48 protein-coding genes and 2 pseudogenes (2 of these 50 cut by a window edge) are annotated in these 57,671 nt (G+C 70.5%); 40 read left to right on the top strand and 10 right to left on the bottom strand.

Going from position 1 to position 57,671, the window contains the following annotated elements; genetic code table 11:
• Positions 1–731: the 5' portion of a hypothetical protein gene (locus tag ACMCNK_RS33660; RefSeq protein WP_412740355.1), read on the bottom strand. It extends 427 nt beyond the left edge of the window; 731 of the gene's 1,158 nt are visible here — the first part of the coding sequence; it begins with the start codon at positions 729–731; its stop codon lies off the left edge, out of view.
• Positions 732–1,153: 422 nt separating this feature from the next.
• On the opposite strand from ACMCNK_RS33660, the gene ACMCNK_RS33655 reads away from it, so the two are divergent.
• From ACMCNK_RS33655 to ACMCNK_RS33610, 10 genes are all read left to right on the top strand, one after another.
• A complete protein-coding gene (locus tag ACMCNK_RS33655) occupies positions 1,154–1,792 on the top strand; it encodes a hypothetical protein (protein ID WP_412740354.1) in 639 nt (212 codons plus the stop codon).
• 147 nt (positions 1,793–1,939) lie between these two features.
• On the top strand, positions 1,940–2,524 hold the full coding sequence (locus ACMCNK_RS33650; RefSeq protein ID WP_412740353.1) for a hypothetical protein: 585 nt from the start codon (positions 1,940–1,942) through the stop codon (positions 2,522–2,524).
• Between the two features lie 390 nt (positions 2,525–2,914).
• Complete coding sequence (locus ACMCNK_RS33645) at positions 2,915–3,379, top strand: hypothetical protein (RefSeq protein ID WP_412740352.1); 465 nt, start codon at positions 2,915–2,917, stop codon at positions 3,377–3,379.
• Between the two features lie 367 nt (positions 3,380–3,746).
• Positions 3,747–4,109, top strand: coding sequence for a hypothetical protein (locus tag ACMCNK_RS33640; RefSeq protein ID WP_412740351.1), 363 nt, complete (start codon positions 3,747–3,749; stop codon positions 4,107–4,109).
• Positions 4,110–4,600: 491 nt separating this feature from the next.
• Positions 4,601–5,146, top strand: coding sequence for a peptidase inhibitor family I36 protein (locus tag ACMCNK_RS33635; RefSeq protein WP_412740350.1), 546 nt, complete (start codon positions 4,601–4,603; stop codon positions 5,144–5,146).
• 83 nt (positions 5,147–5,229) lie between these two features.
• A complete protein-coding gene (locus ACMCNK_RS33630) occupies positions 5,230–5,571 on the top strand; it encodes a PadR family transcriptional regulator (protein ID WP_412740349.1) in 342 nt (113 codons plus the stop codon).
• A complete protein-coding gene (locus ACMCNK_RS33625) occupies positions 5,568–6,467 on the top strand; it encodes a hypothetical protein (protein ID WP_412740348.1) in 900 nt (299 codons plus the stop codon). The genes ACMCNK_RS33630 and ACMCNK_RS33625 overlap by 4 nt, the downstream gene beginning before the upstream one ends.
• 472 nt (positions 6,468–6,939) lie before the next feature.
• A complete protein-coding gene (locus tag ACMCNK_RS33620; RefSeq protein ID WP_412740347.1) occupies positions 6,940–7,950 on the top strand; it encodes a methyl-accepting chemotaxis protein in 1,011 nt (336 codons plus the stop codon).
• 56 nt (positions 7,951–8,006) lie between these two features.
• Positions 8,007–8,141 carry a hypothetical protein gene (locus ACMCNK_RS33615; protein WP_412740346.1) on the top strand — a complete coding sequence of 45 codons (135 nt, stop codon included), beginning with the start codon at positions 8,007–8,009 and terminating at the stop codon, positions 8,139–8,141.
• 91 nt (positions 8,142–8,232) lie between these two features.
• On the top strand, positions 8,233–13,590 hold the full coding sequence (locus ACMCNK_RS33610) for a diguanylate cyclase (RefSeq protein WP_412740345.1): 5,358 nt from the start codon (positions 8,233–8,235) through the stop codon (positions 13,588–13,590).
• Positions 13,591–13,790: 200 nt separating this feature from the next.
• Here ACMCNK_RS33610 and ACMCNK_RS33605 read toward each other — a convergent pair whose 3' ends face one another.
• The 3 genes from ACMCNK_RS33605 to ACMCNK_RS33595 all read right to left on the bottom strand — a co-directional run bounded on the left by ACMCNK_RS33605 (position 13,791) and on the right by ACMCNK_RS33595 (position 15,087).
• Positions 13,791–14,165, bottom strand: coding sequence for a DUF4326 domain-containing protein (locus tag ACMCNK_RS33605; RefSeq protein ID WP_412740344.1), 375 nt, complete (start codon positions 14,163–14,165; stop codon positions 13,791–13,793).
• A gap of 12 nt (positions 14,166–14,177) precedes the next feature.
• Positions 14,178–14,705 carry a PaaI family thioesterase gene (locus ACMCNK_RS33600; RefSeq protein ID WP_412740343.1) on the bottom strand — a complete coding sequence of 176 codons (528 nt, stop codon included), beginning with the start codon at positions 14,703–14,705 and terminating at the stop codon, positions 14,178–14,180.
• A gap of 85 nt (positions 14,706–14,790) precedes the next feature.
• Positions 14,791–15,087 (bottom strand): putative quinol monooxygenase, encoded by a 297-nt coding sequence (locus ACMCNK_RS33595; protein ID WP_412740342.1) that lies wholly within the window; start codon positions 15,085–15,087, stop codon positions 14,791–14,793.
• A gap of 116 nt (positions 15,088–15,203) precedes the next feature.
• Between ACMCNK_RS33595 and ACMCNK_RS33590 the strand changes: the two genes are divergently transcribed.
• Complete coding sequence (locus tag ACMCNK_RS33590) at positions 15,204–16,163, top strand: GlxA family transcriptional regulator (protein ID WP_412740341.1); 960 nt, start codon at positions 15,204–15,206, stop codon at positions 16,161–16,163.
• 461 nt (positions 16,164–16,624) lie between these two features.
• Here ACMCNK_RS33590 and ACMCNK_RS33585 read toward each other — a convergent pair whose 3' ends face one another.
• Positions 16,625–17,797 (bottom strand): glycoside hydrolase family 5 protein, encoded by a 1,173-nt coding sequence (locus ACMCNK_RS33585; RefSeq protein ID WP_412740340.1) that lies wholly within the window; start codon positions 17,795–17,797, stop codon positions 16,625–16,627.
• 703 nt (positions 17,798–18,500) lie between these two features.
• On the opposite strand from ACMCNK_RS33585, the gene ACMCNK_RS33580 reads away from it, so the two are divergent.
• Positions 18,501–19,250, top strand: coding sequence for a hypothetical protein (locus ACMCNK_RS33580; protein ID WP_412740339.1), 750 nt, complete (start codon positions 18,501–18,503; stop codon positions 19,248–19,250).
• A gap of 78 nt (positions 19,251–19,328) precedes the next feature.
• Here the strand turns inward: ACMCNK_RS33580 and ACMCNK_RS33575 are convergent, their stop codons facing one another.
• Positions 19,329–19,814: a nuclear transport factor 2 family protein gene (locus ACMCNK_RS33575; RefSeq protein WP_412740338.1), complete on the bottom strand. Its 486-nt coding sequence runs from the start codon at positions 19,812–19,814 to the stop codon at positions 19,329–19,331.
• 355 nt (positions 19,815–20,169) lie between these two features.
• Between ACMCNK_RS33575 and ACMCNK_RS33570 the strand changes: the two genes are divergently transcribed.
• The 3 genes from ACMCNK_RS33570 to mgtA all read left to right on the top strand — a co-directional run bounded on the left by ACMCNK_RS33570 (position 20,170) and on the right by mgtA (position 25,687).
• Positions 20,170–21,840 carry a diguanylate cyclase gene (locus ACMCNK_RS33570; RefSeq protein WP_412740337.1) on the top strand — a complete coding sequence of 557 codons (1,671 nt, stop codon included), beginning with the start codon at positions 20,170–20,172 and terminating at the stop codon, positions 21,838–21,840.
• A gap of 614 nt (positions 21,841–22,454) precedes the next feature.
• On the top strand, positions 22,455–22,865 hold the full coding sequence (locus ACMCNK_RS33565) for a hypothetical protein (RefSeq protein ID WP_412740336.1): 411 nt from the start codon (positions 22,455–22,457) through the stop codon (positions 22,863–22,865).
• 281 nt (positions 22,866–23,146) lie between these two features.
• A complete protein-coding gene (mgtA, locus tag ACMCNK_RS33560) occupies positions 23,147–25,687 on the top strand; it encodes a magnesium-translocating P-type ATPase (RefSeq protein WP_412740335.1) in 2,541 nt (846 codons plus the stop codon).
• A gap of 385 nt (positions 25,688–26,072) precedes the next feature.
• On the opposite strand, the gene ACMCNK_RS33555 is transcribed toward mgtA, so the two are convergent.
• The gene (locus ACMCNK_RS33555) at positions 26,073–26,588 is read right to left on the bottom strand and encodes a DUF2231 domain-containing protein (protein WP_412740334.1); all 516 of its coding nucleotides are present in this window, start codon (positions 26,586–26,588) and stop codon (positions 26,073–26,075) included.
• A gap of 97 nt (positions 26,589–26,685) precedes the next feature.
• On the opposite strand from ACMCNK_RS33555, the gene ACMCNK_RS33550 reads away from it, so the two are divergent.
• Positions 26,686–27,369 (top strand): response regulator transcription factor, encoded by a 684-nt coding sequence (locus ACMCNK_RS33550; RefSeq protein WP_412740333.1) that lies wholly within the window; start codon positions 26,686–26,688, stop codon positions 27,367–27,369.
• Positions 27,366–28,580 (top strand): sensor histidine kinase, encoded by a 1,215-nt coding sequence (locus tag ACMCNK_RS33545; RefSeq protein WP_412740332.1) that lies wholly within the window; start codon positions 27,366–27,368, stop codon positions 28,578–28,580. The genes ACMCNK_RS33550 and ACMCNK_RS33545 overlap by 4 nt, the downstream gene beginning before the upstream one ends.
• Positions 28,581–28,644: 64 nt before the next feature.
• Here ACMCNK_RS33545 and ACMCNK_RS33540 read toward each other — a convergent pair whose 3' ends face one another.
• Complete coding sequence (locus ACMCNK_RS33540; protein WP_412740331.1) at positions 28,645–30,963, bottom strand: heavy metal translocating P-type ATPase; 2,319 nt, start codon at positions 30,961–30,963, stop codon at positions 28,645–28,647.
• A gap of 259 nt (positions 30,964–31,222) precedes the next feature.
• Entirely contained in the window at positions 31,223–32,227 is a 1,005-nt protein-coding gene (locus tag ACMCNK_RS33535; RefSeq protein ID WP_412740330.1) for an Acg family FMN-binding oxidoreductase, read from the bottom strand.
• A gap of 21 nt (positions 32,228–32,248) precedes the next feature.
• Here ACMCNK_RS33535 and ACMCNK_RS33530 point away from each other — a divergent pair, with 21 nt between their 5' ends.
• Complete coding sequence (locus tag ACMCNK_RS33530; RefSeq protein ID WP_412740329.1) at positions 32,249–32,698, top strand: hypothetical protein; 450 nt, start codon at positions 32,249–32,251, stop codon at positions 32,696–32,698.
• Between the two features lie 45 nt (positions 32,699–32,743).
• On the opposite strand, the gene ACMCNK_RS33525 is transcribed toward ACMCNK_RS33530, so the two are convergent.
• Positions 32,744–33,427, bottom strand: a complete 684-nt coding sequence (locus ACMCNK_RS33525) for a CBS domain-containing protein (protein WP_412740328.1) — start codon at positions 33,425–33,427, stop codon at positions 32,744–32,746.
• A 439-nt stretch (positions 33,428–33,866) separates the two neighbouring features.
• On the opposite strand from ACMCNK_RS33525, the gene ACMCNK_RS33520 reads away from it, so the two are divergent.
• The 22 genes and pseudogenes from ACMCNK_RS33520 to ACMCNK_RS33415 all read left to right on the top strand — a co-directional run.
• Positions 33,867–35,036 carry a 4Fe-4S dicluster domain-containing protein gene (locus ACMCNK_RS33520; protein WP_412740327.1) on the top strand — a complete coding sequence of 390 codons (1,170 nt, stop codon included), beginning with the start codon at positions 33,867–33,869 and terminating at the stop codon, positions 35,034–35,036.
• A gap of 52 nt (positions 35,037–35,088) precedes the next feature.
• Positions 35,089–35,574, top strand: coding sequence for a Crp/Fnr family transcriptional regulator (locus ACMCNK_RS33515; protein WP_412740326.1), 486 nt, complete (start codon positions 35,089–35,091; stop codon positions 35,572–35,574).
• Complete coding sequence (locus ACMCNK_RS33510) at positions 35,571–36,416, top strand: FAD/NAD(P)-binding protein (RefSeq protein WP_412740325.1); 846 nt, start codon at positions 35,571–35,573, stop codon at positions 36,414–36,416. The genes ACMCNK_RS33515 and ACMCNK_RS33510 overlap by 4 nt, the downstream gene beginning before the upstream one ends.
• Complete coding sequence (locus ACMCNK_RS33505; RefSeq protein WP_412740324.1) at positions 36,416–37,240, top strand: oxidoreductase; 825 nt, start codon at positions 36,416–36,418, stop codon at positions 37,238–37,240. The genes ACMCNK_RS33510 and ACMCNK_RS33505 overlap by 1 nt, the downstream gene beginning before the upstream one ends.
• On the top strand, positions 37,237–38,535 hold the full coding sequence (locus ACMCNK_RS33500) for a Ni/Fe hydrogenase subunit alpha (RefSeq protein ID WP_412740323.1): 1,299 nt from the start codon (positions 37,237–37,239) through the stop codon (positions 38,533–38,535). The genes ACMCNK_RS33505 and ACMCNK_RS33500 overlap by 4 nt, the downstream gene beginning before the upstream one ends.
• A gap of 23 nt (positions 38,536–38,558) precedes the next feature.
• Positions 38,559–39,014, top strand: a complete 456-nt coding sequence (locus ACMCNK_RS33495; RefSeq protein ID WP_412740322.1) for a hydrogenase maturation protease — start codon at positions 38,559–38,561, stop codon at positions 39,012–39,014.
• 3 nt (positions 39,015–39,017) lie between these two features.
• Complete coding sequence (gene hypF / locus ACMCNK_RS33490) at positions 39,018–41,384, top strand: carbamoyltransferase HypF (protein ID WP_412740321.1); 2,367 nt, start codon at positions 39,018–39,020, stop codon at positions 41,382–41,384.
• A gap of 5 nt (positions 41,385–41,389) precedes the next feature.
• The gene (locus ACMCNK_RS33485; protein WP_412740320.1) at positions 41,390–41,665 is read left to right on the top strand and encodes a HypC/HybG/HupF family hydrogenase formation chaperone; all 276 of its coding nucleotides are present in this window, start codon (positions 41,390–41,392) and stop codon (positions 41,663–41,665) included.
• On the top strand, positions 41,662–42,783 hold the full coding sequence (gene hypD, locus ACMCNK_RS33480; protein ID WP_412740319.1) for a hydrogenase formation protein HypD: 1,122 nt from the start codon (positions 41,662–41,664) through the stop codon (positions 42,781–42,783). Before ACMCNK_RS33485 ends, hypD begins: the two co-directional genes overlap by 4 nt.
• Complete coding sequence (hypE, locus tag ACMCNK_RS33475; protein ID WP_412740318.1) at positions 42,780–43,841, top strand: hydrogenase expression/formation protein HypE; 1,062 nt, start codon at positions 42,780–42,782, stop codon at positions 43,839–43,841. The genes hypD and hypE overlap by 4 nt, the downstream gene beginning before the upstream one ends.
• 198 nt (positions 43,842–44,039) lie before the next feature.
• Positions 44,040–46,700, top strand: a pseudogene (gene ppdK / locus ACMCNK_RS33470) (pyruvate, phosphate dikinase).
• 10 nt (positions 46,701–46,710) lie between these two features.
• The gene (locus ACMCNK_RS33465) at positions 46,711–47,067 is read left to right on the top strand and encodes a hypothetical protein (RefSeq protein ID WP_412740317.1); all 357 of its coding nucleotides are present in this window, start codon (positions 46,711–46,713) and stop codon (positions 47,065–47,067) included.
• Between the two features lie 166 nt (positions 47,068–47,233).
• The gene (locus tag ACMCNK_RS33460; protein WP_412740316.1) at positions 47,234–49,930 is read left to right on the top strand and encodes a GNAT family N-acetyltransferase; all 2,697 of its coding nucleotides are present in this window, start codon (positions 47,234–47,236) and stop codon (positions 49,928–49,930) included.
• Positions 49,927–50,661, top strand: coding sequence for a DUF305 domain-containing protein (locus ACMCNK_RS33455; protein ID WP_412740315.1), 735 nt, complete (start codon positions 49,927–49,929; stop codon positions 50,659–50,661). Before ACMCNK_RS33460 ends, ACMCNK_RS33455 begins: the two co-directional genes overlap by 4 nt.
• Positions 50,662–50,748: 87 nt before the next feature.
• Positions 50,749–51,369: a flavodoxin family protein gene (locus ACMCNK_RS33450; RefSeq protein ID WP_412740314.1), complete on the top strand. Its 621-nt coding sequence runs from the start codon at positions 50,749–50,751 to the stop codon at positions 51,367–51,369.
• 16 nt (positions 51,370–51,385) lie between these two features.
• Positions 51,386–51,805, top strand: a complete 420-nt coding sequence (locus ACMCNK_RS33445; protein WP_412740313.1) for a hypothetical protein — start codon at positions 51,386–51,388, stop codon at positions 51,803–51,805.
• 287 nt (positions 51,806–52,092) lie between these two features.
• On the top strand, positions 52,093–52,608 hold the full coding sequence (locus ACMCNK_RS33440) for a hypothetical protein (protein WP_412740312.1): 516 nt from the start codon (positions 52,093–52,095) through the stop codon (positions 52,606–52,608).
• 213 nt (positions 52,609–52,821) lie between these two features.
• Positions 52,822–53,031: a DUF1918 domain-containing protein gene (locus ACMCNK_RS33435; RefSeq protein WP_412740311.1), complete on the top strand. Its 210-nt coding sequence runs from the start codon at positions 52,822–52,824 to the stop codon at positions 53,029–53,031.
• A complete protein-coding gene (locus tag ACMCNK_RS33430; protein WP_412740310.1) occupies positions 53,028–55,625 on the top strand; it encodes a cation-translocating P-type ATPase in 2,598 nt (865 codons plus the stop codon). The genes ACMCNK_RS33435 and ACMCNK_RS33430 overlap by 4 nt, the downstream gene beginning before the upstream one ends.
• Positions 55,622–56,496 (top strand): annotated as a pseudogene (locus ACMCNK_RS33425) (universal stress protein). Before ACMCNK_RS33430 ends, ACMCNK_RS33425 begins: the two are co-directional and overlap by 4 nt.
• Positions 56,490–56,627: a hypothetical protein gene (locus ACMCNK_RS33420; RefSeq protein WP_412740309.1), complete on the top strand. Its 138-nt coding sequence runs from the start codon at positions 56,490–56,492 to the stop codon at positions 56,625–56,627. Before ACMCNK_RS33425 ends, ACMCNK_RS33420 begins: the two are co-directional and overlap by 7 nt.
• 626 nt (positions 56,628–57,253) lie before the next feature.
• On the top strand, positions 57,254–57,671 hold the 5' portion of the coding sequence (locus ACMCNK_RS33415; RefSeq protein ID WP_412740308.1) for a protealysin inhibitor emfourin. Its footprint extends 65 nt past the window's final position; the window shows 418 of its 483 coding nt (coding positions 1–418); it begins with the start codon at positions 57,254–57,256; its stop codon lies off the right edge, out of view.

The following is a 57,671-nucleotide window of genomic DNA, read 5'->3' as shown; positions in this document are numbered from 1 at the left end:
ACGAAGTACGTGGGGCCGCCGGACGATGCGGTCACCACGGAGGTGTTCCGGGGGGACACCCACCGCTGCTGCCCGGTTCGGGCGTCCACTCCCAGGATCTTCTCGTCGTACTTGCTGTGCTTGTCGGGTTTGGTGCCGGCCACGACGCCGTCGGCCACCGCCACGGCCTCGAATCCCTGTGTCCTCCACGCCTCCGTGTGGGTTGTCAGGTTGACGGCCAAGGCGCGGCTTTCGTCGTTGCGCGAGGACAACCGGATGATCCCGATTCCGTCCGTCGCGCCGACCACCGACACGTCGGTGTCCGATGGCAGGGCAGCCTCGGTTCGCGGAGCGATCGTGATCGTCGTGGTCCAGTTGGTCGTGCCCGCCACCGGGTCGACCGACAGCAACTCGATGACGAACCGTCCCGGTGTGGTTCCCTCACCCGGCGTTTCGCCGAGGAACGGGATGAGCACGCTGGTGGTGCCATCCACGGCCACCAAAGCCGGGCGGACCTCGACGCGGGAGCCGGACGGCAGGTGGTGGGTCGCCCTGACCACGGTACGGAGTTTGCCGGTACCGGCGTCGACGAGCCGTACCTCCTCGTTCGCCAGTCCGTCGCTCCGATGCATCGGCACCACGACGGTGTTCTGGTGCAGCAGCACCTCGGCGGGCTCGGCCGTCACGTCGAGCAGCCCACCCGCCGCGGCGTCGAACCGCGTGGGTGGATCGAACTTGTCAGAGTCGGGCAAGGCGGGCCAAGCGGCCGATGCTGACGGGAGCGGCGAGAGGGGAGCAATCGGGGAAGACGGCGGCTTGTCCCCGCACCCCGTCAACGAACTCAGCAGCGCCATGGTTGCCACGCCGGTGGCAATCCCGGCGATCGGTCGTCGAACACCTCGAGTCATTGCGCCCCCGTTTCCTCTACCGCCCGCATCGGTGCTGCAGGCTACCCAAACCTCCACCCGGCGGGTGCCTCGTGGTCCCGAGCCGCCGGTCGCCGGAAGCACACCGTCGGGGTCCGGGGCAGCGCGAGGCGCCCTGGCCCCGGCACAATGCGACCCGAAAACTCGGACGGGTGACGACGTCTTCGTCCGGCTTGCCCGGAGTTGGCGTTGAACGGGGTCGCTGTGGGGGTCAGCGCGGAGGCGTGGGCCACCTCTATCGTGCTGGCATGTTGCTTCGCCCGGCCGAGGACGCGACCCGCGTCGACTTTCGCGTGTCGCTGTCGTCCGCGGGGATCGGGGTCGGCCTGTCGGCGATCCTCGCGGTGATCGCCGGATCCGCCGCGTTGTTTCCCGACCAGGTGATGATCGACGGTGCCGGCACCACAGAGACCGTCATGGCGTGGCTGTGTACCGGGCTGTTCTCGCTACCCGTGGTCCTGATGGGCGCCGCCCTGGTGAAGACGCGGCGGTCGCAAGGGCTCCTGATCGACGCCAGCGGCGTCTGGTGGTACGGCCCGGACGCACCGGACCCACGGCTGATCTGCGCGTGGACCGAACTCGGCGCCGTCGCGATCACCTGGAAGCAGTCGCCCGCTCCCGGCATCGCCCAGCCGGTCAGACCCGTGCTCGGGCACGCGCTGGAGGTCTATGCGACCGGTCCGCTGCTGGATGACCGCCTGGACCGGTTGACTCGCGTGCCGGAAACCGAGCGGCCGGTGCTCGTAGATCCTCCGCCGTGCCGGTATCGGCTCGTTCTCCCGGAGGCCGGGATGGCGGAGGTCGTCGAGGGCGCCGTACACCGCTTCGCGCCGACGCTGTGGGCGGGCAGTCATCGGCGGCAGTGGAACCCCGTACCCGGAGCCTGATCCGCTCGGGAGTGGCCGCCGCCGCCGCGAAGACGTCGTACACGCTGGCATCTGCCTGACCGGCGGGCTGTTGTCTGGTCTTCTGGGGCGATTGGGGACGGGTTCGGGCATGCCAACCCGTACGTGCGTCGGTGAGACCATGGCCAGGTGCCCGACCGCCCCGAACGATGGACCCCGCCTCGCATGACCCGGCGCCGCACGCTGACGCGGGTAGGCGCGGACCTGCTGTGGGGCGTGGTGATGCTCACCGTGTTCGCCGCCATCGTCTTCGGCGGCATGCTCGGCGGAACAGCGCTCGGCTACGGCCTGCTTCCGCGATACAACGGTGGACACGAGATCCCGTGGCTGCTGGGCGTGGGTGCGTGCGTCGGGGTCGTCACAGGGATGGTCGTCTGCCATCGGGCCCGCAGCTGGGTACAACGGGCGCGCGTGCGAATGATGCGTCGCCGCGCTGTCGACGCGATCGCCGATGTCGTGTGGTGCGACTATCTCTACCAGGCCGGCAGCAAGGGCCCCGGCAGCTCCCGCTACACGGTCTTCCTGAGCTGGCGCGACTCGGACGGTCAGCACACCGGCGAGCGACAGTACCGGTTCATCGGCCAGGGCCGGGACGACTTCGCCCACCTGGTACGCCGTAACGGGAAAGTGCCGATCCGCTACCCGGCCGGGCGACCACACCGGTTCGTCATCGACATCCCGTTCGCGCCGACGATGGCCGACCAGTTCCTGTAACCGCGTGTCCCCATGGGTCTACCCGGACACCGCACCCGGCCGGCACAACGGTCAGATCGCCGGAGATGGCCCGGGCATGGAAACGCACGGACAGCCCGAACGCAAGGGTCAGTGGGGACATTGCCAGGGCACGCGCCTGCCCGGCCGCCCCGCCAGCGGGCAGGTGTCCCGGCCTCCGCCGGACACCTGCCCGGCTCCCCCTCGCACCCAGCGGGCGGGCCACCCGACCAGGCTGATGACGTCACTCCCCCCGGCCGACGGCGCCGGATTTTCTTACTATCGGCCAGGTTTGTCAAGGAATTCGGCCATACCTATATTTACGTACAAAAGTATCTGAGGCGCCTATTTTCGGTATCGGAGCGACCGTCCTACCGACAAGGGAGAAACTCGATGGCGAGCAAGACGGGGTCAATCTTCTCTGCTGTGGCGATGGCTTCGGCCATCGCCGTGGCTTCGCCCGCGTACGCCGCATCGGCGGGTAGCAAGCCGACGGAGGTGCGTGCGTTGTCGACCGCATCCCATCAGGCGGCAACGACCCGGCTGCTTCCCGACGGCGTGTGGCATTGCGACGGGCTCGACAACGGGCAGCTCTGCATCCGCTTCATCAACAACTACACGGGGGTTGACGAGAGGTACGACAAGCGGAGCGGCGACCCGATCAGCATCCGGTTCCTCTACTACGACAACTCCGCGGCCAGTGGCGTCCCGCACTCGGACAACGGCGCCGTCACCATTGCGGCCAACCAGAGCCGTTCGTTCGCATGGAACAACACGTATCCGCGGCAGTGCGTGCAAGGGGTGATGTCGGTCAACGGCGTCGACTTGATCGTCACCGAGAGGATCTGCAGGTCCTGAAACAGTAAGGACCCCGAGCCGGGGCACCGAACGGCGCCTTGGGCAATGTGGCTGGTAACACTTCCGGGGCACCTGTCCGGTGCAGTGGAAACAGGAGCCCCGGACGTCGTCGGGCACATGTCCGCCCAGATGTTCGCATGGGTCGGGCAGGTGCCGCGCCGCGGCGCAGGCCACCGGCAGCCGCAGGAACGGCTTGTCGCGCTCGTCCACGTCCGTGGTGAGCAGGTCCGCGCCGCCCGACACCGGCAGCTGTCTGGCGCCGTCCTATGGGGACGGCCAGGGCAGAAGAAGGTTACGAAGGCGACAACTATCGCGGGGCTCATCTCAGCATCCCACATGGGAATGTCCGACCTAAGGAGAGAAAATGATGCGAAGCAAATCCCGTGCAGTTTTGGCCGCCGTGAGTGCGGGGGTTGCGGGTGCGGTGCTACTCGGCGCGTCCCCGGCGTCGGCGCACGATGTGCGCGCGCCAATCGTCAGCGGAGGCGTCCAGCTGGGATTCGCCGAGGTGTACAACAACCACACCTGGCTGGCCGCGTGTGACACCCGTGCGGACGGCGTCGGTGTGTACGCCCGCGGGTGGCTGAACACCGGCGAATACATGGATGTCAACGACAGCGACGGGTCCAGCGGCGACTGCGGCAGGGCGTCTGCGCCCTCGGGCAAATACTTCACGTTGATCCAGGGGATCGCCCGCAACGGCGCCGTCTCCGGCCGGGTGCAGGCCTGAACGCCCAGTAACTGATCTGAGTCTCTGCGGGCGACCCAGGTAGGGCCAGATCAAGCCGTCACATCACCGGACGCCTCCACCACGGTGGAGCCACCGAAGACGGTCCGAGTGGGGCAACTGTCGGCCGTCTACAAGATCTTTCCATCGCCGGGTCATCCGGCGCCTCACCAGGTGGACGCGTTTCGGTGTTGCGCCACACCAACCCGATCTTGGAGTTCCAGGACAGACGCTGAGCTCGAAATGCCGGCGATGTTGGCAGAAATCGGGCCCAGGTCTGGTCGACAGGACGCTCCCGGCAAGCCCGGGCAGTTCAACGAATGGGGGAACACATGTTGTTGACCAGGCTCACGCGCCACGGTCTGAGGATCGCGGCGGTTACCGCTCTCTTCACGGCGATGGCGGTAGCCGGGAACGCTACGGCGGGATCGGCGGCGCCTGCCGTTTCCGGGGCCACTTCCAGTCATTCCGCCGCGACTGCGGCCACGAGGTACGTGGAGAAGACGACCCTGCACGGCCGAAACATCACGATCGTCGCAGCGACCAAAGCATCCGCGGATGCCGCGGCCGGCAAGTTCCGGGCCTCGAGTGCCCGTGCGGCGAGCAACGGAGGAGCGCTCGCCACGACGAACCGGTGTTACGGCGCCGGAGTGCTCTGCCTCTTCTCGGACGGCGACGGCGGTGGCGACATCGCCGCGTTCGACAAGGATGTGCTGTTCCGGCCGGGGTTCATCAATCTCAGGGATGTCCCGCGCGGCGCCGGCAACTGGAACGACGTGATGAGTTCCTGGAGTAACGACATCGGCGGCGACTACGGGGCGGCCACCATGTGCTGGTGGGTGGACTTCGACGGGGGCGGCGCCGGTCACCTGATGCGTCCGCTGGGTGCCACCATCCAGAATGTCCTGCCGTCTGAAACGATCAAGCGTCCTCGGTCGACACCAAGAACGCCACCTGCGGCTGATACATCGCTCGTGCATGGGGCGGCCCTCGGCAGGGGCCGTCCCATACACGCCTGCTCCGCCGAGAACATGTCCTGAGTCGGCGAGACCCCGGTGCGCTGGCTCCGCCGCTGAACGCACCCCGCCCATGGTCAGTCAACATGACTGTATATAGTTCGGTCATGAGTATGCGGGAACAGACGTACTTCATCCTCGCGTCACTGCTCGACGAGCCACGGCACGGGTACGCCATCATCCAGCAGGTCGAACAGTTGTCGCAGGGATCGGTCAAACTCGCGGCCGGCACCCTGTACGCGGCCATCGACCGGCTCCACGACCAGGGCTACGTACGCAACGTCCGTGAGGAGGTCGTCAACGGCCGCGCACGGCGGTACTACGGACTGACCAGCGACGGACAGGCGGCCCTGCGCGCGGAGGCGCAGCGGATGGTCGCCGCCGCCCGAGTGGTGACCGAGCACGCCCGCGCCGACCGCCGGGGCTTCGGCGCGGCGGTGACGGCATGAACAACGTGCTGGAACGCCGGTACGGCCACCTGCTGCGCAGCTACCCCGCCGCCGACCGGTCCCGGTTCGGCGACGAACTCGTCGGCACCCTACTCGAATCCGCGCGCCCGGGCCAGCGGTGGCCGGACCCCCGGCAGGCGTTCGCGCTGGTGCTGGCCGGACTCCGCGCCCGCACCCTCGCCGAGCGCCGGGGCGGTCGCGCGATGCGGGCCCAAGGGTTCCAGGTGGCGGTCCTGGGCCTGCTGATGTACTCGGTGGCCGCCGGCGGGTTCGAACAGTGGCTCCGGTTCCGCTACGACGGATCCACGAGGCCGCTGCTCTTCGCGTGGCTCACGCTGACGGTGCTGGCGGTCCCGTTCGCGCTGCGGGGACGGTTCCTGATCGCGGCCGGGGTCATGTGGGCCGCCGTGGTCGTGCACCACGTCATGGACTACATCCCCTGGGAGTCCTTTGTGCACGGCGAGCCCATGGACCTGCGCGAACCGTGGATGCAGAACCTGATCGCGGCGGTGGCGCTGACCGTACTGGCCACGGTGGCCCGGCCCGCCCAGGCCCGCCGATCGTGGTGGTGGCTGGCCGCCCTGTTCGCGGTGGCCGCCGTTCCCTTGGTGCCCGACCTGCTACCCGAGGGCATCGACGTGCCGGACGCCGTCATCATGGTCGTCCTGGCCGGCCTGGGCGCCCTGGCCGCCGGGTGGACGTTCGTCGATCCCCGCATCGGTGTGGCGGCGACGTGGTGGCTTGCCGGCACCGTGATCGTCGTCGGCGGCACCGTACCCGTGTACTGGGACCTCATCGGACTCCGCGCCTACGGGCAAGCCGCCGTGGTCATAGCCGCACTGGCGGTCGTCGCCTGCGGCGGTGCGGTCGCCCGCCGGCGGGTGGCTCGGCTCTGAGACCGGGTGCGCCGACTCCATCAACGGGGGTGGAGTCGGCGCCACCGGCTCAGCGCAGCTCGCCACCGGCCCGTCGGTCAGACGGACCGGCACAGTGGTGTTCACCCTCACGCCATTACTTGCCCACGTCTACTCCTGCCACTGGCCGAGCCGCCGATAAACGGACGTGACAGACCAGATCGAGCGCCCAAGCATGCCCCCCGCGTCGCCCGCCCCGGGACCCGCTGTGCGACCACGGCCGTCCGAGGACCTGACGTTGTCGGGCAGCCTCCTGCCGCCGCTGTGGGTGGTCTGGGGACTTGCTGCACTCGTGTCGATCCCCAGCATCGATCACACCGCCGCACGGTGGTTGGTTGCGATCTCCGGGGTCGCTGCTCTCGCGGTGGCCCTCGCGATGTTCGCGATCAAGCTAAGCCGGCTTCCCCTGATCGTCGTCCGATCCACGGCCGTGATAGCCACCGCAAATCTCTTCATGACTGGCCTGGGTGGCGCCGAGAACCGGGTCATGGTGATCACCGGCGCCGCGATGCTGATGATGTGGGTCGGCTTCGCACTCGACCGGCGCGACCTGGTGATCAACTCCGCGCTCTGCGGGGTCGGCATCGGTGGGCCCCTGCTGATCTCCGAGCCGCTGCCGGAAGCCCTCTCGGTCATGCTGTCGGGCTGGGCGTGTGTGACCGCCATCGGCATCACCATGCACGTCCTGCGCAGTTGGATGGACGCGGCGAGCGCCGCTGCCACCGCCTCCGAGCAGCGCGCAGCCGCGACGCAGGCGCAGGCGGCCGCAGACCGGGAGCTCGCCGACCAGGAGCGCATCGCCGCCGCCGACGCGGAGCTGACCGCGCGGCAGGAACTCCAGCAGCAGATCGCCAGCAAGGGGGCAGTGCTGGCGGAGGCCGCCGAGCAGGTGCGGCGGCAGACCTCAGCGGTCGCCACCGCCAGCGACGAGATGTCGCAGGCCATCCAGGAGCTGACCAGAACCGCGCACCTCACCGAGGACATCACCTCGACGGTCGCGGGCAAGGCCGACAACGCGTCCGACCTCATGCGCGCCTTGGAGAAGTCCAGCGAGCAGATCATGGCGGCCTCGGATGTCATCCACGGGGTGGCGGAGCAGACCAACCTGCTCGCCCTGAACGCCACGATCGAGGCAGCCCGGGCCGGTGAAGCGGGACGCGGGTTCGCGGTCGTCGCCGGCGAGGTCAAGGATCTCGCCCACCAGTCCGGCGGCAACGCCGAGACCATCGCCCGCACGCTCGGCGAGGTCCAGGCCCAGGTCACCGCGGCCGTGGAGCGCGTCTCGGAGATCACCGCCAGCGTCGGCGAACTGGCCGCACACAACACCTCCCTGGCAGCGGCCCTGGAGGAGCAGTCCACCTCGGTGCGGCAGATCGCGCTCAGCGTCCAGGAGGCGGCCGGCCAGGTGGCCACGATCACCGACGAGGTGCATGTCCTTGAACGGCTGTCCCGCACCTCCGCATGACAGGCACGGGGACCTGATCGAGACCAGGTTCCCCTGGGCCTCTGCAAGGTAGTGGTATGACCGGTTCGTTGGGTCTGGAGTGCAGCACCATGGGGTACGCCAGGTTGATCACCTCCCTCGGGCAACTGACCAACGCGCTCAACCAGGACCGCGCCGACCGACGGGCCGAGCCGCTTCCCGACAGCTCGTGACCTCCCCACTCCCGGCTGGGCGTTCCGTCGGTCACACCTGAGGCTGGCGCTTGCTCGCAGGTTTGCGGGGTCATTGCCGATTTCCTGGGCGATGAACAGCGCGTTGGGTCACGGTGGTGGGCGCCCGGCCGGCATCGGAGAGATGCCGGCCGGCGCACCCGCCGTGCCGGGCGTCACCGTGCTGGCGGAGTTGGGCCGCGGGGCTAAGAGCGTGGTCTACCGCGTACACCACAACGGCACCGAACTCGCAATGAAGACGCTCCACGGGCCGGTGGGCGCCGACCGCCGGATCCTCGCGGACTTCCGCCGCGAAGCAGCCCTGTTGGCGCTGGCGAGTCATCCCGGACTTCCGACGGTCCACGACGTCGGTGACGTCGCCGGCCAGCCTTACCTCATCATGGATCTGATCACGGGCGAGGAACTCGCGGCCACCCTGCGATCGGGTCCGTTGGCAGCGGAGCGCATCCTCCACCTGGGTGTCGAGGTGGCCGAGGCGCTGGCGGCGCTGCATCGGGTCGGCCTGGTGCATCGCGATGTGAAGCCGCAGAACATCCTGCTCAGCCCGGGCGGGCAGGCCCGGTTGATCGACCTAGGCATGGCGACCCGCGCCGGCGCCGACCACGAAAGCGTGGTGGCCGGCACCCTGACCTACAGCGCCCCGGAGCAGGCAGGCACCCTCAAGCGCCCGGTCGATGCCCGCGCCGATCTGTACTCCCTCGGCGTGGTTCTCTACCAGTGCGCGGCCGGTCAGGTGCCGTTCTCCACACCCGATGTCGGCGAACTCCTTCGGATGCACGCCACGATGGCCCCGCCTGACCTGCTCGCCACGCGCGGCGACCTGCCGCCCACGCTCGTGAAGATCATCGCCAGATTGCTGGCGAAGGACCCGGACGACCGGTACGCCACCTGCGCGAGCCTCATCGCTGACCTGCGGACGCTCGCCTCCGACCCCGCGGTGGACTTCCCGCTCGGGCGCGGCGACGCACAGCGCGCCGATCGCCCCCAAGCCGGCTTCCTGGGCCGCCAGGCGGAGCTGACCGAGTTGCACGGCCGGTGGACGCGGGTGCTGTCCGGATCCGGCGGGCTCGCCGTCGTTCGTGGCGGGTCGGGCACCGGCAAGACGCGCCTAGCTGGTGAGTTTGCGGCGAAGCTGGAACGTACCGGCCTCCCGGTGCTGACGGCCGCCTGCGGCGATGCCACCACGCCACTCGCGCCACTGGCCGGCGCCGTCGAGCGGTACCTGAGGACGGCCGTCGGCCGCGACGACGGATCCCAGGGCGAAGCCGTCGATTGGGTACGGTCGGCAGCCGGTCGCTCCGGGCCATACCTACGCCGGCTCACCCCCACCCTCGCCGAGATCTTCGCCGACGGCGACGACCTGGCGGACGATCAGCAGGACGGATTCATCCGGGCGGTCGCCGGCTTCCTCGTCGACCTCGCCCGTGCCGCCGGCGGCGCCCTGCTGGTGTGCGACGACGCACTGTCGGCCGACAGCGCCACCGTGCGCGTGCTGCAACTGGTGGTGTCGCAGTTGGCCGACGTGCCGCTGCTCGTGATTCTCACCCTCGACGACGCCGCGGAGCCGGACCAGCTTGCCGTCCTACCGGCCGACGCGGCCGATGTCGACCTGACGCTGGGCGCGCTGGACGAGGATGCCCTTGTCCGGCTTGTCACTAGCCTCACCGGCCGTTTGCGCCTGGAGCCGTCGCTGGTCGAACGCATCGTCGCCCGAAGCGGCGGCACCCCACTTGCTGTCATCGAGTACGTCGGCGCCCTCCTCGACGCCGGGCTGCTCCTGCCACGCTGGGGCACCTGGGCGCTGGACGAGGCCGGTCTGGAAAACCTTGATCTGCCGACCGACGTTTTCGGCTTGCTGCAGCGTCGCCTTGACGAACTGGGCATGCGGACCCGGGACCTGCTGACCGCGGCGGGTGTGGTGGGAATGCGATTCACCGCTGCCACAGCCTGCGAGATCTCCGGCCTGACGGCGGACGACGGCGCCGTCCTGCTCGACCAGGCCGTCACCCACGGCATCCTCGTCCGGTGCGAGGACGGGTACGCGTTCGTCCACGACCGGATCCGTCGAGCGCTGCTCGACGAACTGCCCGATGACCAACTGCGGGACCGGCACCAGCAGACCGCCGACGCGATCGACGCCGACGTGACGGAACCCTCTCAGCGGTACGCGCTGGCGCGCCACCTCATGCGGGGCCACCCCGACCTCGACCGCGCGCGCACCTCGGCCGCCTGTTGGGACGCCGGGCAGCTGGCCCTGGCCGAGCACGGCGCAGCTGAGGCGGTGGAATTTCTGCAGGCGGCGATCGCCTATGCCGACGGGCCGACCGATGCCGAGCACAGCGCGATGCACGAGGCCCTCGGCATGGCGTACCACCACGCGGGTCACCTCGCGCAGGCGCTCGAGACGCTGACCTTGGCGCTGGGCACCGCACCTACCGGACTCGACCGGGCCCGCATCCTGGAGCAGCAGGCCAAGCAGCACGTCGCGTACTGGAACACCACTACCGCGGTGGACGCGGTCACCCGGGCGATGACCGAGCTGGGCAGGCCCATGCCGGGAAACCGGGTGTGGCGGGCATTGACCGCCGTCGCCCTGTACCTGTCGGCCGTCGTCATCGAACGCACCGGCATCGGATTCGGCACCAAGGACCCGGCGCGGCAGGCTTGGTACCGACAGCGCGCCAACCTCTACGAAACGGGCTTCGACGCGGCGGTGCGCGGACTGACCCCGGGCCTGAGCCTGGTGTTCAACGCCCGGCGACGGTACGCGGCGACCCGGCTCGGCCCGTCGCACGAGTATCTGCGGGCCCTGGGCTCCGTGGCCGGGACGATCTGGCTCCTGGTCGGGCATCGGAGGTCACGTGGCATGGACCGGGCCACGGCGCTCGCTCGGCGGCAGGGCGATCCGGCGGCGGTCGCCTATATCGAGAGTCTGCGCCAGACGGTGTCCACCCAGGTCAGTGTGGACCCGGACACCGAGATGCTCCTGCGCTGGCTGGAACAGTACGGCGCCTTCACCGAATTCGTCTACGCGATCGACATCGCCCAGGCGTCGAGCTTCCGGCTGCTGCTGCGGGGACGGGCAGCCGAGGCGGCTGCGGCGACCCAGCGCGCCCATGCCCGGCTGGGCGCGACCGACCTCAGCGCCCATCCCGTCGGCCACGTCGGCGCCGCATTGGCCGCGGCGTCGGGCCGACCGGTCGATGCCGCCGCGAGCCTGCGCCTGCTGGATGCCGACAACGGCGCTTTCCGCGACCCCGCCGGTCGGATCTACCTGCTCAACGCCTGCGCGATCCTCGCCGTGGAACAACGCGAGTACGGCGATGTCTTCGACCGGATCACCGCCGAACTCGCCGAGCTGAAAGTTTTCCATCCGATCACCGTGATGCAAAGCCTGCGTGGCCTCTGGGCGTACGTCGCCTATGGCCGGCTCGAACAGGCCCGCGCCGCCACCGGCGCCGACCTGGCACCCGCCCTGGCCGAAGCGCGGCGCGCGCTTCGGGTGCTGCGTCAGGTCGCCTGGGGGTCAGGGCCCGGTTCGCAGCTCAAGGCCCACCACCTGGTGGGACGCGCCCACTTGCGGCTGCTGACGGGCGATCCGAGGGGCGCGGTCGAGCGGCTTGCCGGCGTCGATCGCCTGCTGACGACGCAGGACGTGCCGCTGGCCGCTTTCGAGGCCGCGCGGCTGCGCGCTCGCGCGCTGGCCCAACTCGGCCGCGCCATCGAGTCCACTGCCGCGGCGCAGACCGCGCTGTCCATCGCGCAGCAACTCGACCTTCCGCACCGGGCGGCGTGGATCCACGCCGAGTTCGAGCTGGACACCGCCAGCGTCAGCGGCTCCCACGCGCGCTCGTTGGTGCGGGGCTTCAGCACGTCGATCAGCACCAGCACGCCGGGCGAGGAGGGCCGCCGGCTGGCCGCGCTGGAGAAGCTCAGCATCACTGCCTCCGGGATCCTGGATCCCGACGAGCTGACCCGGGCGGCGTTGGACGAGACGATCAGCATTCTCTCCGCCGAGCGGGCGTACCTCTTCCTCGCGGACCGCGACGGGCGGCTGCGGCCGCACCGTGGCCGCGACGCCACCGGGGCGGACCTCGACGTCCTCTCCGACTATGGATCCACGGTCGTGGAGCGGGTGCGTCAGACCAGCGAGGCCGTGGTGGTGACCGGCACCGACGAAGGTGCGGCACTGGGCTCGAAGAGCGCCGTCGCGCACGGCCTGCGCAGCATCATCGCCGCACCGCTGCGATTCGACGGCCGGATGCTCGGCGTGGTCTACCTGGACAGCCGGGTGGCGAAGGGAATGTTCACCGCGTCCGACGTGGGCATCCTCACTGCGATGACGAACCACATTGCGGCTGCGCTGGAAACCGCCCGCGCCGCCCAGCTCGCCGTGGCGGTGCAGCTCGCCGAACAGCAGCGCGACGTCTCCGACAAGCTGCGCGACGCGATGTTCGAGCTGAGCACTTCCCTGGATCCCGACGGTGTGCTGCACCGCCTACGCCTGATGTTCACCCGCCTGCTCCCGAGTGATGCCTCCTGCCTGATCCGGATCCAGGACGACAAGCTCGTGGTGACCTCGAGCATCGACCCCGCCACCGAGCCGCGGTTGGTGGCAGCGTCGGCACCTGGTGTGGAGCGGCTGCTGGCTGCCACGTCGCCGACGGCCGGCAGCGGACACACCGCACCGGACGAACCCCTGGTGTTCGGCGAGCTCGCTGCGAACACGTCCTGGCTCGCGGTGCCGCTGCACACCCGCACCGGCCCCCTGGGAGCGGTGGTGTTGACCGCCCAGCGACCCGACGCCTACGGACCGGCCGAGGTTCAATTCGCCGCGGCACTCGCCGGGCAGGGCATCGTTGCCTACGACAACGCACTCCTGTTCTCTCAGGTCGAGCAGATGGCCACCACCGACGCGCTGACCGAGGTCGCCAACCGCCGCCACTTCTTCGCCGTTGCGGAACGCGACCTGGCGCGAGGCCGCGAGACGGGCGCCACTCTGATGTCCGTCATGCTCGACATCGACCACTTCAAGAAGATCAATGACGGGTACGGTCACCGCGTGGGCGACCAGGTCATCGCGGCCGTCGCCGCGCGGCTGCGGCAGACCCTGCGGGCCACGGACCGGCTCGGGCGCTACGGCGGTGAGGAGTTCGCGATCCTCGTGTCCGAGCCTGTTCCACCGCTGGCCGAACGGCTGCGGCGGGCCGTGGCCGACACCCCGGTCGCCACCGACGCCGGCCCGGTGAAGGTAACCATCAGCCTCGGCGTCTGCCTGTTCGACGCCGGGCAGCTCGACCTCCTCGAGGCGCTCAACCGGGCCGACGCCGCCCTGTACCGGGCGAAGGAAGGCGGACGGAACCGCGTGACATTCGACCAGGCCGCAGCACCGACGAGTGCCGTGGTCGGACTTGTGGAACCGATCCCTTGAGCCGCCGCGATCAGTCTCGGCGGCACCCGGTCGAGTGAGTCGGTGGTCACCGGACTCGCATGAGCCCGATCGAGCCGTCACCGGGGTGGTGCCGGCCTGCTGAGTGCCGCGTCCATCGGTAGCCGATCGAGACGGATGAGGATCCTGCTGCGTCGGGGCAGTGCCAACTCGCCAGCCGGTCCTGGCCGAAGGCCAGTTCGCTACGAACCGGGACCGCTGCCGGGCGGCGGTGGCCCCGTGCTGCGTGGCGCCCGGCCGGACGGAGCCGGCCTGGTGTCCGCCAACTCGGCGATCACCTGGGCGTGGCAGGGCTCAGGTACGCACCAGCAGCCGAGCCGGCGCCCGCGCAACCCCGGCAGGAGGGCGAGGAGGTCGGCTCGGCTGAGCAGGTACTCCCGGTACTTCTCGACGACCTGCTTCCGGGTACCGTCGGGCCCCGGACGGTACGGGCTGGCCAGCGGGGAGGCAGCCAGCCGCCAGCCGCCGCGGTACATCGCGCGCCCGACGTACACCACGTCGGCGTACGCCGGGTCGCCCCGATGGCCCTTGAGGTTGACCGCGGTGGTTGCCGTCATCGTTGCGCCGTTTCAGGTCCGCGCCGGCAACGCCAGGATCGCGCAGGTCGCAGTGCCGTGCGCGTACAACCTGCCGTCGGTGGCGCCGACGACGCGTGCCTGTGCGGTCGCGGTCGTCCGGCCGACGTGAACGGTCTCGCCTTCGCAGCGCAGGGTCGGGGTGTCGGGCAGCACCGGGCGTACCAGGTGCACCCCGAGCTGGACGGTGGTGTAGGCGCGGCCGGCCGGCAGGGCCGTCAGCACCGCGCTGCCGAGCGCGGAGTCGAGCAGGGTGGCCAGGAAGCCGCCGTGGACGGTACCCATCGGATTGAGCAGATGCTCGCCCGGGTCACCGTCGAAGACGGCCCGCCCGGCGGCCACCTCCACCAGGCGGAACCCGAGCGTGCCGCAGATCGGGGCGGCGGGAAGCTCACCGACCAGCGCAAGGCGCAGCAGCTCAAGCCCGCTGCGGCCGGCGGCGTCGGCGGATGACGTCGGCGGCGACCAGGTGTGCACACGGGTACGCGTGGCGGTGCCGTCGGTGCTGGTGCACGTTGTCATGAACGGTGTGTCTCCCTCGCTGTGCTGGCGGCGGTTGCCTGTGCGGTCGTCGGTCGGTGTGCCCCGGCTCCGGGACCACGCCGTTTCAGGGAAGCTTTGCCGCGAGGATGTCGACGGGGCGAATCTCCGGGTCGCACGCGAGCATCGTCGGGGCGGCTGCGGCGAGCGCCGCGGCGATGCGGCCTTGGAGGTGGCCGGTTCGCCCCTGCTCATCCTCGAAGGTGTCGAAGACGCCGAACGTGGTGGCGTCCTGCCGGAACGCGAACCAGGTGACGGTGTGGTCCTCGGCCCTGGCCAGTTCGAGCGCGTCTCGCAGCAGTGCCTCGACCTCGGCGGCGTGCTCCGGCTTGGCCTCGATGCGGGCCAGCAGTCCAACAGTCATGGTCGTTCCTCCCGATAGTCGTAATCGTTCGTCGCCGCTTCCGGCGCTACTCAAGGTAGCCACCCCGGATACCGCGGCACAGTGTCGGTAACGACATGTTCGGTATCGTTTCCGACATGGATCTCGCGGTGCTGGCCTACGACGGCGTCTTCGACTCAGGGATCTCGGCGCTGCTCGACGTGCTCGAGGCCGCCAACGCCATGCGCGGCGAGATCCCCCATCCACCGCCCGCCTGGCGGGTCACCACCGTCGGCTTCCGCCGCCGGGTCCGCACCGGCGCCGGGCACGTCGTCGCCACCGCACCGGTGGACGCGGCGACCGACGTCGACCTCCTGGTGGTACCGGCGCTCGCCGAGCGGCGACCGGACGCGCTCGTCGCCCACGTGTCGGGTCCGGATTCGGCGGCGGTGCGGCGGCTGGTGACCGCCACACGGTCGCGGGGCACCCCGGTCGCCTCCGCGTGCACCGGCACCTTCCTGCTCGCCGAGGCGGGCGTGCTCGACGGCCGGCGAGCCACCACGAGCTGGTGGCTCGCGCCGGTCTTCCGACGGCGCTACCCAGCCGTCACCCTCGACGATTCGCGGATGGTCGCCATGTCCGACGGGGTGGTCACCGCGGGTGCCGCGTTCGGGCACATCGATCTCGCGCTCGCCATCGTGCGGATGCGCAGTCACACGCTGGCCGATCTCGTCGCCCGGTACCTGGTGGTCGACGACCGTCCGTCCCAGTCGGCGTATGCGATCCCCGGCGCCCTGGCCAACCACGACCCCACCGTGGCCGCGTTCGAGCGCTGGGTTCGGCGCCACCTGGGCGAACCGCTCACCGTCGGTGACGCCGCACGCGCGCTCGGCATCAGCGAACGCACCCTCCAACGGGCCGTGCGCCGCACCCTGGGCATTTCGCCGGTGCGGTTCGTCCAGGCCGTGCGCGTGGAACAGGCCACCCATATGCTCCGGACCACTGACCTGTCGCTCGACGCGATCGCCCGCAAGGTCGGCTACGAACACGCGCACACCCTGCGGACGCTGCTACGAACCCGTACCGGAAGCACCACGCCGGCACTACGCGGCCGGTGACCGCGGCGGGACCGCCGCCGCGCCGCTGCCGTGGGGACCACACCGTGGCACCGCCGGGTTCCAGGTCAGATTCCGCTTGCAGACGACACAAGAGTGCCGCTCTCCGCGATGGCGGGATCTGGTTACCGGCGTGCGGCCGGGCCAGGGTCGACATTTCCGCCGTTGGCCCGCCTGGCCCTGCCGGACAAGGCAGCAGAGACCGGACCAACGGCTGGGCTTCGGGTCCAAACGCAAGTGGCGAGCGCCGATGTCGACGCCCGCGCACCCGCGTTCACGATCACTCTCGGCGAGTACCTCTCGCTCCGATGGTCATTGAGGCACCCAGGACTGCATTCGCGGCTCGACCGGGATCCGCACCCACCGTTGATGGCCTTCGCCTAAATCCGCTTCAACCGTGGAGGAGGGAGTTGGCCGCAGTGCGGCTGGCGACCAGAATCACAGGGCCGGATGCCAGACCATCCTCAGTGCTGCTGGAGGTGGTCACCAACGAGCTTGTACCACTTGTCCTTACGAATCCACTTGTTTGCATCGGTCGGGTCCACGTAGTAAATGCCGTGGGTGTCCGCCCTCGTGGCGCGAACCCGGTAGGTCCACCAGGACCAGCCGATGCCCTTGTTGTTGAGGTCGTCCAGCACCTGAGTCGCCTCGCCCCTGCGCCCTTTGTCCGAGTCCTCGGTGGCGCCGCTCTCGATGCCGACCTGGTTGATCCACACGGGGGCGTTGGACGTGCGCTGGAATTCGCTGAGGTCCTGCGTCCGGTCGAGCGGCGCCTTGTCGTGGATGAAGTAGTCGCCGGTGTAGATGATGTTGTCGTCTACGTTGGTGACCACGTTGTTGAGCCGCTTGATGTTGTACAGGTCATTCGGGCCCACGACGATCGGCGTGTCCCGGTCGATCCCCCGGATCACCCCGATGAACTCTTCGTAGAACGACTTGACGTCCGAGTCGTCCTGGAGCGACGGGCTGTCCTTGCCGGTGGTGTTCAGGTTGGGCTCGGGCAGGATCTCCAGTGCCCCGATGTACGGCGTGTTCTGGTACCGCTTGGTGAGGAACCGCCACAGCTCCTTGAACTGGTCCCGCTTGTCCTTGTTCTTCGGGTTCCAGAAGTTGTTCGTCGAGTCCGCGCCCGAACCCTGGCCGTTGTCAGAGTCCACGAACAGGATCACCCACAGGTGCTTGTCCACAGCCTGCTTGATCGTCTCGTCGAGCAGCTGGAGGTGGCAAGGCTTGATGTACCCAGTCGTGGTTGCGGTCTTGTCATAGCTGTCGACGCCTGAGGTCTTGTAGTCACCCCACCAGCGCAGCGGAATTCGCACGGAGTTGGCGCCTTGGGCGACGTTCTCGTTGGGATCCTTCGGGAACTGGGCCGTGTCCCACTCGCCCCAGTTGTACCCGCGCAGCACGATCGGCTTCTTGGTGGTGGGGTCGATGATCTTCGGTTCGGGTTGCGGCTTCACTTTCACTTTCAGCCGGTCGAGCTGCCCCTCGGTCGGCGGTGATGACTTGCAGTCCGTGGGTTGCGCCGCCTCCGCCGCCACCGGCGCGTACACGGTCACGGTCAGCAGACCCGCCACCACCGCCAACGCGCCGGCCATCCGCCGGGACACGCTCGTGGCCCGCGAACTTCTCATCATGTCCAATGTCCTCACTGTCGGATCAAGGTTCGTCGAATGATGGCACGACGAGATCCGGCGCCAGGCGAGGGTTCGCGTTAGGCACGGGCTGCCACGGGCTACACTCCACGCGCCCTGTTGGAGTCTCGCGCGGCGGCCAACTACCTATATCGCTGGCATAGGGGGCTTGCTGCATCGTCGTGCTGTCCGATCAGGACTACGAGCTTCGTCAATGCCCTCTGCAATGTTCTAGGCCAAGCTGGGGCAGGCGGCAGTTGACCTACCAGGCCGGAACCACCTCGGAGGCCGCCGCGCTACCTGGTGCGGCCTCGACGTCCTCGCCCAGTACCTCGTGAAGATCAGCAACCTCGCCGCACGGCGCCCCCACCCCTCGGGCTCATCCATGCGCCACAACCACCGACCCGCAGCCCGCAGCCCGCACACTCAACCCGATTTTTCAGGTCGAAGTAGCTATTCGCCGCCGCCCCGCCCCGCCCGAGGGTTCCGGGTCACCCGCTGAGCTGAGCGCGGCTCCGCGTTCGTCGTAGTCGACAACCCGGCCAGCGAAAGAGACCGCTTGCGTGGACTTGCCATGATCGCGTAGTCCCGACAGTGTCACCCACAGTGGAGGTGCCGGAAAGTGCCGACGCACGCTCGACCGCGGACGCCCGTGCCGCCACCCCCGCACGGCCGCGCCCGACGCACCCGCCGGCGGGTGGGCCACGTGGCACTGGCCGGGCTCGCCGGGATCCTGACCGTCGCCACGCTACCCTCCCCCGCCTCTGCGAAGTCCTCCTACGACCTGACGATCCGCGAGCGGCAGGTCAGTGTCGGCCAGGACATCCATGTGACCGTCACGTTGGGCGACGACGCTGGCCTCGGAACGTCGCGGATGTGCCTGTTCCAGATGGTCGGCGACCGCATGCCGCCGCTCGTGGACGGCGAATACCAGACCAGGGTGACGGACAAGTACCACAAGGTGGCCGACTGCCTCAAGCCCACATTCGACGACCCCGACGTGGCAGACACCGGCAGCTCCAAGTTCGTGTTACGCGCCACGACACCCGGCCGGTTGACCCTGGTAGCGATCCGGGACAACAACGGGCTACAAACCTCGGACGAGGGCCATCCGAAGACCTACATCGGCACCCAGCCCGTCACGATCACTGTGCGGGGCCAGGACAAGTCGGCGGATCCCAATGCGAAGATCTCCCTGGTACGCATCGAACAGCCGCCCCCGCCGCCCCCGTCCCCCTCGCAGGACCCGTCCGCGTACCCCACCGAGGACGACGACATCACCATCCCGGACTCCGGCGACGAGCCGTCCCCTGCTCCGCGGCCCGCCGCCGCGGAATCGACTGACCAGTCCGGCTGGACGCTGATCGGCGCGACGCTCGGCGGCATGCTGGTCGGCGGCGTACTGACCGGCGTGCTGGTCGCCCGTCGAACACGCCGCCGCCCGGCAGCCGATTAGCGACGCCCTGGGACCGCCTCGACCCAGGGTTGTGTGCCAGGTGGATCATGGAGAACAGGGGGCGCTCGGACCTCAAGGTCAGCTGCGTACAGATCTGGTGTCGTGCTGTGAGCCGTCCCGACCGCGACCCGGCTTGCGGGCGTTCCAGTCCCCGATTGCGGTGACCAAGCGGGACGGGTCGAAGTAGACCTCGTTGCGGCTGATCAGGCCGTCTCGAAAGTGGACCAGGCATACGCCGTCCACCTCGACGTCAATATCGCCCACCGGGGCGGTCAGGTGCCAGTGGTTGACGAACCCGTCCCGCATCGGCACCCCGTGCCGGTGGGTCCACCGCCAGCGCGGATTGTGCCGCAGCAGGGTCCGCAGGTAGTCGAGAAACGCCGCTTTGCCGACCAGCCCAGCAGGCACGGTCGGGTCGCAGTAGAACAGGTCGTCGGTGTAGAAGGCGGCCAACCGTTCGGGTTCGTTGCCGGTCCACGCGGGCAGCCACCGCTCGGCGAACGCAGCGGCCTGCTCGGGCGAGAGCCCGACGAACGGGTGAGTGAGATCGACATCTGCGTTCACAAGTTATCTCCGAGGGCATTCCGTTCGGTTACCGTGCGGGCGGGAGGCTCTCGCACGATACCGAAGAGACCCGCCGCCTGTCGCGGAGTGCCAGGTCACGGAGAGTGCCGTGACCACGAACGCGGTGGACGTTCTCGGTCAGGCACTGGCGGTTGCTTCCCGACCCAACCGCATCTCGAACCTCATTCCTTCCTGAGCGCTGCGCACGGCGCCACTGCGCGAACCCTCGGATACCCTTTTGGGTCGCGATGAGCCTCCTGCACCAATGAGCCCGCGTGAAACAACGACCGGCAGGCAGTGGACGGCCCTTAGGTTCATCGTCACGCAACCGATACCTGACGGTATGAGCGCTGAGGTGGTCGTGACCGGCGGGGTTCTTGAGGCCCCACCCGGGTCGCGTGTACAGCAGTTGCTTGCCGAGCTGATCTCGATAGAGATCGTGCCGTTGCCGTTCAATGACCCGGACGGGGCCATGCAGGCACGTGTTTCCGACATCGAACGGGAGGCCGCCGAGCTCGGTGACATGGAGCTGTGGCAGCGGGCCCGGCTGCACGTCATGTACATGCGGGGCCTCCTGGAAGGCGACCTCGCCGAGTGGGCCCGCACGTCTCAGGAGGTCCACCAGTGGGCGGCGGACAACAGCCGCCGAGAACTGCTCATCCGCAGTCATAGCTCACTCGGCACGCTGTACCTCCAGCTCGGTGACCCGGCAGCCCACCTCGTCCACGCGGTCGGTGCGGTCGAATTGCTCACAGACGACACCCCGGCTGCTACTCGGGTGGGTTGCCTGATGCGGTTCGCCAACGCCCTGTCCTCCCTCGGCTCCCGCGAGGAGGCCCGCGAGCGTTACCAGCAGGCCGAACGGCTCGCCGCCGAGATCGACGACAAACGCTGGCTGCGACTGATCCTCAACAATTACGCCGACACCGAGCACACCGCCGGCGATCCGGAGCGGGCGTGGCAGATCCTTGAGCAGCTCATGGCCGCGGTCACCCCGCCGGGCTCAGCATTCGACCTCGGCATGCTGGCCCAGTACGAGATTGGCACCCTTGCCGAAGTTCAGATCGACCTGGGTCGCTACGCCGAGGCCGAACAGAGCATGCGATTCAACCTTCGACGATACGAATACTCCGGCGTCGTCGACCACTGGGCCCATGCCCTGGATCTGCTGACGCTGGCCACAGCGCAACGGCACCTCGGCGAGACCGATCTCGCTCAGCAAACCCTGAACCAGGCCAGTGCACTGTGCACCGAACACGACTTCGCCGAAGTCGTCGCCAAGATCCTGCAGGAACAGGCCGAACTGTACGCCGCCACCGGCGAGCCCACCCGCGCCTTCCAAACGCACAAAGAGTTCCACGCCGCAGTCGAGAAGCTCCGCAGCTCGGCACTGGAAGCTCAGGCACGCACCCGCCAGGCCATGTTCGAAACCACCGAAGCGCGCAACCAAGCTGCCGCGTTCCGCGACGAAGCCCGCCGCGACCCACTCACCGGCCTCCGCAACCGCCGCTACGTCGATGAACACCTGCCCCGCCTCATCGAACACGCCCGCACGAGCGGAAACACCCTGGTTGTCGCGCTCGCCGATCTGGACCATTTCAAACGCATCAACGACACCCTCTCCCACGACGTCGGTGACCAGGTGCTGACCACCACCGCATCCATCCTGCGCGACGAACTGGCCCGGATCAGCGGCGACGGCTTCGTCGCCCGCATGGGCGGTGAGGAATTCCTGCTCGTGCTGCCCGGCACCGCCCCCGCCGACGTCGCCACCCACCTGGACGACGTGCGCCGGGCCATCCGCAATTACGACTGGCAGCCGATGACCGGGGATCTCTCCGTCACCGTCAGCATCGGTTCGAGTACCACCGCGTGCATCCCCCAGCCCACCCAGCCGGGGCTGCTCGCCGACGCCGACCGCAACCTTTACGCCGCAAAACACGCAGGCCGCGACCGGGTCATCAACAATCCACCACCACACCGCGGAACCCGCCGATACCGCGACGCACCCAAACCCACAAGCTGATCAGCCATCCCACCCCGGCCCAACAGTCCGGATGGGCACACCTGCCCAGTCCTCCGCGCCGACGACCGTGACCGTGGTGTGCGTGGACGAACTGGGGTTGACGCTCGCGGTGGGTTAGATGTCTGGGCACAACACCGCCCTGGGCCGCATACGGCCATAGCCGCTGGGACATACGCGCCGTGACTCCCGCCGACACACCTGGGCGCCGCAGTCGCCGGACGGCAGCGTGCTCGACCGCGAGTACTACAACCTCGCCACCGACCCGTGGCGACTGACCCAACCCTTCCACGACCGCAATCCGGGCAACGACCCCGCGATCGCGCCCTGACCGCAACACTCACTACCCAGCGCACTCGCATAGGCCACGTCTGGGCCCTGACCCATCTTCTGACAGGCCAACGCACCTGGCCCGAGCACCGGCGCCCGCCGTTTGGGTAGCTGGTGGAGCGGCCCGGGTCCGATTGGCCCTGCGGGTCGGGATCTTCGGCCCGTATCAATGGAGCCCTTGCGCACGTCCCCCTAACCGCGGCGCCACCCGATGATCTAGGTGCACAACGAAGTTGGACAAGACGCGTGGAAGGGGCAGGACAATGAGGTCGGGGAGGATCGCCGGCGTGCTGATGGCTCTGGTCGGGGCCGGGATGGTCGCGGCAGGCCCGGTGCTGGTCTACGAGGGCGTGCACGGACAGAGCATGATCACCGACGAGCTGACCGCTCAGAAGATCACGTTCCCGGCGGACCGCGCCCAGCTTCCCGACGCGCTGAAGGAGTACGCCGGACAGCAGGTCACCACGGGCAGCGACGCGAAGGCGTACGCCGATCTGATCATGGGTGAGACGCTGCGCGGTTCCCTGATGAGCGCCTACCAGGCCGAGCGGGTCACCTGGCTGGCCATCGGGCTCGGCGGACTGCTCATCGCACTGGGCGCCACCGCAGGCGTGGCCGCGTACAGCATGTACCCCCGCAAGATCGTGGTACCGGCCTCCCCCGAGGCGCTGGTCAGCGGACACCTGCCCGTCGGCTGACACCGGGTGCAGAAACGAGGGCCGTCCCACCAGGGCCGGTCCTCGTTGCGTACTCACCGCCCCAGCTATCTGCGAACGCTCACCGGCGGCGCCCATCTGCACATGGGTCAGGTTCAGGCACGAGAGGATCGGACGAGTTGAACCGACATGCAGCAGGGGAGGCCGGCGGGCGAGCCCGGCGAGGCCGGTACGCAAGAGCGTTGCCGGAGCGGCGACGTGGCGAGGAAACAGCGTCGTCGCAGCGACGCGGCGGACGCGTCGGCCGGTCGGAACCTGACCCGGTGCAGCCATCGACTCGGGTCGCGGCCGGTCGCGGCGCACCGTTCTGGGCGGGCCCGCTGACGAGCGTCGTCGCGGCGACAGAGTCGAGTGTCGACGGGCTGTCCGGGGTCGAAGCGCACCAGCGGTTGGCCCGGTACGGGCCCAATCAGATTGCCGCCGCCCGCGGGCATCGAGGCTGGCGGCTACTGCTCGCACAGTTCACCAGTCCGATCATGCTGATCCTGATCGTCGCCACGGTGATCTCCATGGTGCTGGGCGACTTCACCGACGGCACGATCATTCTGGTGATCATCGCGGCCAGCGGTGGGCTGGGGTTCTGGCAGGAGCACTCCGCCGGCCAGGCCGTTGATGCGCTGCTGGCCCGGGTACGGGTGCAGGTCGAGGTCCGCCGTGACGGCCGCGAGGTCTCGGTCCCGGCGGAGAACGTCGTCGTCGGCGACGTGGTGGTGCTGCGCGCCGGGAACATCGTCCCGGCGGACTGCCGCGTGATCACCTCGCACGCGCTCCTGGTCGACGAGGCCGCGCTGACCGGCGAGCCGTTCCCGGTGGACAAGCTGCCCGATCCGGTTCCCGCCGATACACCGCCGACCGAGCGCCACTGTGCGCTGTTCGCCGGGACTCACGTCGCCAGCGGAACCGGCACGGCCATAGTGGTGCAAACCGGAGCGGCCACCGAATTCGCGGCCGTGGCCGCTGAACTCGCGGACCGCGACGTGACGACCGGGTTCGAACGTGGCATGACCGCGTTCGGGCTGCTGCTGGTGCGGGCGATGGCGGTCCTGGTCACCCTGATCTTCATCGTGAATCTGGTACTGCACCGGCCGTTGGTGGAGTCACTGCTGTTCTCCCTCGCCCTGGCGGTCGGGCTAACGCCACAACTGCTGCCCGCCATCGTGGCGGTCAGCTTGTCCGCCGGAGCCCGCCGGATGGCCGACGAGCGGGTGATCGTGAAGAGACTCGACGCGATCGAGGACTTCGGCGCGATGCGGGTGTTGTGCACCGACAAGACCGGGACGTTGACCGACGGGGCGATCCGCCTCGACGGCGCGTACGACCTCGACGGGCGGCCCGACGACGACGTGCTGCGCCTCGCCCGGCTCAACGCCGCCTTGCAGCACGGCTTTCCCAATCCCCTGGACCAGGCGATCCTGGCCGACGCGGCCCCGGGGCGACCCGAACAGCGCTTGGACGAGGTGCCCTACGACTTCGCTCGCAAGCGGCTGTCGGTGCTGACCACCGATGCGGGCGCCGCCGTGTTGATCACCAAGGGGGCCGTCGACACCGTCCTCGACGTGTGCGGCACCGCCCGTGTCGGGGCCGAGACCCGCCCGCTGGCGTCGGCGCTTCCCGAACTTCAAAGCCGGTTCGAGCAGATGTCCGCCGCCGGTTATCGCGTCCTCGCGGTCGCCATCCGGGCGATGCCCGGCCACACCACGGTCACCGTCGCCGACGAGACCGACATGACCGTGGTGGGGCTGCTGGCCTTCCACGACCGCCCGAAACCCGGTGCCGCCGAGGCGGTCGCCGACCTGGCCGCGCTGGGGATCTCGGTCCGGATGGTCACGGGCGACAACCGGCTCGCCGCCGCCCAGGTCGCCGGGCAGGTGGGCCTGACCGGTCCGGTGCTGACCGGCGCTGAGATCGACCGGCTCAGCGACGCTGATCTCGACGCGCAGGTCGCGCGTACCAACGTGTTCGCCGAGGTCGAGCCGCTGCACAAGCAACGGCTCGTGACCGCGCTGCGCGCCGACGGGACCACGGTCGGGTTCCTCGGCGACGGCATCAACGACGCCGCCGCCTTGCACACCGCGGATGTGGGCATCTCGGTGGACACCGCGGTCGACGTGGCCAAACAGTCCGCCGCGATCGTCCTGCTGGACAAGGACCTGGCCGTCGTCGCCGACGGCGTCCGGCTGGGCCGGCAGACCTTCGCCAACACCTTGAAGTACGTACGGGTCACCACCAGCGCGAACTTCGGCAACATGCTGTCGATGGCGGCGGCCGCCGCGTTCCTGCCGTTCCTGCCACTGCTGCCGCGCCAGATCCTGTTGCTGAACTTCCTGACCGACATCCCGGGCACCACCATCGCCACCGACACCGTCGACCCCGAGCAGGTCCGACGGCCGAGGGCCTGGAACATCGCGTCGATCCGTACGTTCATGCTGGTCTTCGGTGTGCTCAGCTCGGTGTTCGATATCGCCACGTTCCTGGTGCTGCGGTGGGGATTCCACGCGCCCGCCGCATTTTTCCGCACCGGATGGTTCGTGGAATCCGCGGCCACCGAACTGGTGGTGATGCTGGTGTTGCGGACCAGCCGACCGTTCTTCCGCAGCCGCCCGGGTTGGGCGCTGCTGGCCAGCAGCGGAATCGTGGCCGCGATCGTCCTCGCCCTGCCCTACACGCCCTTGGCGGGTCCCCTCGGGCTCACGCCACTGACCGCGGCGGTCCTCGTGGTTCTGGGCCTGCTCACGGCGGGATACGTCGCAGCCAACGAGATCGCCAAACGCTGGTTCTCCAATGACACGGCGGCATCCGGGTAGGTGGTGGTAACTTCGGCGTCTGCGCCTGGACTGGCGGAGGAGGCACGACCCCGCGCGAGGCACGGGTGCCCGGCCCCACATCAGGTGACTTCAAGCGTTGGCTGCGGTCAGACGACGAATCCGCCGGCAAACGAACCGGGGCCGCTACTCCCACCTGCGGATACTTCGAGTTCTCCCATTTGCGCGCCCGCAGACTTGCCCAGTTTCCCCGGACCGCAGGCACATCTGATGAAGCTCGGCTTCGAGAAGGCCTTCCTCTGGAAGGCGCGCCACGGCTATGTGACCCTGCCCTGAGCGGCCCGACCGGGCCTCGGCTGCGCTTGTGCGGTGCCGGTTCCACAACAGGCCTGCAGTGGCCCGGAGTGGTGGCGCTCGGCGTCTGTTTTCAGTCGTGCGGGCCCTCGGGCCGGCTGGTGGTGCTGAAGTTGCCGGTCCAGGCTGCCCGGGCGCCGGAGTCGCCGATCCGGTACATCCCGTACATGCCGGCACCAGCCACGATGATGGCCAGCGCGACCAGCACGCGGGTGACGGCCGCCGATCCAGGGGCCAGATAGGCACGGTTGCCGGCTCCAGCACCGGTGGCCTCCCGCTGGCGCCACCAGACGAGCACGGCGAGCACCGCGAGCGGGATGGCGTAGAAGATGGCGGTGTCGCCGAGCTCGGTGTGGTCGTGCAGCAGGGCGCTGCCGGGCACCCGGTGTTCGAGCCATTCGCCCGCGCTGGTCGTCACGGGGACCAGCGCGACCACGACCAGGGACAGCAGGGCGTTGGGCCCGGCCAGCCGGGCCCGGGCAGCCGGCCATACCGTCGTGAGTACGAGCAGCAGAGCGCTCAGCGGCAGCAGGACGACCACCGCGTGGACGAGCAGGATGTGTGCGGGGAGTCCGTTGACGGTGCCCATGACGTCCCTTCCGGAGCGGGTTGGGGCGGATATCGCAGGCGAGCCTACGGACGATTTCTTCGAGTTCTCCAAGTTTGGTGGTGTCACGCTGGGTGGCGTGACTGCGGTGAGCGAGGGTATGGCGGTGACCCGCATCCTGCTGGTGGAGGACGACCGTGAGCTCGGTGAGCTCCTGGTACGCCTTTTCCGCACCGTCGGCTACGCCACGGACCTGGCGCGCGACGGCCAGGCCGGCTTGCACTTCGCGCTCACCCGTGAGTACGACGTACTGATCATCGACCGGGGTCTGCCGGGCATCGAGGGCCTCGACCTGCTGGCCCGGCTGCGCCGCCGCGACGTGGCGGCCCCGGCGCTGGTGCTGACCGCGCTAGGTACCGTCGAGGACCGGGTCGCAGGGCTCGACGGCGGCGCCGAGGACTACCTGGTCAAGCCGTTCGAGGTCGACGAGCTGCTGGCCCGAGTACGGGCGCTGCTGCGGCGCGCCGGCGCCGGTGCGCACACCGTCGCCGTCGGGACCGCGGAGTTCGACCTCATCACCCGCCGGGTCACCACCGCCGACGGCAGCGCTGCGACCCTCTCCGGACGCGAGAGCGATCTGCTGCGCCTGCTCGCGGAAGCCCCCTCTCGGGTGTTCAGCCGGGCGGAGATCGTCGCCAAGGTCTTCCCCGACGCCGCGGCCGAGTCGCTCGTCGACACCTACGTGCACTACCTGCGCCGCAAACTCGGTGCCGAGGTGGTGCGCACGGTCCGCGGAACCGGCTACCGGCTGGGCGCACTGTGAGCGGACACGATCCCGACCGGCTGCTGCTACGCCGTGCCCGTCACGTTCTCGCGGTGCAGAACGTCGTGGCGGTCGCGCTGATCCTGCTGCTGACCGGGGCGTTCGTCATAGGTGCGGCCGACCACAGCCGACGAATCGCCTTCGAGCGATCCGTGGACCAGACGGCCGCCACGGAAGACGACGTCGTCGACCCCCCGGCCGGCATGTGGATCTTCAAGCTGGACGGACACGGACGGCTGACCGCCACCGACGACCCACCCGGCGGGTTCCCCGACCGGGCCGCCCTCGACCGGGTCCGGGCCGGCGGCCCGGCCGAATCGTCCACGACGGACATCGGCGGCACCGACTACCTGGTGGTCACCCGGCAGCGCGGTGACGGCGTCGTGCAGGTCGTGGGAAGCATGGCGGAGCAGGAACAGGAACGGCACCGGCTGCTGGCCGCGCTCGGCGTCGCCGGGATGCTCGGGCTGGCCGCCGCCGCAGTGGCGGGCGCGCTACTGGCGCGCCGGGCCACCGCGCCGCTGGGCGAGGCACTGGCACGGCAACGCCGGTTCGTGGCCGACGCCAGCCACGAGCTGCGTACCCCGCTCGCGCAGTTGCACACCCGCGCCCAACTGCTGCACCGCGACCTGCGCTCCGGGGCATCACCGGCGCAGATGACCCCGGACATCGAACAGCTCGTTGCCGGCACCCGGCAGCTCGGCGAGGTCGTGGACGACCTGCTCCTGTCCACCCAGCCCCGCGGTGATGACGGCGTCGACGTGGACCTCGGGGTGGTGGCCGCGGGCGTAGTCACCGCGCTGGGCACCCGCGCCGAGCAGGACAGCATCGAGCTCACGCTGAGTCCTGACCCGGACGGCCCGTCGCTGGTGCGTGGCCGCGAGGCCGCCCTGCGCCGGGTCGTCACCGCGCTGGTGGACAACGCGCTCAGCCACACGTCCGCGGGCGGGCACGTCGTGGTGGAACTGCGGTCGCAGGGCGAACCCCGGCTGGTGATCCTCGCCGTGCGCGACGACGGTACGGGTTTCGACCCGGCCGACGCGCAGCGCATCTTCGACCGCTTCGCCCGCGGCCACGGCGATCAGCGCCGCTTCGGGCTCGGTCTGGCGCTCGCCCGCGAGGTCGTCACCGGGCACGGTGGCACCGTCGACGCGGCCGGTCAACCCGGCGAGGGGGCCACCTTCACCGTCCGCCTACCTGCGGCCGGCTAGCACCCCGCGGCTGCCGACGGACTGGCAGTGGCGCACCCGTCTCCGCCGGCACCCCGCCTCCTGGCTATCGGGGCGCCACCGTCGGCATGAGGCTGAAGGCGTTCTCCTCCTCCTGCGCGTTGTGCAGGCGCAGGATCGCGTACAAGCCATAGAGCAGTCCCCGCATCTCGATGACGTCTTCCGGATCGCAGACCGAGCCGATCTCGTCCACCAAGTGCCGCAGCCGGGCCACCTGATGCTCGATCTCGGCGTGCGTACGACTGAGCGCGCCGACGGATTCCGGTCCGCCCAGCGCCCGTGCCACGATCGGCAGCAGTTCGGCCTCCTCGGCCCGTTCGTGGGCCAGCAGGTCGGACTCCAGCCGTTCCAGCAGCCCGCGCATGGAGGCGAGATCGTCCCCGGCGGCGAGCGCGTCTGCCGCGGTCCGGACCTGTTCGACGATCGGACGGACCGCGTTGTGCTCGGCGTAGAGACGGTGGGCCGTGACGGCGTCGGCCGGCGGCAGGACGATCGTGTGGGTGCGGGCCGGCAGCAGCGCGCGCAACGCGATCACGATCGCCGCGACGTCGATCGCCTCCTGGGCCAGGGCGCCGACGGCAGGCGGTAGCAGCCCCACCGCGGCGGCCGCCATGCCGATCAGTGACAGACCCATGCCCACCACGACCGCTTGCAGCGCGATACGTCGGGAGCGCCGGGCGATGATGATCGCATCGGCCAGCGCGTCGACCCGGTCCGTGGTGATCACGACGTCGGCGGCTTCGGCCGACGCCGTGACGCCGCGCGCGGCCAGTGCCACGCCCACGTTCGCCGCCGCCAGCGCGGGAGCGTCGTTGATGCCGTCGCCCACCATGATCGTCGGCTGTTGCCGTTGCTCGGCACGGACGATCGCGAGCTTGCCGGCCGGGTCGCACTCGGCATGCACGGCGTCGACGCCGACGACGCGTCCGACCATCTCGGCCATGTCGGCTCGGTCGCCGGTGAGCAGCACCGTCCGGTCGATGCCGGCGGCCCGCAGCGCGCGCATCATCCGGGGGGCCTCGGGCCGCAGCGCATCCTCGAGCAGCAGTACGCCGGCGGGGACGTCGTCGACCGAAACGAAGACGGTCAGCGACCCGTCCAGTGCCGCTCGGCGTCGCGCGTGGCGCACCCATGCAGGTGCCGGCCCTCCGACGATCCACGGCGCCTTGCCGAGCCGGACGTGGTACCCGTCGACCACGCCTTCGACGCCGTATCCGTGTCGCTCGGCGACCTGCGTGGGCATGGTCAGCGGCAGGTCGCGGGCGCCGGCGGCCGTGACGATGGCGCTCGCGAGCACATGCGCTGAGGTCTGGTCGAGAGAGGCGGCGAGGCGCAACAGTTCGGCGGCGTCCACCGGACCGGTCGTGACGATGTCCGCGAGCGTGGGCCGGCCTCGGGTCAGCGTCCCGGTCTTGTCGAACAGCAGTATGCGCCCGGCCGCGAGGCGCTCCAGTGCGGAGCCACCCTTGATGACCACGCTGGCGCGTGCGGCCCGGGACAGTCCGGACATGATCGCGATGGGTGCGGCGAGCAGCAGGGGGCATGGCGTGGCCACGACCAGGACTGCGACCGCACGCACGGCATCGCCGGTGAGCGCCCACGCTACCCCGGCAAGCACGAGTGTGAGTGGGACGAACGCGACCGCGAACCGGTCGGCGACACGCACGAACGGCGCGTTGTCGGCGCGGGCATGCTCGACCAGCCGTACCAGTCCGGCGTACGTCGACTCGGTCGCTGTCGCGGTCGCACGCATCTGCACCGGCGCACCGGCGTTCACCACGCCGCTACGCACATCCTCGCCCGTCCGGCGCTCGACCGGGCGCGCCTCACCGCTCAGCGCGGACTCGTCCATGACGGCCGCGCCGAGCAGACGCCCGTCGACGGGGACGATCTCGCCGGAACCGACCAGCAGCACGTCGCCGGTTTCCACCTCGCCGACGCCGACCTGGGCGACACCGGACGACGTGAGCCGCCGCGCGATCCGGGGCGCTCGCGCGGCCAACAGGCCCAGTTCCCGTCGCGCCCGCCTCTCGGCCCGGTTCTCGAGCAGCACGCCGCTGGTCAACATCACCGCGATGACCGCCCCCGCGAACGCCTCGCCCACGGCCAGAGCGCCCGCGAGTGCGAGCCACGCGATGACATCCACACTCGGACGGCGATGGCGCACGGCATCAGCGAGGGTGACAGTGGAGTAGATCAGGCCCAGCAGCGTCGCGGTCACCCACAGCCCCGTCGCGACCGGGGCTGCACCTGCCGCCGCCGCAACGACACCGCCGAGCAGCAACAGCGTGGATGCCCCGAACAGCAGCGGGATCGTGAGGTCGGCCAGCCGGCGCGACCTCACCTGCGCGGACTCCTCGACCATGCGGAGTCACCCACCCTCGTCAAATCGTCACGGGAATCCGCAAACGGTGTGCTCAAGCACCGGAGCCGCTGCTCTTCCAGCTTCGCTGCCGACCTGGAGCAGGGGGAGGGCCGAGATACCCGACGGGAAGGCGGAACGTCCCCCAGGACGCCGCCGGTTGCAGGTCAGTTCTTGCGCAGGTTTGCTTCCGGTGGCGTGGGCGGCGTCGAGGATGCCGACCGGCCGCCTCCTGCCGCAGTCGGTGAACCGAGGCTTGCGGTCACTCCTGGTCCAGCAGGTGACGCACCTCCTCCACATCGACGATCTGGGCGGTGGGCAGGCGCGGCGGGTGCACCGCGCCGGTGTGGTCCGGGTCTGCGACACCGATCCGCAGCACCAGGTACGGCCAGCCCAGCTCGTCGATCGCCCGGCGCAGCGCCGTACGGGTCACCGGCACTTCGATCACTGCGCTCAGTGGAAGCACCGAGGCGCCCAGCCGGGTCGCGGTCAACCACGCCGCGGACAGCGCCTCACCGGCCCGCAGCCAGGATGAGGGCTCGTCATTGGCGCCGAACAGCACCGCGTACCGGGCGGCCCGGTCATGCCCGGGACCGGAGGGCAGCACCCCCGGCTGGCCGAAGTCCCGGACCGGCACCGTGGTAGCCGGCTGCGAACCGGTCAGGGTGTTCGAGGGAATGCCCAGTCTGTCGTGGCGTCCGATCCAGTAAGCCAGCTCTTCCTGGATCTCGGGGTCCGCCTTTTCCACCGCGTCGGCTCGTGAAGCCGCGGCGGCCAGGTCGAAGACGCGTTCGCCCGTGAGCAGGCCGCACGCGACGTCCTCCGCCTCAGCCGCGGCCACGACCTGCTTCAGCGTGGTTTCCGAGACCGGGGTGTCGCTGACCGGGCGCCGATCGGTGTGCCGCACCTCCATGGTCTGCACCAGCCGCGTCGCAGCCGGGTCGGGCTGCCGGTGCGCGGTGGGAGTGAGCACCGCCAGGAGGTCGGGCCGGCCCGGGGTAGGCAGCCGTTCGACCGCATAATCCCAGCCGGTGGCCGTCAGCGTCGTCCGGGCGTGGTGCAACGCGGCCCCGCAGCTCAGCAACAGCAGCCGCCCGTCCGGATCGATCGCGGGCAGTTGCCGGCTCCATACCGCGGTGAGCTCCATTCGGTCTGTCCGGATCGTCCACCGCCAGGGCTGCGTGTTGTGCACCGACGGGGCGTAGCCCGCCATCGCCGCGGCCCGCGCCAGAACGGCGGCGGCAGTAAAGCCGGTGTCGATTGCCATGGTGGTAGCACCCCTCCTCCGGTGCTGGCACCCTATCTCACTGTGAGTCATCGACCGTCCCGTGACACGAGGCGAAAGGCCCAGGATGCCCAGTCGCAAGGGAATCTCGCAGAGCGTCTGATGTTCGCCGGTGTCGGCATGTTCGCCTGCCTCACGGCGGTCGCCGCTTCAGCGATCGTGGTCAGCGAGGTGGGCGGGCAGGAACGGGAGATCGAGCAGGAGGAACACCGGATCGAACGCGTCCAGGACATGATCCTCGCCCGCCTCACCGAGATCGACGCCCAGCTGCAGAGCCTTGAACAGGCGCGAGAGCCGAGACGCCGCAACGCGATGACACCGAAGCCGATTCTGGGACCTCATCCGCTGCCCTTGCTGGGACCGAGTGGATGGAAACGCCTGCGGGCACGATCGCACTGCCGCCGCTGCCGCCCATCTCGGGGTGGCCGCATCCGGCGCCCGGAGTCCCGATGAGCAGGCGACGGCGGCAGGACGCGCGTGGTGTTCCGCCGTGTGCGGTCAGCCGATGCCGAGTCCCAGGCCGGGTCCGGCCGTAGTCCGGTCGTCGAATTCGTAGGACAGTTGGTTGACGACGTCCACCACGCCGAGGACCTGGCGCACGTGCCGTTCCGCGATGTCGCTCGTCGACCACCGCTCGACGGCGCCCGTCACAGTGACGACACCGCCGGCCACCGTCACCCGAACACCAGCCGAGTCCCCCACGAGGAGGATGTCGTTCTCGACGTCCTCGCGGATGTCGTCATCGGAGCGGAGGTGGACCTTGAGAAGGTCACCTCGGGACACGATGCCGACCAGCCTGCCGAGGTCGTCGACGACCGGCAGCCGTTTGACATCGTTCTCGTCCATCCGGCGGGCCGCCCCAGCGACGGTGGTGACGCCGCTGATCGCGTCGACGGCCGGAGCGGTCATGAGGTCCTGCGCCGTGACAGCTTGACTCTTGTCCCGTTGGCGGCGGCGTTTCCGGCTCTCGAACAGGCGCGGCTCGTCACCAGCGAATTCGATCTTGTTGAGCAGGTCCGCTTCGGAGACCACACCGAGAACCCGGTGGAAGTCGTCCACCACGGGCACGGCGCTGAACCGGTGCGCCATCAGCGTGTCGACCACGGCACGATACAGAGCATCCGGAGACACGGAAATGACCTTGGTTGTCATCACGTCGTCCACGGTCCATTTCTTCAGCATGCGATCTCCTCCATCGTCGACGGTCACGCTACGAGCCGCCGCGGGCGGCGGGTCAGAGTCGAGTGTCCCGGCCGGGCGGGACCCATCGCCCGGACGGCACCCACACCGGGCCGCAACCTCCCGGCGCGGACACGCCCGAGTCGAAGGTCCCGTGAAGTCGGGACATCGGTCCATGTCCGGACACTCACCGGGCCGTGATTCTTGGGCGTGGCCATCGCGGCGGCTTTGGACCCTGCCGCCACCACAGCGGTGTGGACGTTCCACGTGCCTTACCCGTTCAGGTCCGTTGTGGATTTCGCGCTTGCTCCGCCGCCCGATGATCTGTCAGAGCACGCCCATCCGACCCGCCAACGTCAGGAGGAATGGAACTGGGAAGGCAACCGTCCCGGCATAGGCTGGGCCGGACCCCGTTCAGCTTCGAGATGTCCAAGGGGTGCCCATGCGGCCAGGAAGCGATGCCCGGCACGAGCCGCCGACCGTGATCGACGCGATCGTGCTGCAGGACCTGTTCGACGCGCTGCACGCCCGCGGCTATACGGTGGTCGGCCCGACGGTCCGGGACGGCGCGATCGTGCTCGACGAGCTCACGTCCGCCGCGGAGCTGCCACACGGCTGGGGCGTCGACACCGAGGCGGGCCGTTACCGCCTACGCCGCCGCGACGACAATGCCGCCTTCGCCCACTCGGCCGGGCCACAGTCGTGGAAGAAGGTGCTGCACCCGGCGCGGGCCCGGATGTGGTCGGCCGACCGGTCCACCGGGACGGTGGTCACCGAACCGGAAGAGCCGCACCGGTACGCGCTGCTCGGTGTCCGCCCGTGTGACCTGGCCGCCATCGGCGTGCTGGACCGGGTACTGGCCGGTGGCCGGCACGTCGATCCGATCTACGCCGGTCGCCGCGACGGCAACCTGATCGTCGCCGTGGAATGCACAGAACCGGGCGCCACCTGCTTCTGCACCTCCATGGGCACGGGCCCGCATGCGGAATCCGGTTTCGATCTCGCACTGACCGAGCTCGTCGATGACGCGGGGCACCGGTTCCTGGCGCGGGCCGCTACCCCCCTCGGTGCGGAGGTGCTCGCCGCCGTACCCGGTCACGTCGCCGACGCGGCGACCGTCCGGCAGGCCGGGGACGCGGTCGCCGCTGCCGCCACCCGCATGGGCCGCGAGCTGCGCACCGAGGGCCTGCCGGAGATGCTGGCCGCGAGCCGGCAGTCGCCTCACTGGGACGACGTCGCCTCACGCTGCCTGACCTGCGGCAACTGCACCATGGTCTGCCCGACCTGCTTCTGTACCACCACGGAGGACGTCACCGATCTGACCGGTGAGCACGCGGAGCGGTGGCGCCGCTGGGACTCCTGCTATGACCTCGACTTCACCTACCTGCACGGCGGCAGCGTGCGCACCAGCGGCCAGTCCCGCTACCGGCAGTGGATCAGTCACAAGTTGGGCACCTGGCATGAGCAGTTCGGCTCCTCCGGATGCGTCGGCTGTGGCCGGTGCATCGCCTGGTGCCCGACCGGCATCGACATCACCCAGGAGGCGGCCGCCCTGTTCTCCCTGCAGGAAGCCCTGCCGTCGCCGGATGCGCCCGAACGAGAGGACTCGTGATGACCGGCCGAACCCGGCGAAGGACATCCGGCCATGGTCGGGAGGACCGGACATGAGCGACCCGAGTGCTGCCCACCCCGTCTTCGCCGAGCTCAGCGCCGCCCAGCACGCCATGCTGGCCACCGACGGCACGCCGGTGTCGTACCGGACTGGTGAACGGCTGTTCGCCGAGGGCGGGGTAGCCGACCGGTTCTGGCTGATCCGGACCGGCAGTGTCGCCCTCGACATGCAGGTGCCCGGCCGGGGCGAACAGGTCATCGAGACACTGTCCGCCGACACCGTGCTGGGCTGGTCGTGGCTGCACCCGCCGTACCGGTGGCATTTCGGCGCGGTGGCCCGCGAGGCCACCACGACGGTCGCGTTCGACGCCGCCGCCGTCCGGGAACGTTGCGCGGACGACCCCGCGTTCGGGTACGCGATCCTGCGCTGCTTCACGCCGGTCATCATCGAGCGGCTGATGGCGACCCGGCTGCGGGTGCTGGACCTGTACGCGACCCCCGCGCAGGTCGGCCGGCCCGCTACCGAGGTGCCGTCGTGACCGCACCGGCCGCGACGTCGGCAGCGACCGCCGCGCTGCCGCTGCCGTACCGGGTGGTGTCGCGGCGGGTGGACACCTACGACACCGTGACGTTGGAGCTGGCGCACGACTCCGGTCCGCTGCCGCCGTTCGCGGCCGGGCAGTTCGCGATGCTGACCGCGTACGGAATCGGTGAGGTGCCCATCTCGCTGAGCGGCGGCGGAACGAGCGGCGACCGCCTGGTGCACACCATCCGCGCGGTCGGCGCGGTCACCCGGGCGCTGACCGGCGCGTCGCCGGGCGGCACGGTGGGGGTCCGCGGGCCGTACGGCACCGGGTGGGACCTGCGGGACGCCGACGGCGGGGACGTGGTGATCGTCGCCGGTGGGATCGGCCTCGCCCCGCTGCGGCCGGTCGTGCTGGCCGCGCTCGCCCGCCGGGACCGGTACGGGCGCGTGAGCGTGCTGGTCGGCGTCCGCACCCCGGCCGACCTGCTCTACGGAGCGGAGCTGCGCTCATGGGCCGACGCGGGCATCGACGTCGAGGTCACCGTCGACCGGCCGGACGGCGGCTGGAGCGGGCACGTCGGTGTGGTGACGTCGTTGCTGGCCCGCGCGGCGTTCGACCCGGCGCGGACGGTCGCGTTCCTCTGCGGCCCCGAGGTGATGATGCGGTTCACCGCCCAGGGGCTGCTCACCCGCGGCGTCCCGGCCGACCGGATCAAGGTGTCGCTCGAACGCACCATGCGGTGCGGTGCCGGGTGGTGCGGCCACTGCCAGCTCGGGCCGCTGCTGCTGTGCCGCGACGGGCCGGTCGTCGACTGGGCCGGGGCCGAGCCACTGCTGAGCGTACGGGAGCTGTGATGGACGACGACGGCCTGCCGACCCTGGCGGTGTGGAAGTTCGCGTCCTGCGACGGCTGCCAGCTGACCCTGCTCGACTGCGAGGACGAACTACTCGCCGTGGCGGGGCGGGTGCGGATCGCGCATTTCCTGGAGGCGAGTCGTGCGGTGCTGCCCGGCCCGTACGACGTGTCCCTGGTCGAGGGCTCGATCACCACGCCGGAGGACGCGGAGCGCATCCAGCGGGTCCGGCAGATGTCGCGGACGCTGGTGACCATCGGCGCGTGCGCCACCTCCGGCGGAGTGCAGGCGTTGCGCAACTTCGCCGACGTCGACGAGTTCACGTCGGTGGTGTACGCCCACCCGCAGTACGTGTCCACGCTGGCCACCTCCACCCCGATCGCCGCACACGTCGAGGTCGACTACGAGTTGCACGGCTGCCCGATCGACCGGCGGCAACTGCTGGAGGTCATCACCGCGCTGCTGGTGGGCCGCAAGCCGAACATCCCGGCGCACAGCGTCTGCTTCGAATGCAAGCAGCGCCACACCGTCTGCGTGGTGGTGGCGCACGGGACGCCCTGCCTCGGCCCGGTCACGCACGCGGGTTGCGGGGCGTTGTGCCCGGCCCACCAACGTGGCTGCTACGGCTGTTTCGGGCCGATGGAGTCCCCCAACGCCGGAGCCGAGGCCGGGCTGTTGCGGGCGACCGGCATGTCGGAGGCCGACATCGTCCGGGCCTACCGCACCTTCAACGCGGCCGCCCCGGCTTTTGTCGAGTTGTCCCGGGTCACCGTCGGCCCTCCCCCGGCGGCGGGTCCCGGGGACGTGGAAACGGAGCGTGGATGAGTCACCGGTCGGATCGGACCCTCGACGTGCGGGCGCTGGCCCGGGTCGAGGGTGAGGGCGCGATGCACGTACGGGTCCGCGGTGGCGCCGTCGAGGACGTCCGGTTGGAGATCTACGAGCCGCCACGGTTCTTCGAGGCGTTCCTGCGGGGGCGCCGGTACACCGAGCCGCCGGACATCACCGCGCGGATCTGCGGAATCTGCCCGGTGGCGTACCAGATGAGCGCGTGCGCGGCGATCGAGGACGCGTGCGGGGTGGGCGTGGACGGGCCGATCGCGGACCTGCGGCGGCTGCTCTACTGCGGGGAGTGGATCGAGAGTCACACCCTGCACATCTACCTGTTGCATGCGCCGGACTTCCTGGGCTATCCGAGCGCATTGGAGCTGGCCAAGGATCGGCGGGACATCGTCGAGCGCGGTCTGGCGCTGAAGAAGGCCGGCAACGCGATCGTGGAACTGGTGGGCGGCCGGGCCATCCACCCGATCAACGTACGGGTCGGTGGCTTCTACCGCGCGCCCGCACCGAGCGAGCTGGCCGCGCTGGCCCGCACGCTGCGGGTGGCGCTCGATCAGGCCCTGGACACCGTGCAGTGGGCGGCCGGTTTCGACTTCCCGGATTTCCATCACGACCACGAGATGCTGGCGCTGACCACGGACGGCCGGTACGCCATCGAGGACGGCACCGTGGCCACCACGGGCGGCCTGACGTTCGGCCCGCGCGAGTTCGAACAGCACGTCATCGAGGAGCAGGTACCGCACTCCACCGCACTGCACGCCCGGCTGGCCGGCCGCGGCCGGTACCTGGTCGGCCCTGCCGCCCGGTACACGCTCAACCGCCAGTGGCTGTCCCCGCTGGCCCGCGAGGCCGCCCACGCGGCCGGGCTCGGCGAGGAGTGCCGCAACCCGTACCGCAGCATCCTGGTCCGCGCCGTCGAGGTGGTCTACGCGGTCGAGGAGGCACTGCGCCTGATCGATGCGTACGAGCCTCTGGCCCGGCCCGCCGTGGACGTGCCGCCGCGGGCCGGGGTCGGTTTCGGCGCGACGGAGGCACCCCGCGGGATCCTGTTCCACCGCTACGGCCTGGACGCCGAGGGGCTGATCACGACAGCCCGGATCGTGCCGCCCACCTCGCAGAACCAGGCCGGCATCGAGGACGACCTGCGCCGCTTCGTCGCGGCCCGCCTGGACTTCGACGACGAGCGGCTGACCGCGGAGTGCGAGCAGGCGATCCGCAACTACGACCCGTGCATCTCCTGCTCCACCCATTTCCTCGACCTGACGATCGACCGGGGCTGACCCGCGTGGAAGGACAGCGGCGTGTGGTGATCGGGATCGGCAACGAATACCGCCGCGACGACGGATTCGGCCCGGCCGTGGTGGCCCGGCTCGCCGACCTTCAGGAGTCCGATCCCGCGCTGGCCGCGGTGGATCTGCGGGCCAGCGACGGGGAGCCGACCCGGCTGCTCGACCTGTGGACCGGCACGGACCTCGCCGTGGTCGTCGACGCGGTCCGCGACGGCGCCGACCACGGCGGCCACCGGTACGAGCTGGTCCTCGACGAGGTCGCCGACCTCGCCGACGGCCGCTCCGCGAGTTCCCACGGGGTCAGCCTGGGCAGCACGGTCGAACTGGGCCGGGCTCTGGGACGGCTACCGCGCCGCCTGGTGGTCCTGGCCGTGGGTGCGGTCGAGTTCGGCTTCGGCTCCGGGCTCTCCCCGGAGGTGGCCGCAGAGGTGGACCCCGTCATCGCCCGGGTCCGCGAGCTGGTGAGCTGACCGATGGCGGTGACCCCCCATGCGGCACCGGCCCGGGATGCCTGGTCGATCCGGGTCCGGGGCACGGTGCAGGGCGTCGGGTTCCGGCCGTTCGTGCACCGGCTCGCGACCAGGTTCGGGCTCGACGGGACCGTCCGCAACGTCGACGGGGACGTGGTGGTCGAGGTCGCGGGACCGGCCGACAGCCTCGCGGCGCTGGTTCGTGCCCTGCAGGAGCAGCCGCCACCGCAGGCCGTCGTGGCTCAGGTGACTGTCACGCGCACGCGCGACTCAGGCGCCGTGGGGGCCGGGTTCACCGTGGCCCCCAGCACGAGCGCAGCCACCGTGCGGCCGGGCTTCGCGGGCCTCCCCGTCGACCTGGCCACCTGCGACGACTGTTTACGCGAGCTGTTCGACCCGGCCGACCGGCGCTACCGGTACCCGTTTGTGAACTGCACCGCCTGCGGCCCCCGGGCGACCATCGTCGACGCCCTGCCGTACGACCGGGCCCGCACGGCGATGGCCGGGTTCCCACTGTGTGAGGCGTGCGCCGCCGAATACGCCGACCCGGCCGATCGCAGGTTCCACGCCGAGCCGGTCGCCTGCCCCACCTGCGGGCCACGCCTGTCGTGGAGACCGGCCGACGACCCGGCCTGGGACGCACGCGACCCGGGCACGACCGGCGAGGATGCGCTGTCCGCCGCAGTGGCCGCGATCGACGCCGGGGGCACCGTCGCCGTCAAGGGGCTGGGCGGATACCAACTGGTCTGCGACGCGACCGACACCGCCGCGGTGCACCGGCTGCGCGAGCGTAAACGGCGGCCCCGCAAGCCGTTCGCCGTCATGGTCGCCGACGCCGCCGCAGCCCGTGCTCTCGCGCGCATCTCCCCCACCGAGCTGCCGCTTCTCACCGATCCGGCCCGCCCGATCGTGCTGCTGCCCACCCACCCGGCCACACCGGCGGCCCGGGTGGAGCTGGCGTCCGGCGTGCACCCCGGCACTGACCGGGTCGGGCTCTTCCTGCCCGGCACCCCGCTGCACCACCTGCTGCTGCGGGCACTGGCCCGGCCGCTCGTGGTGACCAGCGGCAACCTCGCCGACGAACCCATCGCCATCGACGACACCGACGCGATGACCCGGCTCGCACCGGTGGCCGACGGGTTCCTGCTCCACGACCGGCCGATCCGCGCACGCTACGACGACTCCGTGGTCCGTGTCATCGGCGGGCGGCGCGCCACCGTGCGGCGAGCCCGCGGCTACGCACCGGGCCCGCTACCGCTGCCCGTCCCGGCCGGCAGGCCGATTCTGGCGGTCGGGGCGCAGCTCAAGCACACGTTCACGCTGGTCCGTGCCGACCGGGCGCTGCTCGGCCCGCACGGCGGCAGCCTCGACGACGCCGACGCCCTGGCCGCGTTCCACGCCACCCTCGGGCAGTTGACCCGGCTGCACCGATTCTCGCCCGACGTGCTCGCCCACGACCTGCACCCGGGATACCTGTCCACCCGGTACGTGGCCGGGCAGCCGCCCGGTCTTCGCCGGGTCCCGGTCCAGCACCATCACGCGCATGTGGTGTCCTGTGCGGCCGAGAACGGCGTGCGCGGCCCCTTTCTCGGCGTGGCGTACGACGGGCTCGGTTTCGGCGCGGACGGCACGCTGTGGGGCGGTGAACTGATGCTGGCTTCGTACACCGGGTTCCGCCGGCTGGGCCGCTTCGGTACCGCCCCGCTACCGGGCGGGGAGGCGGCCGTGCGCCGCCCGGCCCGCATGGCACTGGGCTATCTGCTGGGCGGCGAGTTCCCGGTGCCACCCGGGTCGGCAGCCTGGTTCGCCGATCGGCTCCCGCGTACGGAACGCGACACCATCGCGCGGATGGTGGCGCGCGACGTCAACTGTCCCGTCGCGTCCAGCGCGGGCCGCCTGTTCGACGCCGTGTCCAGCCTGCTCGGCCTCTGCGACGACGCGAGCTACGAGGGCGAGGCGGCGGTGACGCTGGAGGCCGCCGCCGCGGCCGTCCCGAACGCCGAACCGCTGCCCTGGCGGCTGACCGAGGTGGACGGGCTGTGGGTGTACGACTGGAGCGGCACACTCACCGCGGTACTGGACCGCGCCCGTGCCGGGGTGCCCGCGGGTGAGCTGGCGGCCGGGTTCCACACCACGATCGTCGCGGCGGCCGTCGCCCTGTGCACCCGCGCCGCCGAGCGCACCGGGGTGACGCAGGTGTGCCTGTCCGGCGGATGCCTGCAGAACCGCATCCTGGCGTCCGGGCTGCTGACCGGGCTGGACGCGGCCGGCCTGACCGGCCACCTCAACCACGACGTGCCCGCCAACGACGGCGGGATCAGCTACGGCCAGGCCGTGGTGGCGGCCGCAACCTGCGAGAAGGGAGGCTGATCGGCGTGTGTCTCGGCATCCCCGGCCGGGTCACCGAGGTGACCGACCGCGACGGGCTCCGCATGGGTGTCGTCGACTTCGACGGCATCCGCAAAGACGTGTGCCTGACCTACGTCCCCGACGTCCGCCCCGGCGAGTACGTCATCGTCCACGTCGGCTTCGCCATCACGAGGGTGGACCGCCGGGAAGCCGAACGCACCCTCGACGTGCTGCGGGCGATGGGCGACGCGGTACGCGACGAACTGGGTGAACCCCTGCCCGCGAAGGACTCCACGGCATGAAATACCTCGACGAATACCGGGATCCCCGGCTCGCCCGGGTGCTTCTGGACGAACTGCACCGCACCACTACCCGGCCCTGGAGCCTCATGGAGGTCTGCGGCGGCCAGACCCACACCATCGTGCGCCAAGGCATCGACGAGGTGCTGCCACCCGGGATTCGCATGATCCACGGGCCCGGCTGCCCGGTCTGCGTGACCCCGCTGGAGACCCTGGACCGGGCGATGGCCATCGCGGCCCGCCCTGAGGTCACCTTCACCAGCTTCGGCGACATGCTGCGGGTGCCCGGCTCGCACACCGACCTGCTCGCTCTCAAGGCGCGCGGCGCGGACGTACGGGTGGTGTACTCCCCGATGGACGCGGTCGTCCTGGCCCGGCAGCAACCCGACCGCGAGGCGGTGTTCCTGGCGGTGGGTTTCGAGACCACCGCGCCCGCCAACGCGATGGCGGTGCTGCACGCGGCCGCCCTCGGCCTGACCAACTTCAGCCTGCTGGTCAGCCATGTGCTCGTGCCACCCGCGATGACCGCCATCCTGGACGCGGCCGACTGCGAGGTGCAGGGTTTCCTGGCCGCCGGGCACGTCTGCACGGTGATGGGGTGGACGGAGTACGAACCGCTGGCCGCCCGGTACCGGGTGCCGATCGTGGTGACCGGCTTCGAACCGCTGGACCTGCTGGAGGGCATCCTGATGGCGGTACGCCAGCTCGAACAGGGCCGCTTCGAGGTGGAGAACCAGTACGCCCGGGCGGTCCGGCGGACCGGCAACGGTCCCGCCCAGGAGGCGGTGCGGCGGGTGTTCCGGGTCGGCGACCGGGCCTGGCGCGGCATCGGGACGATCGGCGCGAGCGGCCTGGAACTGGCCGACGCGTATGCCGCGTTCGACGCCACCCGCCGCTTCGACGTCGGGCGGCTGACCGCGGCGGAGGACCCGCGCTGCATCGCCGGGCGGATCCTCACCGGGCTGAGCGTGCCGACCGACTGCCCGGCGTACGGCACCACCTGCACGCCCCGGTCCCCGTTGGGTGCGCCGATGGTGTCCAGCGAGGGCACCTGCGCCGCGTTCCACCGCGCGGGTCGTCGCCGGTCCGCCGAGGCTCCCGTCTCCGGAGGTGCCCGGTGACCGCGGTGGATCCGCTCACGGCCAGTTGCCCGGTGCCGATGGCCGAGACGGAACGGGTCCTGCTCGGCCACGGCTCCGGTGGGCAGTTGTCGGCCGAGCTGATCGGTGACGTACTGGTGCCCGCGCTCGGGTCGGCCGCGCCGCCCGGAGCGCTGGAGGACGCCGCGGTGGTCCCGATCGGCGGGGTCGACGTCGTGCTCAGCACCGACGCGTACGTCGTGAGCCCGCTGTTCTTCCCGGGCGGCGACATCGGCACGCTCGCCGTGCACGGCACCGTGAACGACCTGGCCATGCGCGCTGCGCTGCCGGTGGCTCTCGCCGTGGCGTACGTCGTGGAGGAAGGCTTTCCCCTGGCCGACCTGCGCCGGGTTGCCGCGTCTGTCGGCGCGGCCGCCCGGGCCGCCGGGGTGCCGGTGGTCACCGGCGACACCAAAGTGGTCGGCCGCGGCGCCGCCGACGGCGTCTACGTCGTCACGACCGGCGTCGGGCACCGCCTCGCCGGTGCCGCGCCGTCGGCGACCGGCGCCGCACCCGGCGATGCCGTCCTGCTGTCCGGCCCGATCGGGAGCCACGGCACGACCATCCTCAGCGTGCGGCAGGGCCTGGGCTTCGAGGCCGACATCAGCTCGGACACCCAGCCCTTGCACCGGCTCGTCGCAGCGATGATCGAGGCTGGTGGCGACGCCGTGCACGTGCTGCGCGACCCCACCCGGGGCGGCGTCGCCTCGGCGTTGAACGAGATCGCGGCTGCGTCCGGCGTCGGCGTCGAGATCGAGGAGCAGGCGCTGCCGGTACCCGCCCCGGTACAGGCGGCCTGCGAGATCCTCGGCCTCGACCCGGCTCAGGTGGCCAACGAGGGCTGCCTCGTCGCGTTCATCGCACCGCACCGGGCCGACGCGGTCCTGGCCGCGATGCGCGCCCGGCCGGAGGGCCGGGCCGCGGTCCGCATCGGCACCGTACGCGACACCGAGCCCGGCCGGGTGGTCGTACGGACCTCCGTGGGATCTCGCCGCGTACTCGACATGCTGGTCGGCGAACAGCTACCGCGCATCTGCTGAGCCGGTGGCGGCTGGTCTCCGCTGCCCACCGCTGCTGACAGTTGGTCGACCGGCCGAACTGGCCGCCGGCTGCCCGGATCGGCCCCTTGCAGGTAGCCCGCCCTACCGTCCCGATCAGTGGTGGCATCCGGCCCTACCCGCGGATCTGCCGCGGGGATACCAATGAGCCAGGAGTGGGCAACGAAGGCGAGGGGAACGATGTCGCGCTACGTGTACGACTTCAGCGAAGGCAACAAGGATCTCGCGGACCTGCTGGGCGGCAAGGGCGCCAACCTGGCAGAGATGACGCGGATGGGCCTTCCGGTCCCACCCGGCTTCACCATCACCACCACGGCGTGCCGCGAATACCTGCAGACCGGCACGGTGCCCGAACACCTGTTCACCGAGGTCGAGGACCATTTGCGGCTCGTGCAGAACCGCATGGGCAAGCGCCTCGGAGATCCGCACGACCCGCTGCTGCTGTCCGTGCGCTCCGGTGGCAGGTACTCCATGCCCGGAATGATGGAGACGATCCTCGACATCGGTCTCACCGACGCCAGCGTGCTGGGACTCGCCGCGAAAAGTGGCGACCCACGCTTCGCCTGGGACTCCTATCGGCGCCTGATCCAGATGTTCGGCAAGACCGTCTTCGGGGTGCCGGGTGAGGCATTCGCCTCCGAACTCGCCGCCGCATGCACCCGCGCCGGCGTCGCCACGGAGCTGGAACTCGACGAGACACAGCTGCAGGATCTCGTCGGCACCTACCGGAAGGTCTTCCACGCGCACACCGGGCGCGAATTCCCGCAGGCGCCGCACGAGCAGCTCTACCTCGCGATCACCGCGGTATTCGAATCGTGGAACGCCGAACGCGCCGTGCTCTACCGGCGCCGCGAACGCATCCCGCAGGACCTGGGCACCGCGGTGAACGTGATGGCCATGGTGTTCGGCAACCTCGGCCCGTGCTCCGGCACCGGGGTCGCGTTCACCCGTGACCCGGCGACCGGCCGCCGAGGCGCCTACGGCGACTACCTGCCCAGCGCCCAGGGCGAGGACGTGGTCGCCGGCATCCGCAACACGGTCGGGTTGAGCGAACTCGCACGGATCGACCCGCACAGCCACCGGCAACTGCTGGCCATCATGGAACGGCTGGAGCAGCGCTACCGCGACCTGTGCGACATCGAGTTCACGGTCGAGGACGGCAAGCTGTGGATGCTGCAGACCCGGGTCGGCAAGCGCACCCCGGCCGCCGCGTTCGTGATCGCCGCCCAGCTCGTCGACGAAGGCGCGATCACGCTCGGCGAGGCGTTGCAGCGGGTCACCGGTGAGTAACTCGCTCAACTGATGTTCCCCAGCTTCGACGACGCGGCCGCCCCGGCTCCGCTCACCACCGGCGTGCCCGCATCGCCGGGGGCGGCGGTCGGCGCGGTCGTGTTCGACTCCGCCGCGGCGGCCGCCGCGACCGGACCCGTCATCCTGGTACGCCGCGAAACCAATCCCGACGACCTGCCCGGCATGGTGGCGGCCGAGGGCATCCTAACCTCCCGCGGAGGAAAGACCAGTCACGCCGCTGTGGTCGCCCGCGGCATGGGAAAGACCTGCGTCTGCGGCGCGGAGGACATGGAGATCGGGCAGGACGCGTTCACCGTGGGCGGCCGCACGGTCCACGCCGGCGAAGTCATCTCCGTCGACGGCACCACCGGCCGGGTCTACGCCGGAGAGGTACCGGTGCGGCCCTCGCCGGTCGTGCGGTACTTCGAGGGCGAGGCGACCGCGCTGGGCGACCCGTTGCTGTCGGCCGTCCAACGGCTGATGATCCACGCCGACCACGTCGCCCGGCTCGCGGTGCACGCCAACGCCGACACCGCGGCCGACGCCGCCCGCGCCCGGCGCTTCGGCGCCACCGGCGTCGGGCTGTGCCGCACCGAGCACATGTTCCTCGGCGAGCGCCGGGCGCTCGTGGAACGGCTGATTCTCGCCGCCGACGACACCGAACGGGAGCAGGCGCTCGCCGCACTGCTGCCGCTGCAGCGCGCCGACTTCGAGGACCTGTTCGCGGCGATGGACGGCCTGCCGGTGACCGTGCGCCTGATCGACCCGCCGCTGCACGAGTTCCTTCCCCCGCTGGAGGAGTTGGCCGCGCGGGTAGCGCGCGCCGAGGCCCTGGGCGAGGATCCGGGGCACGACGCGACGCTGCTCGCGGCGGTTCGGCGGATGCACGAGGCCAACCCGATGCTCGGCCTGCGCGGCGTACGCCTCGGGCTGGTCGTGCCCGGGCTGTTCGCGATGCAGGTCGGCGCGGTCGCGCAGGCCGCGGCGGCGCGGGTCGCCGCCGGCGGCGACCCGCGCCCCGAGATCATGGTCCCGCTGGTCGGCACGGTGCAGGAGCTGGAGACGGTACGCGCCGAAGCCGAGGCTGTGCTGTCCGGCATCGAGGGCGCACCGCCGATCCGGATCGGCACGATGATCGAGGTGCCGCGGGCCGCGCTGACCGCCGCGCAGATCGCGACCGCCGCCGACTTCTTCTCCTTCGGGACCAACGACCTGACCCAGATGACCTGGGGCTTCTCCCGCGACGACGTGGAGGGTGCCTTCTTCAGCCGTTATCTCGGCCTGGGCATCTTCGAGGTGTCACCGTTCGAGACGATCGACGTGTCCGGGGTGGGCGAGCTGGTCCGCCTCGCCGTCGAACGGGGCCGGGAAACCCGGCCGGACCTGACCGTCGGCGTCTGCGGCGAGCACGGCGGAGACCCCGCCTCGGTGCGGTTCTTCCACGCCGCCGGGCTGGACTACGTGTCCTGCTCGCCTTTCCGTGTACCCATCGCCCGCCTCGAGGCGGGACGCGCCGCCGTCGGCGGGTCCGCCGCCTCGGACAGCCGGTGAGGAGGACGCCATGTCCACCGATGTCGACGACCGACGTGCCACCATGCACCGGTCCGATCTGATCCCGGTGCGCCACGGTGATCGCGAACTCGGCGCCTACTTCCTCGCACCCGAGAAGATCACATTCGTACCCGCCGTGGACGTCACCCGGATCGCCATGGCGACGATCACCGCCGCCACCGTGACCGCGGTGGCCGTGGCGACGGCCGCCGCCGTCCGGCGGCGGCCCGCCATCGGTGCGGTGACCATGGGCCCCGGCGGCTGGGTGAGCCTCAAGAGCGCCGGCCTGCCGCCCCTCCGCGACGGCGGTCATCGGCCCTGGTGGGCCCGCCTGTTACGGGCGCATCGGCTGGTCGCCCGGTGCTGAAACCGGATGTCCGGCCGCGGCGCGGATCCGCCCTGCGCTGATCCGAGGCCGGGGCGCGGGCAGGGGTCCGGCAGGACCTACGGAGGCGATCCACGGGTCGGACGACCCTGCGCCGAACCGGCGGGCTCCGCTTGGCTGAGGTGAGATCCAGGAGAGGAAGCCGACCGTGACCTCCAGCACCGTGCCTCGTCATTGCGTGGCCACCGTGGATGCCCTCACCGCGGACGGGGGCATCGTGCATCTGCGCTCGGTCGATCCCGACGACGCACCGGAACTGGCCGCGCTGTACAGGTGCTCCGCGGCCGAGGGGCTGCGCATGCGGTTCTTCGCCACCCCGTCCGACAGCACCCTCGACGACGAGATCAATCGCCTCTGCCGGCCACCCACGAACGAGCATCAGGCCATCGCCGCCGAGTTGGCGGGCCACATCGTCGGCGTCGCCTCCTACGAGCCATACGATGGCCGGCGCGCCGAGTTCGCGATCTTCATCGACGACGCGCAGCGTGGCCGCGGCATCGGCACGCTCCTGCTAGAGCACCTCGCCGACACGGCCCGCCGCTGCGGCATCACCCATCTGGTCGGCGAGGTCCTGCCCGGCAACACCGCCATGCTGCATGTCGCCCGTGACCTCACGGCGGGTTCCCGCGCGACTCTGCACGACGGCTTGTTCGACGTGGCGGTGCCCACCGGGGACGACGACGCGCAGCAGGCGATCGCCGACCGTGAACGTCACGCCGAGCGCGCCTCCCTGCGCCCCCTGCTGCGGCCGGCCGCAGTCGCCGTCATTGGTGCCGGTCGTCAAGCCGGTGGTACCGGTCATGAGACGCTGTGCGCACTGCGCGAGTACGGCTTCACCGGTCGCCTGTACGCGGTCAACCCGCACACCGACACGATCGGTGGTGTGCCCGCCTACCCGTCGCTGACGGCGCTGCCCGGACCCGTCGATCTGGCGGTGATCGCGGTGCCCGCTCCATCGGTAGTTCCGGTGCTCGCCGACGCGGCGGCCGCCGGTGCCCGCGCCGCGGTGATTCTCAGCGCCGGATTCGGTGAAAGCGACGGGCTGGGCCGGGCCCGGCAGGCGGAATTGGTCCGTCTTGCCCGTGACCACGGCATCCGGCTGGTCGGACCGAACTGTCTCGGGGTGCTCAACACAGACCGGGATGTTCGCCTGAATGCCAGCTTCGCGCCGATGGTGCCGCCGTCCGGCGGGCTGGCGGTGGCGTCGCAGTCCGGCGCGGTCGGCATCGCGGTGATCGAGCACGCCGCGCGCACCGGGTGCGGGTTGTCCGCGTTCGTCTCGCTGGGCAACAAGGCGGACGTCAGCGGCAACGACCTGCTCGCGTACTGGTTCGACGATCCGGCCACCACTGCCGTGGCGCTGTATCTGGAATCGTTCGGTAACCCCCGCAAGTTCGGCCGGCTGGTGCGGGCCTTGTCCCGCCGCAAGCCCGTACTTGCGGTCAAGAGCGGCCGGTCGATCGCCGGCAAGCGCGCCGGCGCCTCGCACACCGCGGCGGCCGCGGTCCCTGACGTCACCGTCGACGCGCTGTTCGCGCAGACCGGTGTGGTCCGCGCCGTAACCCTGGGCGATCTGCTGGATGCCGCCCGGCTGCTCACCGACCAGCCCCTGCCGGCCGGCGACCGGCTCGCCGTCGTCGGCAACGCGGGAGGACTCAACATCCTCGCCGCGGACGCCGCCGAGGCGGGTCACCTGCGCGTGCCCGCGCTCAGCGCGGGCCTGCGACAGCTGCTGACGGCCGTGGCGCCGGGCGCCGCCGGGCACGACAACCCCCTCGACCTCGGCGCCGGTGCCGCACCGCGGGTGTTCGCCGACGCGGTGAGCGCGCTGTCGGCCAGCGGCGAGGCGGACGCCTTGCTGCTGGTCCTTGTTGCCACGCGGGCCAACGACGTGACGGCCACGCTGGCCGCGCTCGCCCCGATCGTCGACGCCCATCCGGAGCTGACCATCGCCGCCGTCGTCATCGGTTCCCCCGACACTCCCCCGACGCTCGGCCGACGGCGGGTACCGGTGTTCGACCTGCCGGAGCGGGCGGTCCGGGCCTTGCGCCACGCTGCCCGCTACGCGGCCTGGCGACGCGAGCCCCTCGGCGGATGGCCGGCGCTGCCCGACCTCGACCCGGACACTGCCCGGGCCTGCGTCGCGGAAGGACTGGCCGCGGGCGGCGGATGGCAACCGCACGAGCGTACGGCCCGCATCCTGACCGCCTACGGCATCCCGCTGGCCCCCGCCGAGATCGCCCCCGACGCCGATGCCGCGGTGGCCGCTGCCCGGCGGCTCGGGTATCCGGTCGCGCTCAAATGCGCCGACCCCGAGCTGGTGCACAAGAGCGACACCGGCGGCGTCCGACTCGGCCTGGCCGATGCCGACCAGGTGCGTGCGGCGTTTGCCGGAGTCACGGCCGCCGGACGCCCCGGGCACGGCGCTCTGGTGCAGCCGATGCTGTCCGATGGGGTCGAGCTGAGCTGCGGCATCGTCCACGACCCACTCTTCGGCTCGCTGGTCATGGCGGGCCTCGGCGGCGTACACACCGACCTGCTCAACGACCGCGTGTTCCGGCTGGTTCCGCTGACCGATCTGGACGCCGGCAGGATGTGGCGGGAGCTGCGCGGTGCGCCGCTGCTGACCGGCTTCCGCGGGAGCGTACCGGTCGACACGGCCGCGGTGGAGGATCTGCTGTTGCGGGTGAGTCGGCTCGCCGAGGACCTGCCCGAGGTCTCCGAGCTCGACCTCAACCCGGTCCTCGCGGGTCCGGCGGGTGTCGTCGCCGTCGACGCGAAGCTGCGGCTGCAGCTCACGACCGGCGAGCCCGACCCGATCCTGCGAGACCTCCGCCGCCCGTGAGCCTGCCGCTGCAGTGCTGGTCGCGCCACAACCGCATCGGTACCTGTGGCGAACCTTTGGTCTGCACACACCCTCACAAGAAGGAGGTCGTCGTGTTGACAACGTCTGGTGGACTGCGCCGCACGGCGCTTTCCGGTGCGGCCCTGGCCACTGTAGTCATGCTGTCAGGCTGCGGCGACGACACGACGCCGGGGCCGGGCATGGGTCAAGGAATGGGCCGTCCCGCGGCGTCCGCCTCGGCCGGCGCAGTGTTCAACACCGCGGACGTGATGTTCGCGCACATGATGATTCCGCACCACCAGCAGGCCATCGCGATGGCTGACCTCGCGCCGACCCGCGCGGCCAGCAGCGACGTCGCGGCGCTCGCCGCGAAGATCAAGCAGGCGCAGCAGCCGGAGATCGACCTCATGACCGGGTGGCTTGCCGCGTGGGGCCAGCCCGCCCCGATGCCGGGCATGAGCGCTGGCATGGCCGTCCCCGGTTACAGCCACGGCCCGATGGCCGGGATGATGTCCGCCGCAGACCTGACCCGACTGGCCAAGTCCACCGGGTCCGCATTCGACAAGCAGTTCCTTACCATGATGATCCCGCACCACGAGGGCGCGATCACCATGGCTGAGCAGGAGCAGACGCACGGCAGAAACCCCGACGCCAAGGCCCTGGCCGCGAGGATCATCACCACGCAGCAGGCCGAGATCACCACCATGCACAACCTGCTCACGAGCGGATGACAGGCGCAGCGCCCGTACCCCGGCGACGTTTCGGCACGCCCATCCCTGGTGCACGGCCAGGTTCGGGTGGCTTTGGGGTCGTACGCGGTGACGTTCGACCCTGTTCGCGATCCCTCGGGCGGGCGAACGCTCAAGGTGGTGACTGAGACTGATGGAGGAGCCATGCACGCCGTAGTGGTGTACGAATCGATGTACGGCAACACGCATCTGGTGGCCGACGCGATCGGGGCCGGCTTGGGCGGCGCCTATCAGGTCGACGTCGTGCCGGTGGACAAGGCCGAAGCGCGGTTGCTCGAACGCGCCGACCTCATCGTGGTGGGCGGCCCGACCCACGCCCACGGGATGAGCCGCGTCAGCACCCGGGAGGCCGCCGTGGCCGATGCACGCAAGCCCGACACCGAGTTGACGCTCGACCCGGACGCCGAAGGTCCGAGTCTGCGGGACTGGTTTGACGCGCTGCCCACGCTGCGCGCGAGGGCGGCCGCCTTCGACACCCGAGTCGACCTTCCGGCGTTGCTGACCGGGCGTGCTGCCAAGGGGATCGGACGCCGGCTGCGCGGACACGGGCTGCACATGGTGGCCGAGCCGGAAAGCTTCCTGGTCACCAAGCAGGGCCGGCTGCAACCCGACGAAGAGGCCCGGGCTCGGCAATGGGGCACCCGGCTGGCCGACGTCGCCCCTGACGGGAATCGGGCACCGGTGGACTGACGGAAGGGGATCGACCATGCGATCCACGGAGTCCGCGGCGGCGTTCGCGGCGGCCATCGAGACCCACGCCGCCGTGGTGTATCTGGCCGGTGACCGGGCATTCAAGCTGAAGAAGCCGGTCGACCTCGGCTTCCTGGACTTCCGCGACCGCGCCGTACGGGAGGCGGTGTGCCACCGTGAGGTCGAGCTCAACCGGCGTCTCGCACCGGACGTCTACCTCGGCGTCGCGGACGTTCACGGTCCTGACGGGAGCGTGTGCGACCACCTGGTCGTGATGCGACGGATGCCGTCCGACCGCCGGCTCGCCACCCTGCTTGCCGCGGGCGCGCCGGTCGAGAGCGCGGTGCGACGCCTGGCGCGGATGCTCGCCGCGTTCCATGCCCGGGCCCACCGCGGCGCGGAGGTCGACGCGGAGGGCGGCCTGGTTCTGGTGTGAACGCATTGGCCACGCTGCCCCGGCGCCAGTGGACGGTCACGAACGGCAGAAGGGAACGAGAAAGATGCCGTCCTGACGGCCGCGGCGGTGGCGGATCTGGCTCGGCGTCCGCAAGCTTTGGTGCGGGGGCCGAAGGCGCTCTGGTGGCCCGCGCTGTTCGTGCAGCCGGTCGGCCCGGTTGCCTATCTCGGCTGGGGTCGGCGCATCCGAGGCTGAGGTACCGCCGCCGAACTCCGGTCGTCCGCTCTTCACGGCGTCCGGCAGGGCGAACTCGGGAGGGAGGGGCCATGCCAGTTCCGTGGTTGATCTTCTGGTCGGTCACCGAAATGGTGATCATGGTTGCGGCCGTGTGGTCGTGGTGGAGTCGGCGCGCGATGCTCGTCGGCCGGGTCGCGGTCGCCACGTTGTTCATCGCGGGTGGTGCACTGTTCAACACGCTCCATCTCACGACCGGCGGCGACTACGCCGGCTTCGCCGACGCCTCGTATCTGCCGTTCGTCACCGACACGTGGCGCGCGGTGGTGGGACCACATCAGCACCTGTTCATCTCCCTGCTCGTCGCGTTCGAGCTGGGGGTTGGCGTGCTGGTGGTCAGCGGTGGGCGCTGGACCCGGCTGGGCTTGGTGGCGGCGATCGGATTCCATGTCGGGTTGATGTTCTTCGGTTGGCTGTACTACCCGTTCTCGATCGCGATGATCGTCGCATTCGCCTTGCTGCTGCACGCTGAACGCAACGACGCCGAAAAGACGGCAACCACCGCTCCCCTACGACAGTGCACACCCGTCGCGCGTCACACGGCGTAGCGGTCATTGGGCCAGAACGAATCGCCGCGCGTCCCGCCCAGATCCCCACCGCGTCAGGGACGGCGGCCCGCACGGCGGGGACCAACGGCCCTGCCGCCCGTACCCAGGCATGGCTGATTCTGATCATGGAGGCGCCATCAGTGGCAAGCGCCCGCAGACCAGGGCGGTACGGCAGTCCGTCCGCTCGGCGGGCGCCACCGAACGGAGGCCATCATGATCGCGCGGGTAGGGGACCGACTCGTCCTCAAGGGAGTTCACCTCGGCGACCTGCCACACGTCGGGGTGATCACGGCGGTCCGGCATGCCGACGGCACCCCGCCGTACGATGTCCGCTGGCTGGACGACGGCCGTTACGCCTTGGTCTTCCCAGGACCGGAAGCCCGCGTGGAACCGGCCCGGCGCGGGGGCACCGGTCAGCGATGACTCTCGCGCACGTCACACCGCTACCCGCGGGACTCACGTCCGCGGAGGCGGCCGAGCTGCTGAGCACCCATGGGCCCAACACGGTGGCCCAGCCACGACCGCAACGGCTGACCGGCCGGATCCTGCACCAGCTCACCGACCCACTTGTCGCGCTGCTGCTCGCTGCGGCGGTGGTCACGACGGCCCTGCACGACGTCACCGACACGATCGTGATCGCGCTCGTCGTGGTGCTCAACACGACCATCGGTGTGGTGCAGGAAGTCCGCGCCGACCGGGCCATCGCCGCGCTGGACCGCCTCGCCGCCCCGACCGCCCGGGCGATCCGCGACGGCACCGATGTGGTGGTCCCCGCCGCTGACCTGGTGCCGGGCGATGTCGTGCGCCTGGAGGCCGGCGATGTCGTGCCGGCCGACCTGCGGCTGCGCGACGCATTCCGGCTCCGGTTGGATGAGGCCGCACTGACCGGCGAGTCGGTGCCCGTCGAGCGGAAGCCTGGCGACGAATCGTACGCCGGGACGGTCGTCGTGGTGGGCCGGGCGACCGGGGAGGTCGTCCGTACCGGTCCGGCCAGCGCGCTGGGCCGCATCGCCGAGCTCGTCGTCGGCACGCGGCCGACCCTGACTCCCCTGCAGCGTCGCCTGGCCCGGCTGAGCCGAGTCCTGGGCCTCACCGCCGTGGTGCTGTCCGGCGTGGTCTTCGTGCTCGGCCTGCTGGCCGGACGCGAGATCGTGACCATGGCGGTGACCGCCGTGAGCCTCGTGGTCGCCGCCGTGCCGGAATCGCTGCCCGCGGTGGTGACCCTCGCTCTGGCACTGGGCGCCCGCCGGATGGCGCAGGCCCGAGCCATCCCCCGCAGGCTGCACGCCGTCGAGACCCTCGGTTCGGTGACGGTGATCGCCTCGGACAAGACCGGAACCCTCACTGAGGGCCGCATGGCCGTCCAGGAGGCCGCGGTTGCGGACGCCACCCGCTACACCGTGGCCGGGGCCGGATACTGTCCGTGCGGAGAAGTACGCCGCGACGCTGAGCCGGTCGACCCCCCGGAGATGCTGCGCGAGCTGGGGCGGGCCGTACTGCTCTGCAACGACGCCGCCCTGCTCGCCCCGGACACCGACCACCCGCAATGGACAGCGGTCGGTGATCCGCTGGAGGCGGCTCTGATCACGTTCGCCGCACGGTGCCGCCTCGACATCGACAACGAGCGTGCCGCCCACCCGAGGGTCGCGGAACACCCGTTCGACCAGGCGCAGCGCCGCATGGTCACCGTCCACCAGAACCCGGACGGCTTCCATCTGGTCATCTGCAAGGGGGCTCCGGAGGCCGTACTGCGTGAGCCGGTGACCGGCTCGCCCGCTGTCGTCACGGCGCTGCGGTCGGCCGCGGCCGACATGGCGGCCGACGGACTGCGCGTCCTGGCGGTGGCCGCGGCGGTAACCGGCGATTCCTTCGACGTCGCGAATCCCGCGGGATTGCGCCCCCTCGGCGTCGTCGGGATCGGTGACCCGCTGCGGGCCGGCGCGCCGGACACCGCTGCCACGTTCGCGCAGGCAGGCGTACGGCTTGTTCTCGTCACCGGCGACCACCCCGCCACCGCCGCGGCCATCGCGGGCCGGCTGGGCCTGCTCGGGCAGGACGATCACGTGGTCAACGGCGACGCCGGTGCGCCTGGCGATGCCGCCGAACACGCCCGGGTGTACGCCCGTACCCAGCCCGAGCAGAAGCTCGACATCATCGCCACCCTCCAGCGGCGCGGCCACGTGGTGGCGATGACCGGCGACGGCGTCAACGACGCCCCAGCGCTGCGACGGGCTGACATCGGCGTGGCCATGGGCAGCGGCACCGAGGTCGCCCGGCAGGCCGCCGATCTCGTCCTGATCGACGACGAACTGGCCACGGTGGCACATGCCATCGGCGAGGGCCGGCGGATCTACGACAACATCCGCCGCTTCCTGCGCTACGCGCTCTCCGGGGGGACTGCCGAGATCCTCATCATGTTGTTCGGACCGTTCCTGGGTCTGCCCGTACCGCTGCTTCCCGCCCAGATTCTCTGGGTCAACCTGCTCACTCACGGCCTGCCGGGCGTGGCCCTCGGGGCCGAGCCGGCCGACCCGGACGTACTGAAACGCCCGCCCCGTTCCCCGCAAGAGTCCGTGCTCGGCGACGGCCTGCTACGCGACGTCCTGCTCGGCGGCCTGGCCATCACCCTGACCGTGCTCGGCGCCGGAGTCGTCGCACACCAGCAGGGACGGCCCTGGCAGTCGGTGATCTTCGTGGTCCTCGGCCTGTCCCAGCTCGGCGTGGCCATGGCAGTACGCGCCCGGCGCGTCCGTGGCGGGCCGGGAAACGCGGCACTCATCGCAGCCGTGGCAGTCTCGGCGCTGCTGCAGGTCGGCGCGGTCCTCGTTCCCGTGTTGCGGGAACTGCTCGGCACCGTCGCGCTGACCGCGCCGGAACTGCTCGCCTGCGCCGCCGTGTCATTGCTGCCCGGAATCGGCCTGCTGCTGCAACGCCGCCTCGGGCGTACGGCGGCCAAGAACCCGCCAGCCCAAACCCCCGGCCCGCATGCGGCGCCTGAGAGAGGATCAGTCCGATGAACGCGACGTCAGTCAGGCACATCGTGGTCGGCGTGGACGGCTCCGAGAGCAGCCTGGAAGCGGTCAGGTTTGCGGCCACCGAGGCCGCGATGCGCGAGCGTCCGCTTCGCATCGTGCACGCCTTCATCTGGCCGCTCTCCGCAGCCGTCCTGCAGGGCGCGCTGCCGCCATCCACGGAGGACACCCGGCGTACGCGGAGACCTTCCTCGTTGAGGCGGTCGATCACGCACACAAGGCGGCGCCGGAGCTTCCCGTGTCCTCGGCGATCGTCGACGGCGCGGCCGTACCGGTCCTGCTGCACGAGGCCAGGTCGGCGGAGCTGCTGATCCTCGGTGACCGGGGAATCGGCGGGATCTCCGGCCTGCTGCTCGGCTCCGTAGCGGTGCAGACCGTGACCCATGCGACCTGCCCCGTGCTCGTCGTCCGGGGACAGGCACGCCCCGATGGACCCGTCGTCGTCGGAATAGACGGCTCAGAAATCTCGGCACGCGCGCTGGAGGAGGCCGCGATGGCCGCCGAGCTGCGCCATTGCGATCTGGTCGTCCTGCACACCTGGACCTCGCCGGTGTCAACCGGGCCGGGCGACATGCTTCCGCTCGTCTACGACCCGGCTGTGGTGAAAACGGAGGAACAGCTTCTGCTTGCCGAGGCGATCGCCGGCGTCGCCGAAGATCACCCCGATATCCGGATCGCCCGGGAGGTGGTGCAGGGTCCTGCCAGGCGCCACCTCATCGACTGGTCACACCGCGCGCAGCTGCTGGTCGTCGGAGCCCGCGGACGCGGCGGATTCGCGGGTCTGCTTCTGGGTTCCGTCAGTCAACACGCCATGTACCACAGCGCCTGCCCGACGATGGTGATCCGTGCGTGCTGACCGCACGGAGCCGGCACGCCCAGATCCTGATCAGGCTGGGCATCGGCCGTCCGACGTTCGCGACCCCGCGCCGTTCGCTCGGCGAGGTCCTGATGACGGATCCCGTCGCGGCTGTCGGGACGCCGCGGTAACTCCCTGTCCGAGCGTCAGGCCACCGCCCTGGGCGTACGCGGCATCTCCCTCGCTACCAGGCCGGCCACGCCTGACGCCAAGACGACGACGGCGTAGCCACCAATCCGGGCGACGGACGCGACCTGCGGGCTGCCGTTCGCCCCGGAGGCTGAACTGACCTCGAAATCTCATCGCCCGCTGACACGGTCAGGGGCCCTTGCCCCGGCGGGTCGGGCAGCCGACCGCAGTCCGTCGATCGTCTGTCCTGTCCTGCGCCTCATCCGTGAGGCAGCCACTCGTCGAACGGTGTTCATATTCGTCAATACCCGCCACGAAGGTGGGGACGTTCTAGGGCCATCCGACGTCTTGTCAGCGCTCGCAAACGGTAGTAACGACGCCCGAGGCATCCCCAGGAACCGTCCTGCTCGCAGCGGCCCGCGGAACGTCGCGACGGCCGCGGCAATGTCCAACGCCACGTTTCATAGTTGACATGGATGGCGCATCGGCCGAAATCGGTTGGCGAATCGAGGACTTTCGAACCTGAGAGTGACGCAAGTCCAGTGATAGAAATGGATTGAAGCAAGATGAGCGCCCACCGACACGGGCCCAAAAGGATCGTGCCGCACGGGGTTCACAGGAACCGGCCATGGGCCCCACCAACCACCCATTCCCACGAGGAAGGTGTTGTGCCATGTCGACGATTTTGCACACCATCAAAGGGCGCCTGTTCGCGATCGTCGCGATCGCCGCGATGGCCGTGGGGGTGGCAATGATCGGCGGACCTGCCTCCGCGTCCGTCCTCTCCGCATCGCGGGTGACAGTGATCCGGACGGGCGGATTCGCCGGCGTCCACGACAGTTATGTGGTCGATTCCACCACGGTGCACGTGGACACCGAGCACCTGATGCAGCTCGTTTCGAGCTTGCAGTTCCGGCGCCTCGATGCCACATATCCCGCAAGCACCCCCGGTGCCGACCGCTTCGTCTACACCGTGACCGTGCGGTACGGCCACGGATGGACCAAGACCGTCCGCACCGTCGAAGGCGCCGACGCACCGGCCGTGC

This window comes from Krasilnikovia sp. MM14-A1259, from assembly GCF_047159535.1.
Classification (GTDB): domain Bacteria; phylum Actinomycetota; class Actinomycetes; order Mycobacteriales; family Micromonosporaceae; genus Actinoplanes.
This window is presented reverse-complemented; position numbering and strand designations above follow the sequence as displayed.

Bases quoted from the DNA above. Each gene is read 5' to 3' on its own strand.
- ACMCNK_RS33655 (WP_412740354.1), top strand. From the start codon at position 1,154: ATGTTGCTTCGCCCGGCCGAGGACGCGACCCGCGTCGACTTTCGCGTG.
- ACMCNK_RS33645 (WP_412740352.1), top strand. From the start codon at position 2,915: ATGGCGAGCAAGACGGGGTCAATCTTCTCTGCTGTGGCGATGGCTTCG.
- ACMCNK_RS33640 (WP_412740351.1), top strand. From the start codon at position 3,747: ATGCGAAGCAAATCCCGTGCAGTTTTGGCCGCCGTGAGTGCGGGGGTT.
- ACMCNK_RS33630 (WP_412740349.1), top strand. From the start codon at position 5,230: ATGAGTATGCGGGAACAGACGTACTTCATCCTCGCGTCACTGCTCGAC.
- ACMCNK_RS33625 (WP_412740348.1), top strand. From the start codon at position 5,568: ATGAACAACGTGCTGGAACGCCGGTACGGCCACCTGCTGCGCAGCTAC.
- ACMCNK_RS33620 (WP_412740347.1), top strand. From the start codon at position 6,940: ATGACTGGCCTGGGTGGCGCCGAGAACCGGGTCATGGTGATCACCGGC.
- ACMCNK_RS33615 (WP_412740346.1), top strand. From the start codon at position 8,007: ATGACCGGTTCGTTGGGTCTGGAGTGCAGCACCATGGGGTACGCCAGG.
- ACMCNK_RS33610 (WP_412740345.1), top strand. From the start codon at position 8,233: ATGAACAGCGCGTTGGGTCACGGTGGTGGGCGCCCGGCCGGCATCGGA.
- ACMCNK_RS33605 (WP_412740344.1), bottom strand. From the start codon at position 14,165: ATGACGGCAACCACCGCGGTCAACCTCAAGGGCCATCGGGGCGACCCG.
- ACMCNK_RS33600 (WP_412740343.1), bottom strand. From the start codon at position 14,705: ATGACAACGTGCACCAGCACCGACGGCACCGCCACGCGTACCCGTGTG.
- ACMCNK_RS33595 (WP_412740342.1), bottom strand. From the start codon at position 15,087: ATGACTGTTGGACTGCTGGCCCGCATCGAGGCCAAGCCGGAGCACGCC.
- ACMCNK_RS33590 (WP_412740341.1), top strand. From the start codon at position 15,204: ATGGATCTCGCGGTGCTGGCCTACGACGGCGTCTTCGACTCAGGGATC.
- ACMCNK_RS33585 (WP_412740340.1), bottom strand. From the start codon at position 17,797: ATGATGAGAAGTTCGCGGGCCACGAGCGTGTCCCGGCGGATGGCCGGC.
- ACMCNK_RS33555 (WP_412740334.1), bottom strand. From the start codon at position 26,588: ATGGGCACCGTCAACGGACTCCCCGCACACATCCTGCTCGTCCACGCG.
- ACMCNK_RS33540 (WP_412740331.1), bottom strand. From the start codon at position 30,963: ATGGTCGAGGAGTCCGCGCAGGTGAGGTCGCGCCGGCTGGCCGACCTC.
- ACMCNK_RS33535 (WP_412740330.1), bottom strand. From the start codon at position 32,227: ATGGCAATCGACACCGGCTTTACTGCCGCCGCCGTTCTGGCGCGGGCC.
- ACMCNK_RS33525 (WP_412740328.1), bottom strand. From the start codon at position 33,427: ATGCTGAAGAAATGGACCGTGGACGACGTGATGACAACCAAGGTCATT.
- ACMCNK_RS33520 (WP_412740327.1), top strand. From the start codon at position 33,867: ATGCGGCCAGGAAGCGATGCCCGGCACGAGCCGCCGACCGTGATCGAC.
- ACMCNK_RS33515 (WP_412740326.1), top strand. From the start codon at position 35,089: ATGAGCGACCCGAGTGCTGCCCACCCCGTCTTCGCCGAGCTCAGCGCC.
- ACMCNK_RS33505 (WP_412740324.1), top strand. From the start codon at position 36,416: ATGGACGACGACGGCCTGCCGACCCTGGCGGTGTGGAAGTTCGCGTCC.
- ACMCNK_RS33500 (WP_412740323.1), top strand. From the start codon at position 37,237: ATGAGTCACCGGTCGGATCGGACCCTCGACGTGCGGGCGCTGGCCCGG.
- hypF (WP_412740321.1), top strand. From the start codon at position 39,018: ATGGCGGTGACCCCCCATGCGGCACCGGCCCGGGATGCCTGGTCGATC.
- hypD (WP_412740319.1), top strand. From the start codon at position 41,662: ATGAAATACCTCGACGAATACCGGGATCCCCGGCTCGCCCGGGTGCTT.
- ACMCNK_RS33465 (WP_412740317.1), top strand. From the start codon at position 46,711: ATGTCCACCGATGTCGACGACCGACGTGCCACCATGCACCGGTCCGAT.
- ACMCNK_RS33445 (WP_412740313.1), top strand. From the start codon at position 51,386: ATGCGATCCACGGAGTCCGCGGCGGCGTTCGCGGCGGCCATCGAGACC.
- ACMCNK_RS33440 (WP_412740312.1), top strand. From the start codon at position 52,093: ATGCCAGTTCCGTGGTTGATCTTCTGGTCGGTCACCGAAATGGTGATC.
- ACMCNK_RS33435 (WP_412740311.1), top strand. From the start codon at position 52,822: ATGATCGCGCGGGTAGGGGACCGACTCGTCCTCAAGGGAGTTCACCTC.
- ACMCNK_RS33430 (WP_412740310.1), top strand. From the start codon at position 53,028: ATGACTCTCGCGCACGTCACACCGCTACCCGCGGGACTCACGTCCGCG.